This is a genomic window from Gottfriedia sp. NPDC058432 (genome assembly GCF_042721555.1).
Classification (GTDB): Bacteria; Bacillota; Bacilli; order Bacillales; family Bacillaceae_G; genus Gottfriedia.
This window is the reverse complement of sequence record NZ_JBHXLC010000013.1, coordinates 16701-72929: the sequence shown is the minus strand read 5'-3', so window position 1 is coordinate 72929 and position 56229 is coordinate 16701. Positions and strand designations below refer to the sequence as shown.

The 56229-nt window shown below is 31.9% G+C and carries 67 protein-coding genes, 2 pseudogenes and 1 other annotated feature; of the genes and pseudogenes, 49 read left to right on the top strand and 20 right to left on the bottom strand.

Translation table 11 applies throughout. The features are described 5' to 3' along the window. Window positions 1-365: 365 nt before the first annotated feature. Window positions 366-752, bottom strand: coding sequence for a hypothetical protein (locus ACFWM3_RS14800; protein WP_390311857.1), 387 nt, complete (start codon window positions 750-752; stop codon window positions 366-368). Window positions 753-1178: 426 nt separating this feature from the next. Here ACFWM3_RS14800 and ACFWM3_RS14795 point away from each other — a divergent pair, with 426 nt between their 5' ends. The 6 genes from ACFWM3_RS14795 (at window position 1179) to ACFWM3_RS14770 (ending at window position 7033) form a co-directional block, all read left to right on the top strand. Further along, complete coding sequence (locus ACFWM3_RS14795) at window positions 1179-2126, top strand: helix-turn-helix transcriptional regulator (RefSeq protein WP_390311856.1); 948 nt, start codon at window positions 1179-1181, stop codon at window positions 2124-2126. A 199-nt stretch (window positions 2127-2325) separates the two neighbouring features. Then, the gene (locus ACFWM3_RS14790; RefSeq protein ID WP_390311855.1) at window positions 2326-2730 is read left to right on the top strand and encodes a VOC family protein; all 405 of its coding nucleotides are present in this window, start codon (window positions 2326-2328) and stop codon (window positions 2728-2730) included. A 957-nt stretch (window positions 2731-3687) separates the two neighbouring features. Then, entirely contained in the window at window positions 3688-4305 is a 618-nt protein-coding gene (locus ACFWM3_RS14785; RefSeq protein WP_390311854.1) for a TetR/AcrR family transcriptional regulator, read from the top strand. Window positions 4306-4538: 233 nt separating this feature from the next. After that, window positions 4539-5768 (top strand): MFS transporter, encoded by a 1230-nt coding sequence (locus ACFWM3_RS14780; protein WP_390311852.1) that lies wholly within the window; start codon window positions 4539-4541, stop codon window positions 5766-5768. A gap of 16 nt (window positions 5769-5784) precedes the next feature. After that, window positions 5785-6672, top strand: coding sequence for a GNAT family N-acetyltransferase (locus ACFWM3_RS14775; RefSeq protein WP_390311851.1), 888 nt, complete (start codon window positions 5785-5787; stop codon window positions 6670-6672). Between the two features lie 121 nt (window positions 6673-6793). Further along, window positions 6794-7033, top strand: a complete 240-nt coding sequence (locus ACFWM3_RS14770) for a hypothetical protein (RefSeq protein ID WP_056466233.1) — start codon at window positions 6794-6796, stop codon at window positions 7031-7033. 129 nt (window positions 7034-7162) lie between these two features. On the opposite strand, the gene ACFWM3_RS14765 is transcribed toward ACFWM3_RS14770, so the two are convergent. Both ACFWM3_RS14765 and ACFWM3_RS14760 read right to left on the bottom strand, forming a co-directional pair. Further along, window positions 7163-7852 (bottom strand): LrgB family protein, encoded by a 690-nt coding sequence (locus tag ACFWM3_RS14765; protein ID WP_056466230.1) that lies wholly within the window; start codon window positions 7850-7852, stop codon window positions 7163-7165. Next, window positions 7839-8246: a CidA/LrgA family protein gene (locus ACFWM3_RS14760; protein ID WP_056466225.1), complete on the bottom strand. Its 408-nt coding sequence runs from the start codon at window positions 8244-8246 to the stop codon at window positions 7839-7841. Before ACFWM3_RS14760 ends, ACFWM3_RS14765 begins: the two co-directional genes overlap by 14 nt. A gap of 162 nt (window positions 8247-8408) precedes the next feature. Between ACFWM3_RS14760 and ACFWM3_RS14755 the strand changes: the two genes are divergently transcribed. Together ACFWM3_RS14755 and ACFWM3_RS14750 are read left to right on the top strand one after the other, a co-directional pair. Continuing rightward, window positions 8409-9035 carry a 3'-5' exonuclease gene (locus tag ACFWM3_RS14755; RefSeq protein ID WP_082459326.1) on the top strand — a complete coding sequence of 209 codons (627 nt, stop codon included), beginning with the start codon at window positions 8409-8411 and terminating at the stop codon, window positions 9033-9035. 878 nt (window positions 9036-9913) lie between these two features. After that, complete coding sequence (locus tag ACFWM3_RS14750) at window positions 9914-10396, top strand: TIR domain-containing protein (RefSeq protein WP_390311850.1); 483 nt, start codon at window positions 9914-9916, stop codon at window positions 10394-10396. Window positions 10397-10664: 268 nt separating this feature from the next. On the opposite strand, the pseudogene ACFWM3_RS14745 reads toward ACFWM3_RS14750, so the two are convergent. After that, window positions 10665-11984: pseudogene (locus ACFWM3_RS14745) on the bottom strand (IS1182 family transposase). A gap of 143 nt (window positions 11985-12127) precedes the next feature. Here ACFWM3_RS14745 and ACFWM3_RS14740 point away from each other — a divergent pair. The 3 genes from ACFWM3_RS14740 to ACFWM3_RS14730 all read left to right on the top strand — a co-directional run bounded on the left by ACFWM3_RS14740 (window position 12128) and on the right by ACFWM3_RS14730 (window position 13744). After that, complete coding sequence (locus tag ACFWM3_RS14740) at window positions 12128-12499, top strand: phage holin family protein (RefSeq protein ID WP_390311848.1); 372 nt, start codon at window positions 12128-12130, stop codon at window positions 12497-12499. Beyond that, window positions 12492-13124 carry a peptidoglycan-binding protein gene (locus tag ACFWM3_RS14735; RefSeq protein ID WP_390311847.1) on the top strand — a complete coding sequence of 211 codons (633 nt, stop codon included), beginning with the start codon at window positions 12492-12494 and terminating at the stop codon, window positions 13122-13124. The genes ACFWM3_RS14740 and ACFWM3_RS14735 overlap by 8 nt, the downstream gene beginning before the upstream one ends. Window positions 13125-13261: 137 nt before the next feature. Beyond that, a complete protein-coding gene (locus ACFWM3_RS14730; protein WP_390311846.1) occupies window positions 13262-13744 on the top strand; it encodes a hypothetical protein in 483 nt (160 codons plus the stop codon). A gap of 84 nt (window positions 13745-13828) precedes the next feature. On the opposite strand, the gene ACFWM3_RS14725 is transcribed toward ACFWM3_RS14730, so the two are convergent. Further along, window positions 13829-14797 (bottom strand): NPCBM/NEW2 domain-containing protein, encoded by a 969-nt coding sequence (locus ACFWM3_RS14725; RefSeq protein ID WP_390311845.1) that lies wholly within the window; start codon window positions 14795-14797, stop codon window positions 13829-13831. 254 nt (window positions 14798-15051) lie between these two features. Between ACFWM3_RS14725 and ACFWM3_RS14720 the strand changes: the two genes are divergently transcribed. Next, on the top strand, window positions 15052-15978 hold the full coding sequence (locus ACFWM3_RS14720; protein ID WP_390311844.1) for an NPCBM/NEW2 domain-containing protein: 927 nt from the start codon (window positions 15052-15054) through the stop codon (window positions 15976-15978). A gap of 163 nt (window positions 15979-16141) precedes the next feature. Here the strand turns inward: ACFWM3_RS14720 and ACFWM3_RS14715 are convergent, their stop codons facing one another. After that, window positions 16142-16408, bottom strand: a complete 267-nt coding sequence (locus ACFWM3_RS14715; RefSeq protein WP_390311843.1) for a hypothetical protein — start codon at window positions 16406-16408, stop codon at window positions 16142-16144. A 110-nt stretch (window positions 16409-16518) separates the two neighbouring features. Here ACFWM3_RS14715 and ACFWM3_RS14710 point away from each other — a divergent pair, with 110 nt between their 5' ends. Together ACFWM3_RS14710 and ACFWM3_RS14705 are read left to right on the top strand one after the other, a co-directional pair. Then, the gene (locus ACFWM3_RS14710) at window positions 16519-16971 is read left to right on the top strand and encodes a hypothetical protein (RefSeq protein WP_390311842.1); all 453 of its coding nucleotides are present in this window, start codon (window positions 16519-16521) and stop codon (window positions 16969-16971) included. Window positions 16972-17142: 171 nt separating this feature from the next. After that, a complete protein-coding gene (locus tag ACFWM3_RS14705) occupies window positions 17143-17481 on the top strand; it encodes a hypothetical protein (protein ID WP_390311841.1) in 339 nt (112 codons plus the stop codon). Between the two features lie 168 nt (window positions 17482-17649). Here ACFWM3_RS14705 and ACFWM3_RS14700 read toward each other — a convergent pair whose 3' ends face one another. The 3 genes from ACFWM3_RS14700 to ACFWM3_RS14690 are packed head-to-tail and all read right to left on the bottom strand — an operon-like array spanning window position 17650 to window position 18355. After that, a complete protein-coding gene (locus tag ACFWM3_RS14700; protein ID WP_390311840.1) occupies window positions 17650-17982 on the bottom strand; it encodes a restriction endonuclease in 333 nt (110 codons plus the stop codon). A 9-nt stretch (window positions 17983-17991) separates the two neighbouring features. After that, window positions 17992-18129, bottom strand: a complete 138-nt coding sequence (locus ACFWM3_RS14695) for a hypothetical protein (RefSeq protein WP_390311839.1) — start codon at window positions 18127-18129, stop codon at window positions 17992-17994. 28 nt (window positions 18130-18157) lie between these two features. After that, a complete protein-coding gene (locus ACFWM3_RS14690) occupies window positions 18158-18355 on the bottom strand; it encodes a helix-turn-helix domain-containing protein (RefSeq protein WP_390311838.1) in 198 nt (65 codons plus the stop codon). Between the two features lie 171 nt (window positions 18356-18526). On the opposite strand from ACFWM3_RS14690, the gene ACFWM3_RS14685 reads away from it, so the two are divergent. From ACFWM3_RS14685 to ACFWM3_RS14645, 9 genes are all read left to right on the top strand, one after another. Continuing rightward, window positions 18527-18652 (top strand): hypothetical protein, encoded by a 126-nt coding sequence (locus tag ACFWM3_RS14685; RefSeq protein WP_390311837.1) that lies wholly within the window; start codon window positions 18527-18529, stop codon window positions 18650-18652. 36 nt (window positions 18653-18688) lie between these two features. Then, entirely contained in the window at window positions 18689-18856 is a 168-nt protein-coding gene (locus ACFWM3_RS14680) for a hypothetical protein (RefSeq protein WP_390311836.1), read from the top strand. Beyond that, window positions 18856-19062, top strand: coding sequence for a hypothetical protein (locus ACFWM3_RS14675; protein ID WP_390311835.1), 207 nt, complete (start codon window positions 18856-18858; stop codon window positions 19060-19062). Before ACFWM3_RS14680 ends, ACFWM3_RS14675 begins: the two co-directional genes overlap by 1 nt. Continuing rightward, window positions 19059-19364: a hypothetical protein gene (locus ACFWM3_RS14670; RefSeq protein ID WP_390311834.1), complete on the top strand. Its 306-nt coding sequence runs from the start codon at window positions 19059-19061 to the stop codon at window positions 19362-19364. The genes ACFWM3_RS14675 and ACFWM3_RS14670 overlap by 4 nt, the downstream gene beginning before the upstream one ends. A 152-nt stretch (window positions 19365-19516) precedes the next feature. Further along, on the top strand, window positions 19517-20800 hold the full coding sequence (locus tag ACFWM3_RS14665; protein WP_390311833.1) for an FtsK/SpoIIIE domain-containing protein: 1284 nt from the start codon (window positions 19517-19519) through the stop codon (window positions 20798-20800). Beyond that, the gene (locus ACFWM3_RS14660; RefSeq protein WP_390311832.1) at window positions 20793-20993 is read left to right on the top strand and encodes a hypothetical protein; all 201 of its coding nucleotides are present in this window, start codon (window positions 20793-20795) and stop codon (window positions 20991-20993) included. Before ACFWM3_RS14665 ends, ACFWM3_RS14660 begins: the two co-directional genes overlap by 8 nt. Then, on the top strand, window positions 20990-21157 hold the full coding sequence (locus ACFWM3_RS14655) for a hypothetical protein (RefSeq protein ID WP_390311831.1): 168 nt from the start codon (window positions 20990-20992) through the stop codon (window positions 21155-21157). The genes ACFWM3_RS14660 and ACFWM3_RS14655 overlap by 4 nt, the downstream gene beginning before the upstream one ends. 18 nt (window positions 21158-21175) lie before the next feature. After that, the gene (locus ACFWM3_RS14650; protein WP_390311830.1) at window positions 21176-21433 is read left to right on the top strand and encodes a hypothetical protein; all 258 of its coding nucleotides are present in this window, start codon (window positions 21176-21178) and stop codon (window positions 21431-21433) included. A gap of 105 nt (window positions 21434-21538) precedes the next feature. Next, complete coding sequence (locus ACFWM3_RS14645; protein WP_390311829.1) at window positions 21539-22306, top strand: CPBP family glutamic-type intramembrane protease; 768 nt, start codon at window positions 21539-21541, stop codon at window positions 22304-22306. 36 nt (window positions 22307-22342) lie between these two features. On the opposite strand, the gene ACFWM3_RS14640 is transcribed toward ACFWM3_RS14645, so the two are convergent. Then, window positions 22343-22600, bottom strand: coding sequence for a hypothetical protein (locus ACFWM3_RS14640; RefSeq protein ID WP_390311828.1), 258 nt, complete (start codon window positions 22598-22600; stop codon window positions 22343-22345). Between the two features lie 349 nt (window positions 22601-22949). On the opposite strand from ACFWM3_RS14640, the gene ACFWM3_RS14635 reads away from it, so the two are divergent. Continuing rightward, on the top strand, window positions 22950-24836 hold the full coding sequence (locus tag ACFWM3_RS14635) for a TIR domain-containing protein (RefSeq protein WP_390311827.1): 1887 nt from the start codon (window positions 22950-22952) through the stop codon (window positions 24834-24836). A gap of 451 nt (window positions 24837-25287) precedes the next feature. On the opposite strand, the gene ACFWM3_RS14630 is transcribed toward ACFWM3_RS14635, so the two are convergent. Beyond that, the gene (locus ACFWM3_RS14630) at window positions 25288-25503 is read right to left on the bottom strand and encodes a helix-turn-helix domain-containing protein (protein ID WP_390311826.1); all 216 of its coding nucleotides are present in this window, start codon (window positions 25501-25503) and stop codon (window positions 25288-25290) included. 326 nt (window positions 25504-25829) lie between these two features. Here ACFWM3_RS14630 and ACFWM3_RS14625 point away from each other — a divergent pair, with 326 nt between their 5' ends. From ACFWM3_RS14625 to ACFWM3_RS14590, 8 genes and pseudogenes are all read left to right on the top strand, one after another. Beyond that, on the top strand, window positions 25830-26084 hold the full coding sequence (locus tag ACFWM3_RS14625; protein ID WP_390311825.1) for a hypothetical protein: 255 nt from the start codon (window positions 25830-25832) through the stop codon (window positions 26082-26084). Between the two features lie 145 nt (window positions 26085-26229). Continuing rightward, window positions 26230-26835: a recombinase family protein gene (locus tag ACFWM3_RS14620; protein ID WP_390311824.1), complete on the top strand. Its 606-nt coding sequence runs from the start codon at window positions 26230-26232 to the stop codon at window positions 26833-26835. Window positions 26836-26847: 12 nt separating this feature from the next. After that, a pseudogene (locus ACFWM3_RS14615) lies at window positions 26848-27129 on the top strand (recombinase family protein); the annotation flags it as partial. Beyond that, window positions 27130-27891, top strand: coding sequence for a recombinase zinc beta ribbon domain-containing protein (locus ACFWM3_RS14610; RefSeq protein WP_390311920.1), 762 nt, complete (start codon window positions 27130-27132; stop codon window positions 27889-27891). Window positions 27892-27966: 75 nt separating this feature from the next. Further along, on the top strand, window positions 27967-28731 hold the full coding sequence (locus tag ACFWM3_RS14605; RefSeq protein WP_056466212.1) for an exodeoxyribonuclease III: 765 nt from the start codon (window positions 27967-27969) through the stop codon (window positions 28729-28731). 299 nt (window positions 28732-29030) lie between these two features. Then, window positions 29031-29648 carry an NUDIX hydrolase gene (locus ACFWM3_RS14600; protein ID WP_390311919.1) on the top strand — a complete coding sequence of 206 codons (618 nt, stop codon included), beginning with the start codon at window positions 29031-29033 and terminating at the stop codon, window positions 29646-29648. Between the two features lie 187 nt (window positions 29649-29835). After that, window positions 29836-30771: a serine hydrolase domain-containing protein gene (locus ACFWM3_RS14595; RefSeq protein ID WP_390311823.1), complete on the top strand. Its 936-nt coding sequence runs from the start codon at window positions 29836-29838 to the stop codon at window positions 30769-30771. Window positions 30772-30926: 155 nt separating this feature from the next. Further along, a complete protein-coding gene (locus ACFWM3_RS14590) occupies window positions 30927-31544 on the top strand; it encodes a rhomboid family intramembrane serine protease (RefSeq protein WP_056466203.1) in 618 nt (205 codons plus the stop codon). A 645-nt stretch (window positions 31545-32189) separates the two neighbouring features. On the opposite strand, the gene ACFWM3_RS14585 is transcribed toward ACFWM3_RS14590, so the two are convergent. Continuing rightward, window positions 32190-32699: a hypothetical protein gene (locus tag ACFWM3_RS14585; RefSeq protein ID WP_056466201.1), complete on the bottom strand. Its 510-nt coding sequence runs from the start codon at window positions 32697-32699 to the stop codon at window positions 32190-32192. A 147-nt stretch (window positions 32700-32846) separates the two neighbouring features. Here ACFWM3_RS14585 and ACFWM3_RS14580 point away from each other — a divergent pair, with 147 nt between their 5' ends. Then, window positions 32847-32999, top strand: a complete 153-nt coding sequence (locus tag ACFWM3_RS14580; RefSeq protein WP_165347078.1) for a hypothetical protein — start codon at window positions 32847-32849, stop codon at window positions 32997-32999. 67 nt (window positions 33000-33066) lie between these two features. Here the strand turns inward: ACFWM3_RS14580 and lysS are convergent, their stop codons facing one another. After that, the gene (gene lysS, locus ACFWM3_RS14575) at window positions 33067-34635 is read right to left on the bottom strand and encodes a lysine--tRNA ligase (protein ID WP_390311822.1); all 1569 of its coding nucleotides are present in this window, start codon (window positions 34633-34635) and stop codon (window positions 33067-33069) included. Between the two features lie 77 nt (window positions 34636-34712). Further along, window positions 34713-34976 (bottom strand) — a binding site (T-box leader). A 107-nt stretch (window positions 34977-35083) separates the two neighbouring features. Between lysS and ACFWM3_RS14570 the strand changes: the two genes are divergently transcribed. The 5 genes from ACFWM3_RS14570 to ACFWM3_RS14550 all read left to right on the top strand — a co-directional run bounded on the left by ACFWM3_RS14570 (window position 35084) and on the right by ACFWM3_RS14550 (window position 40162). Next, window positions 35084-35746: a DUF6944 family repetitive protein gene (locus ACFWM3_RS14570; protein WP_390311821.1), complete on the top strand. Its 663-nt coding sequence runs from the start codon at window positions 35084-35086 to the stop codon at window positions 35744-35746. 177 nt (window positions 35747-35923) lie between these two features. Beyond that, entirely contained in the window at window positions 35924-36787 is an 864-nt protein-coding gene (locus tag ACFWM3_RS14565; RefSeq protein ID WP_390311820.1) for a DegV family protein, read from the top strand. A 153-nt stretch (window positions 36788-36940) separates the two neighbouring features. After that, window positions 36941-37189, top strand: coding sequence for a DUF3243 domain-containing protein (locus ACFWM3_RS14560; protein ID WP_056466188.1), 249 nt, complete (start codon window positions 36941-36943; stop codon window positions 37187-37189). A gap of 373 nt (window positions 37190-37562) precedes the next feature. Continuing rightward, complete coding sequence (locus ACFWM3_RS14555) at window positions 37563-39038, top strand: MDR family MFS transporter (protein ID WP_390311819.1); 1476 nt, start codon at window positions 37563-37565, stop codon at window positions 39036-39038. A 215-nt stretch (window positions 39039-39253) separates the two neighbouring features. Next, window positions 39254-40162 (top strand): SH3 domain-containing protein, encoded by a 909-nt coding sequence (locus ACFWM3_RS14550; protein ID WP_390311818.1) that lies wholly within the window; start codon window positions 39254-39256, stop codon window positions 40160-40162. A 225-nt stretch (window positions 40163-40387) separates the two neighbouring features. Here ACFWM3_RS14550 and ACFWM3_RS14545 read toward each other — a convergent pair whose 3' ends face one another. The 3 genes from ACFWM3_RS14545 to spxA all read right to left on the bottom strand — a co-directional run bounded on the left by ACFWM3_RS14545 (window position 40388) and on the right by spxA (window position 41754). Next, window positions 40388-40723, bottom strand: a complete 336-nt coding sequence (locus ACFWM3_RS14545) for an IDEAL domain-containing protein (RefSeq protein ID WP_390311817.1) — start codon at window positions 40721-40723, stop codon at window positions 40388-40390. Between the two features lie 136 nt (window positions 40724-40859). Next, the gene (locus ACFWM3_RS14540; protein ID WP_056466181.1) at window positions 40860-41264 is read right to left on the bottom strand and encodes an RrF2 family transcriptional regulator; all 405 of its coding nucleotides are present in this window, start codon (window positions 41262-41264) and stop codon (window positions 40860-40862) included. Between the two features lie 94 nt (window positions 41265-41358). Next, window positions 41359-41754: a transcriptional regulator SpxA gene (gene spxA, locus ACFWM3_RS14535; RefSeq protein WP_056466178.1), complete on the bottom strand. Its 396-nt coding sequence runs from the start codon at window positions 41752-41754 to the stop codon at window positions 41359-41361. A gap of 347 nt (window positions 41755-42101) precedes the next feature. On the opposite strand from spxA, the gene ACFWM3_RS14530 reads away from it, so the two are divergent. The 6 genes from ACFWM3_RS14530 (at window position 42102) to ACFWM3_RS14505 (ending at window position 48262) form a co-directional block, all read left to right on the top strand. Continuing rightward, window positions 42102-42656 (top strand): GNAT family N-acetyltransferase, encoded by a 555-nt coding sequence (locus ACFWM3_RS14530; RefSeq protein WP_390311816.1) that lies wholly within the window; start codon window positions 42102-42104, stop codon window positions 42654-42656. A 14-nt stretch (window positions 42657-42670) separates the two neighbouring features. Next, the gene (locus tag ACFWM3_RS14525) at window positions 42671-43582 is read left to right on the top strand and encodes a DMT family transporter (protein WP_390311815.1); all 912 of its coding nucleotides are present in this window, start codon (window positions 42671-42673) and stop codon (window positions 43580-43582) included. A gap of 215 nt (window positions 43583-43797) precedes the next feature. Further along, a complete protein-coding gene (locus ACFWM3_RS14520) occupies window positions 43798-44307 on the top strand; it encodes a MarR family winged helix-turn-helix transcriptional regulator (protein WP_390311814.1) in 510 nt (169 codons plus the stop codon). A gap of 20 nt (window positions 44308-44327) precedes the next feature. After that, window positions 44328-47429, top strand: a complete 3102-nt coding sequence (locus tag ACFWM3_RS14515; RefSeq protein WP_390311813.1) for an MMPL family transporter — start codon at window positions 44328-44330, stop codon at window positions 47427-47429. 147 nt (window positions 47430-47576) lie between these two features. Beyond that, entirely contained in the window at window positions 47577-47750 is a 174-nt protein-coding gene (locus tag ACFWM3_RS14510; RefSeq protein WP_390311812.1) for a hypothetical protein, read from the top strand. After that, a complete protein-coding gene (locus ACFWM3_RS14505; RefSeq protein WP_390311811.1) occupies window positions 47750-48262 on the top strand; it encodes a hypothetical protein in 513 nt (170 codons plus the stop codon). The genes ACFWM3_RS14510 and ACFWM3_RS14505 overlap by 1 nt, the downstream gene beginning before the upstream one ends. 129 nt (window positions 48263-48391) lie before the next feature. Here the strand turns inward: ACFWM3_RS14505 and ACFWM3_RS14500 are convergent, their stop codons facing one another. Next, window positions 48392-48574 (bottom strand): hypothetical protein, encoded by a 183-nt coding sequence (locus tag ACFWM3_RS14500; protein WP_390311810.1) that lies wholly within the window; start codon window positions 48572-48574, stop codon window positions 48392-48394. A gap of 238 nt (window positions 48575-48812) precedes the next feature. Between ACFWM3_RS14500 and ACFWM3_RS14495 the strand changes: the two genes are divergently transcribed. Further along, a complete protein-coding gene (locus ACFWM3_RS14495) occupies window positions 48813-50657 on the top strand; it encodes an Ig-like domain-containing protein (RefSeq protein ID WP_390311809.1) in 1845 nt (614 codons plus the stop codon). A 341-nt stretch (window positions 50658-50998) separates the two neighbouring features. Continuing rightward, the gene (locus ACFWM3_RS14490) at window positions 50999-51232 is read left to right on the top strand and encodes a DUF3953 domain-containing protein (RefSeq protein ID WP_390311808.1); all 234 of its coding nucleotides are present in this window, start codon (window positions 50999-51001) and stop codon (window positions 51230-51232) included. Window positions 51233-51410: 178 nt separating this feature from the next. Here the strand turns inward: ACFWM3_RS14490 and ACFWM3_RS14485 are convergent, their stop codons facing one another. The 3 genes from ACFWM3_RS14485 to ACFWM3_RS14475 form a co-directional block, all read right to left on the bottom strand. Beyond that, a complete protein-coding gene (locus ACFWM3_RS14485) occupies window positions 51411-51752 on the bottom strand; it encodes a hypothetical protein (protein ID WP_390311807.1) in 342 nt (113 codons plus the stop codon). 91 nt (window positions 51753-51843) lie between these two features. Further along, window positions 51844-52047, bottom strand: coding sequence for a helix-turn-helix transcriptional regulator (locus tag ACFWM3_RS14480; protein ID WP_390311806.1), 204 nt, complete (start codon window positions 52045-52047; stop codon window positions 51844-51846). 562 nt (window positions 52048-52609) lie between these two features. Next, window positions 52610-54205, bottom strand: a complete 1596-nt coding sequence (locus tag ACFWM3_RS14475) for a peptide chain release factor 3 (RefSeq protein ID WP_056466163.1) — start codon at window positions 54203-54205, stop codon at window positions 52610-52612. Window positions 54206-54570: 365 nt separating this feature from the next. Between ACFWM3_RS14475 and ACFWM3_RS14470 the strand changes: the two genes are divergently transcribed. The 3 genes from ACFWM3_RS14470 to ACFWM3_RS14460 all read left to right on the top strand — a co-directional run. Further along, window positions 54571-54945 (top strand): DUF3992 domain-containing protein, encoded by a 375-nt coding sequence (locus ACFWM3_RS14470; protein ID WP_390311805.1) that lies wholly within the window; start codon window positions 54571-54573, stop codon window positions 54943-54945. Between the two features lie 25 nt (window positions 54946-54970). Then, on the top strand, window positions 54971-55306 hold the full coding sequence (locus tag ACFWM3_RS14465; protein WP_390311804.1) for a DUF3992 domain-containing protein: 336 nt from the start codon (window positions 54971-54973) through the stop codon (window positions 55304-55306). Between the two features lie 87 nt (window positions 55307-55393). Further along, a partial coding sequence (locus ACFWM3_RS14460; protein ID WP_390311803.1) for a hypothetical protein occupies window positions 55394-56229 on the top strand: 836 nt, incomplete at its 3' end.

Sequence of the window (56229 nt, the reverse complement as noted above, 5' to 3'; positions counted from 1 at the left end):
AGTCACTTTTTTTATGAATAGGCTGTCTGTTTAGGCAGCCTTTAGAGTTTCTTATTGAACTAACGCTGCGTTAGTTCAATAAAGAATAAATGGTTAATAATTACCTGTTAATCTTATCAAAAGGTATATAAAGAATAGAATAACCACTAATATAATCATAGGAAAGCATCCTATTTTTGATATTCCATTTAAGTCACCAGACATTGAATTGTTAACTGCATCATTGAGGTTTTCAACTGGATTCTTTTTAATTTTCATAGCAACCTCCAAAAATCCAACTTGTAAATACTCTAATTACTCTTTATTCTTCTAATTCTGTTATAGAACTAACGCTAGCGTTTAGTTACATAAGGAAGTTCAAAATTCTATTTGCATAAAGTTTTTACTTGTTCATTAAATTGAGTATTACTCTTGTAGTATTCGCCCTTTAACTTTAGTAGTTTAAAGTCTCCAATTTCTTTATCTTTATGATAAGCCTTTACTGAGTATCCGTCGTCAAATAGTAAAAGGACAGCGCGGTCTTCTTGATTTTCGTCACGAATAAACTTAATCTTCCTGACATTATTCACCCACATATTAATATTCACAAGGTCAGTTAATTCTTTAAAGTTCCCATTTTTTCCGTATACGATTTTAGTTATTTCTTTATCTGTATATATAGACTCAAAAGTCATTCCGTCTTCTTTTTTTTGACAGGATGTTAAAACTACTACAATAACTAATAAACAAATGGACAAGAATAATCTTCTCACAAAATGTTCCTCCTAATTTACCTCTCAAACACTACTATATTAATTCAATTTTCCACTCATATATTCCTTTTCTTATTGAACTATACTTCCATTTTGTTGAATAAAAAAAACGACCGCCGAAGCAGCCGATCGTTATTGAACTAACGCATGCAATAGTTGAAGATTAAAAGCAGCCATTGGCTGCTTTTTTATTTATGTATTTGGAGGATAGTTGCATTAGTAAATCCTACTATTGTTGGTATTCGAGTTTTATAAATAATGATACAATCGTTGTTGTAATTAACAACAAAAAAAGGTTGAGGACCTTGGATAAGATAAATTTGAGACAGACATTTAAATACCTCTTTTATCCAAATTCGTTAAATCATCTTCTCCATTAAGATGTGATACTATTACTTTTGCAATAAACTTTCAAGGGGGCAACCAATGAACAAAACAGACCGTTTGTTAGCCATCGTGCTGGAGCTGGAACGTAAAGAAATAGTACGGGCCGAAGATTTGGCGACCCTATTTGAAACTAGCGTACGGACCATCTATCGCGACATACAGGCGCTGAGTGAAGCGGGCGTGCCGATCATAGGAGCCCCAGGGTCAGGATATTCCTTGATGGAAGGCTATTTCCTGCCGCCGATCAGTTTCAATGTACAAGAAGCCGTGAGCTTGTTGATTGGAACAGACTTTATCGAACAACAATTTGATGATGATTATCGTGTCAGGGCTCAAGCCGCTCGCGGTAAAATCGAGGCCATTCTATCGGAGAGCGTTCGCAACGAAGCATCTCGTACACGCAAGTCTATGCGTTTGCTCATTTCTGATAAACAGGTCAAGCCGTCAAAAGAAAAGAAATATCTAGAAAAGATCCGTCGAGCGATATTAAACGAGCGAAAAATCGGCTTTCATTATGCAAAAAGACTGGCAGATTTTGAGGGGAATCGCCATAGTGTTCGCACCGTTGCTCCCTATGGATTGGTGCTCATTCAAGGATCGTGGATGCTCGTGGCCCGCTGTGATCTGCGTCAAGACATTCGCCATTTTCGCTTGTCCCGAATGACGAAACTTATTGATCTGGAAGAACGATTTGAACTGCCGGCATATTTTAACTTAAGGGATTATACCCCTCCGGATGATCGACACTTACAAGTTCGCCTTCAATTTAACCCTGACATCTCAGATAGGGTGAAGGAATCGAACTATCATTACATAGAGGATATGGAAGAACATCAAGATGGATTGTACGTGGTCTTACGTGTTCGTCAACTGGAAGAATTGCTTCAATGGGTGCTTGGCTGGGGAGCGGGTGTGATTGTATTGGAGCCTGAATCATTCCGAAATCGGATTCGTGAGGAAGCCGAAAAAATGTTAAAACGCTACTGACATACTGTTGTCAGTAGCGTTTTCTTATAATCAGAGTAAGCAAACGTAAAGGAGTGAGAGATTAATGCGAAGGTTGTCTTGCATCGGTTGGAGGACACTATGGATCAATCGAGCAGCAATCAGGCGTGGAGGATGACCGTTGGACCAAATGGTTCAGTTACTGATTAAATCAGATTTATTTTAGGAAGGATGATATCTTATGAATTTTGCTTCTGTACGCATCATTACCGACGACGTGGATCGCCTCGTCGAGTTCTATGAGAAAGTCTTGGAGGTTTCGGCGGAACGCCCCGCACCTGTTTTTGCCGAACTCGTTGTGCCTTCGTGTACCCTGGCGATCGGCCACACCCAGACGGTGCCACTGTTCGGCACTGGTTCCGCAGTGGCAGCCGATAATCACACTGTCATCATCGAGTTCCGCGTCCTCGATGTCGATGCAAAATACGAGCGCTTGAAGCCGTTTGTCGACGAGTGGGTAAAAGAACCGACCACGATGCCGTGGGGGAACCGTGCTATGCTGTTCCGTGATCCCGATGGCAACCTAGTTAACCTCTTCCAGCCGGTGACCGAGGAAGCGATCAAACGGTTTAGCGGTAGGGGTTGACGGACTGTTGAAGTGAGTGTGGCCTCAATTTGGGGAGTGGCAACGATTCGTAAAGTAAATGACTATTGTAGCCGAATGTGCCGATAACATTTCTCCGGTGATAACATCGTTTTTCCTGGTATGGCAATGATTCATTAAGAAGCTTTTGAAGTATTATCGGCTGGTTTAAAATGGCCCCATAAAACAGAAATCGTTGCCGTATCGCTCGAATAATAATAAAATTATATTGAAATCGAGTCTTCAACCAAAACCGATTGTTGAACAACATTGGAAAAAAATGATCAAACTTTTTTATAAAAACGAAATTGAAATTTGTTAGAGAAGAATCCATTTTGATCAATCATTTTTCGAAATGGATTCTCTTATTTTGACTAATATGAGGATTTGAAAGGGATTTTTGTCAAACTTTATTTCAAACCTATATGAAGGTTGGGTTAAATATTTGGAGCCTTCGGAAGTAGATGAAGGATTTGCCTTTGGTGTACCTGAAAGTTCAATATAATTTGTTTTAGTAATCTAGATTATTAATCACCAATAGGGCGATTGAAATAAGTGCTATTAATATCCAAATGACTCTGGTTAACTTTTTATTTTGTCGGACACCTTTCTTATCTAATATAAAATAACCACACAGTAATAAAACAAATAAAATATTTATTACCCAACGCACTACAATTCCTCCATTTTTATAATTCCTTAGTTAATTATACACTTCATTCGACTTAGATAATTTGGGGGAATTTAACCTTTTTGTTCAAAGAATTTCGGTTCATCCTTATTCAACTAAACTGCCATTTTGTAGAATAAGAAAATCAACACTCTACTTTAATAGAGCCTATGAATTTTAAAAAAATCGTGTGATTATTATGAATATTTTATTGAAATTCCATAATTTAGTTGATAAACTAAACTAATCAGTCAGTTTAAATATATTTAATGAGTAAAGGAATGTGTTCAATGCCAAAAGTCTCAGATGATTACAAAGAACGCAAAAGGGAGAGTCTTCTTGAAAGTGCTTTAAAATGTTTTGGAGAAAAAGGATATCATACGACAACAATGGATGATATTGTTGCATATTCCAAAACGAGTAAAGGGCTAATTTATAATTATTTTAAAAGTAAGGAAGAACTTTATTTAACTTTAATGCAAGAAAGAACAGTTCAAACATTTGAAAAAATTAATCAACGTTTTCAAAACTTTAGTTCATCAAAAGATAAGTTAAAAGAGTTATTTCAAATGTATAGTGAAATTTCTTTAACAGAATTATGGCGAAATATGATTAGAGTGCATATGGAGTTTTGGATTAATTCAGCAAGGCATGAAAATCTACAAGCCATAATGATCGAAAGGTATAAAAATCAATATCGTTTATTTTTAAGTGAAATTATTAAACAAGGAATCGAATCTGGTGAATTTAAGAAAACAATCGATCCTGATATTATTTCTAGTTTGTTTTGGGCTAATATCGATGGAATTTGCTTACATTATTCAGTTGTAGAAGAAGATGAAATTTACAAAGCACAATTTAAAGTCGCCGAAGAAATGATTATGTCTTATATAGTCATTGAAAATTAAAATTTTGGGTAGAGAGGGTAAATACTTTTCTACCTAAAATTTTAATTCAGAAAATTTTTTATGTTAAAAATAAAGCAAACAACATACACTAATCATAGAATAAAATAAACTTAATAGTCAGTTTTAATTGGAAAGGAGGAATTACGATGAATTCAGTCCAAATTAGAATTATTTGTTTGTCTATGTATTAATAGGGGTGTAGTTTTTAATTTTGGTGGAATGAAGGGATTTTAATGGGAAAGAAAGTCTATTTTTTATATACAAAGGCGTTCTCGGATATAGGTAGTATGATGGAATTGGTTGTTATGAATGCGGTCATCTACTCGATGACGAAAAGTACATCATGGCTGGCAGCGGTTTTAGCCCTTCGCGTTTGTGGAGGGATTTTAACAAGTTTATTTTCTGGTGTAATTGCAGATCGATATAATCGAAGAAAGCTAATGATATTCAGCGATATTACTAGAGGATTGAGTATACTACTTTTATGTATTTTCCCTTCACCTTTAATGTTTGCGATTGTAGCATTTATCATTGGCGCATTAGGAAGCTTTTTTTCAGTTAGTTTTAGTGCTGATTTACCCCAAATATTTGGGGAAGAAAATATTTTAAAAATAAATGCTTTTATTTCGCGACTTGCTGCAATTAGTATGGTTATTGGATTTTTAGGTTCAGCATTTTTATCAACCATTGTAGATTTTCGAGTAATCATTGGAATAGATGCTCTTTCCTATTTCTTATCTGCATATGTCCTAATCTTTTATAAATGGGAAAATACGGTTAAAAAAGGTGTTAACAATCAATGGAAACAATTATTTTATGATTTAAAAGAAGTAAAAACGTATGTGCTTATCAAACCTCTATTAGTATTCGTATTCATTGTATTTCTATTTCAAACATTCTCAGCAAGCTCTCATAATGTCGGAGTACCAATATTAGCAGAAAAAATTAGCTCGGAACATGCAACATTTTATCAAGGGCTCATTTGGGGAACTTGGGGTATTGGCGGAATCCTTTCAACTTGGTTAATTCCGAAGTTCTCTTGGTTAAAACAACATTATCTATTTATGTATTACGGAACTTCAGTTTTAACATCAATCGGCTTCATTTTATTTTTATCGAATCATATTTTATGGGTAGTATTCTTCTTTGCATTTTTTACAGGCTTTTTTGATAATGCTGCAGGTACTTATTTTTCAACAATGATTCAAAAAACCGATAATTCCATAAGAGGTAGAATCTTCGGAGTCGCAAATTTGTTAAATAGGGTTGGTTTTACGATTGGTTTTGTAGCTGCATCACCATTATTATCATTTTTATCAATGCCACATCTTGTTTGGTTGTTTCATGGAAGTCTAATCATTATGATTTTATGTGTAACAAGCTACTTACTATTTAACAAAAAAATTACTTTTAACTATGATCAAAATCAACAAAATGAAAATGAACTCACCATTTCTAAATAAAAAAGGACGTGAATTTATGGAATCAAAATTGAAAAAAAGTATAGAAGTTGAAAAAATAAATTATTTCAGATGTAGCGAAGTAGACGTTGAATTAGCTTATCAAGCATTTTCAATCGGTTTTTCAGATTATATCGTTAAATTCAATTATTCTAAGGAGCAGTTTGTCAATTTGTTTTTTGGTCCAGAAGGTAACAAACCTGAGCATTCTTTCGTGGCAATTTATGAAAATGAAGCGGTAGGTGTGATTTTAGGCGGTATTAAAATGTATGAAACAATTAAAACAATGCGATGTGGAACTTTGGCTATTAGTCCAGATTATAGGGGATTAGGTGTTAGCCAAAAATTATTTGAACTGCATAAAGAAGAAGCAGAGAAAAACGGATGTAAACAACTATTCCTTGAAGTAATTGTTGGAAACGATCGAGCAATTAATTTTTATAAGAAACTAGGATATGAAAAGATTTATGACCTTTCTTATTTTTCTAAATCAGATTTAACAAGTTTACAACAAATACAATTAGAATCTAGTACAGAAGTAAATAAAGTTGAATTTAATACTTTCAAAGAAACAATTACAAATTGGGATTTTCATATAAACTGGCAAAATGACATTGATTATTTAGAAAAACTAACTAATTTTAGTTATTATCTAGCAAGAGTTAACGATGAAAATGTAGGTGGTTTAGCAGTGAATGAAAATGGTAGAATAAGCATCCTGATCACTGATAAAGTTTACCGTAATCGAAAAATAGCAACTACCTTATTAAAATCTGCGGCTAATGAACTAAATTTAAAATCTTTCTCAACATCCATACCAAATAACAATAGCCTTGAAGGTTTCTTGCAAAAACTAGATTTTAAGAAAGAAAAAATTTCTCAATATGAAATGTACAAAATGATCTAGGATAAGAAGGAAAGAGTGACAGTACTCATCACTTGAGAATTTTGTACTTTTGCCTATATACATGACCTTGCTCCTAAATGAGCTAATCTCCGTACATTAGATAGTATGGAGGTGATATAGAATGTATGATTATCGTCAGCAAATTGAGCAACCATATTATCCATATTCCGGAGTACCGCAACAAGAGGATGAAAGGTTTTTCCCATTCTTTTTTCCGTTTTTATTTGGTGCAGCAGCATTTGGCCCATGGGGATGGGGAAGACCATGGGGTTGGGGACGTCCGTGGGGCTGGGGAAGACCATGGGGGTTTCATCGTCCGTGGGGCTGGGGCCGTCCATGGGGTTGGGGAAGACCTTGGTAAATTAAAAAACTATTGAATTAGGTGTCTCATAAGTTATCGTACTTTTGAGACACTTTTTTGTTTTGAAAAATACTTTTCTGTAAAAATCAAAAAATATTCCACAAGGAAAATAGTACCTTGTGGGAAGTCTTATTTTAGTATTAATTTTATGAAAAATGGAATAAGAATAGAGGCGAATATCGCACTAAGCGTCATTGCAATTGAACTTATTGCTTGTTCAATTTTACCATATTCTGATGCTTTGGCTGTACCTACTCCGTGCGATGCGATTCCATATGAAGCTCCAATCGCAACAGGGTGATCTATTTTAAGCTTTGATAGAATAAAAGGGCCAAACATCGATCCTGAAATACCAGCAACCATTACATAGACTACAGTTAAAGAAGGAATCCCACCAATAATTGAAGTAATCCCCATTGCTAAAGGAGTAGTAACTGATTTTGCTGCCAAAGAAAGCAGGATGATCTTTTTTAATCCGAGCCATAGTGATAAGTATACACCTGAAAGTAGACCGACAACTGTTCCTGCAAATACACTAACTATTATTGAAAGACAATGTTTCTTTAATGTTGACCGATGCTCGTATAGTGGATAGGCAAAAGAAACAACAGCAGGACCTAAAAGTAAATTAATCCATTTTCCTCCAAGCATATACGATTCATAAGTAATATGAAGATTTACAAGAATGATGATAATAACTGTAGTAGAGGTAACGATTGGAATCATTAACGAGTAAGTGAATTTAGCGTACATTTTTTTTGCAAGAATATAACATAAAATGGTTAAGAGGATAAATAGCAAACTTTTAATGTCCTTCATTCGTATCCCTCCCAATTAATAAATCATTTGTTTGTTTTTTATGGGCTCTCGAAGTAAGATACGAACTAATGCTTGCAGTAATAGTAAATACAACTGCTGTACTAATTAATACAATTATAATAGAAATTAAACCGTGAAAATTTAATATGGAAGAATAATTCATTATTCCTACAGTAGCTGGAATAAACAAAAGCGTTAAGTGTTTACTTAAAAAATTACTACCACTTCCAATCCATTTTTCGTTAAAGACTGGTATAAATAGTAAGCAAAATAATAACAACATACCAATAATACTTCCCGGAATAATCAGATGAAATTGTTGCTGAATTATATTTCCAATAAAAAATAATAAGTAAAGAAAGCTTATTTGAACTATCAATTTTACAAAATTCATTTTCAACATCCTTTGATTCTTACTAACTAATAGACTATTAATCTTATTATTGTACAATAAATTATGGCGAAAATGTGAACTTTTTTCGTTATTATAAAAATGCATCTTTTTATAAAAAAGCTTATAATAGATTTATCATTTAAATAGAGGAAGTTATATAATATGAAATCATTTGTAGCGTTTGATTTTGAAACGGCAAATTATAATCGACATAGCATTTGTGCTGCCGGTTTTGTATTTGTTGAAGAGGGAGTAATTGTTGACCAAGTTTACTCTTTAATTAATCCTGAAGAAGAATTTTATTCGATGAATATTTCTGTTCACGGAATTAGACCAAGAGATGTACAAGATGCACCTCTTTTCCCAGAATTTTATGAAACGATTAAAGATAAAATTGAAGGGAAAACATTAGTAGCACATAATCTACCATTTGATGGATATGCATTAAAAGATAATTTATCAAGATATGGTATACCTTCAGCTTTAAATAATTTACTATGTTCACTGCAGCTTGCAAAGAAGGTATTACCAAAACAATCCCGATATTCATTAGATACTTTATCAACTCAATTCGGTGTTTTATTAGACCATCATCACCATGCATTAGCGGATGCTGAAGCGTGTGCGAAAATATTTCTTCATTTAACGAATGAATATGAGATCTCATCATTTGAAGAGTTATATGAGAAAACTTCAATTTATCATGGGCAAATACACCAGTTTGATTATCGTTCATCATTAGTGAAACCGAAGAAAAGCAATAAAAAAACAAAAATAAAGACAGATTAGGATTGAATTCCTTTTCTGTCTTTTTTATCTAAATATCCCAGTGTAATTCAGAAGGCATTGATAGGTCTTGGATTTTTGGACGAGAATTTTAGGTATTTTATTTAATTATAAATTTTATGCAATTGTAAATTTATATTGTCTAATATTACCAAATATCAGATAATTAGTATTAGAATATTAGGAAAAAGGAGCATTCATGTATAGTAACAGAAGAAAAGAGCGAAGTACAGATAATGGATTCATTTACCCATTTATTCAATTTATCATAAAAATATTGTTTTATCTTAATATTATAGAACTGATAAAATTGTTTTCTGATTGGTTTACGTGGTTATATTTTAAAAACAAATCAGAGAACATTATCTGGGTAAAGAAAAGAAGAAATAGAAATATAGTAATAGACTTGTTTATAGTGATTAAATATCTAATAGTTATTTATTTGCTATCACAGAATAGGGTATCCATTTTCTTAATAAGCGTTACCTGGTATTTAATAATTACTAACATTTTTACTTATTTTTATTATCACATGTGGGATCAAGGTGCTATTTATGAAGAGTATCTTACAATTCATCGGGTAAGAAGAAGGTTTCTAAATCTTTTTATTTCAATAGGTTTTATGATTCTATGTTATACCTATTTATATTATAATCTGGCACCAGTTCATTTTACTCTATTGGCTAACGAAAAAAGGACAGTAATTAATAGCTTTTTATACAGTATTTCTAAATCTTTTGCAATCGATAGTGATTTATTAAGAGCTAAAACAAAATCGGGTACTTTTGTGGAAATATCACAAACAATAAATACTTTTATTTTTATAACACTTATATTAAGTAAATCTATACCTAAAGCTTCTAAAGAAACGAGGGAATACAATGGTGTATAGGAATAAGACTTATATTTGCTTTGATGCTGATACTGATATGTATTACTATAGAACTTTACAAATGTGGAATGCTAATTCGAGATTTGATTTTGGTTTCTATAATTCACATGAAATCAATACCATTAGACCTTGGTCTAGTGAGATAACTATAAAACAAAATTTAAAAGAAAGAATGAAAAACTCCAAGCTGTTAATTGTACTGGTCGGAGAAAAGACTAAAAATTTATTTAAGTATGTAAGATGGGAAATTGAATTAGCTCAGGAAATGGGAATACCTATTGCTGCGGTTAATCTTAATAAAAAAAATGGACTTGACTACGATCGATGTCCAGCAATACTAAGAGATAAGACGGTTGTGCATGTTCCATTTTCTGAGAAGGCTATAAAGCATGTTATAGATAATTGGTGTGGTCACTATCCTGTTTCTAAAAGAGACAATAAAATAAATTTGTACTATGACTTTCTGGGATGAGACTACATATACCATTAATTAAAGGAAGACGAGTGTTAATATAACTATGGAAGACTGAAAAGTCTTTCTTTTTTGTTTTTTGGGGTAAATTTGAAATGAGCTAGCATTTATTTAGGAAAAATAAAAATAAAGAATCCAAAACAAAAACCTACTTCTTATTAGAAGTAGTCAGATTGTCGACAAAAGGGGTTCGGAATGGTCTTATTCCGAACCCCTTTTGTCATTTTTTTGTATTTTGAGTGAGAATAGACTACTATTATCCTCATTTTTATGCTGCTTTTGAGCCACTCCATGTCCAGGTGGCCATCTTCTTTAAATTCATGGATGCAAAAGTAAGCATCGCCTGCATCGACAATTTTTTAAGTCCCCTTAAAGTTGTCCATCGCATGCCATGCTTTTCTTTCGCATCTGGGAAAACACGTTCAATCGTTTCTTTTCGCTTCGCATAGATTGGTTTTACTTCTTCGTGATGTCGAAGGTGTTCTGCTTCCTCGATGTATTCTTGCCAAATATGACGAGTCACCACTTTTTGATGGTCTTTACTCTCCGTACATTGCGCTAAAAAAGGGCATGTCGCACAAATCTTTTTAGGTGATTTGTATTCACGATAGCCTTCTTTCGTAGTTGTCGAATAAGTCAAAACTTCTCCTGCAGGACAAATATAACAATCATAGTGCTCATCATAAACATACTCGTGTTTTCGAAAAAAACCTTCTTTTGTTCGTGGTCGTGTGTATGGTAAAGCTGGTGTTTTGTATCCTGCGTCTGCCGCAACCGCAGTAGGCTTTTCGACTTTCTCGATCACTTCTTTTACTAATGGTTCTAACATTTGACTATCATGTACGTTCCCCGGAGTCAAAATACTACCTAAGACAAAGCCGTTACGGTCTGAAGCTGCATGAAAAGAGTAGGCAAACTGTTTGGTCCGTTCATCCTTTACATAATAACCACTCTCTGGATCGGTTGTACTCTCTTTGATTTCTTTTTGTTCTTCTTTCTCAAACTTGTCCGGGAGAAACGACTTTTTTCCATGGTCTTCACGATCTTCATTAATTTCTTGATTGAGTTGATCTTAATAAGCCCGAGTCTCTTTACGAACGACTTTCTTTTCAAATTTATGCTTATTCGCACTCGCTTTCACATGCGTAGAATCAATAAAAACGTGCTCTGAACTAATTAACTTTTTCTCGGCAGCTAATTTTAAAATACGATAGAAAATCTGTTCAAATAAATCGGAATCTTGGAATCGGCGTTCATAGTTTTTACTAAAGGTCGAAAAGTGAGGTACTTTATCATAAAAGCCATACCCTAAAAACCAACGATAAGCCATGTTTGTTTCCACTTCTTCAATCGTTTTACGCATGGAGCGAATGCCAAATGTATATTGAATAAAGGTTAATTTAATTAAAATTACTGGATCAATGCTTGGACGCCCAACAGGAGAATACATGTCTTTCACCAAATCATAAATAAAAGAAAAATCAATTGATGCTTCTATTTTTCGTACTAAGTGATTGACTGGTACAAGTTGGTCAAGTGCGATCATTTCTAATTGATCTCTTTGAATTGAATGATGTTTTGAAAGCATGTATCTCACCTCAAGAAATTTTATTAATTCTATTTTAAAACAAAAAAGACTGTAGACAAACTCGATTTTCATCGAGTTTGTCTACAGTCTGAAACACCTAATAAATAGGTGTATTTTTTTATGTCAAAAAAGGAGTTGAAACAATGCATAATTATATAATTTCGATATTACCTAGCCTAATTCAAGGAGCTTTGTTATTTTACTTTCTTGTAAAAGTTCTAGATTTTATAACTGGATTATTAGAGACCTGGAAAGGCGTTTCAGAATATAAATCAAGAACTATGAGAGATGGAAAAATCCGATGGATCGGAGAGTTAGTAGGAATTGTATTTGTATTAGGGCTTGATATATTTTTAGGTCTTAATTTTTACTTAACAGGCTTTACACTTGCTTTATTTATCTATAAAGAGGGTGGAAGTATTGTTGAGAATTTAAGAGCAGTTGGTGTAGTACTTCCTGCTCAAGTAGAGGACAAATTGAAATCATTCGATAAAGGAGAGACTTCAAATGACTGATGTGACAAAAACTTGTAGAGATATTAACGAACTTTTACCAGCAGCACAAAAAGCACTTAAATTATTTCTTGATGAATGTAAAAAAGCAAATTTAGATGTTTTCATTACAGAAACATATCGTCCACAAGAAAGACAAGATTACCTTTACTCTTATGGCAGAACAAGAGAAGGTGAGAAAGTTACTTGGACTCGTTCAAGTAATCATACAGGTCGTTTAGCATGGGATATTGCTGTAAATAAACCTAAAGATTTATATGATTCTTCTACTCTTAAAAAAGCAGGAGAGATTGCGAAAAAGTTAGGTATTACATGGGGTGGCACTTGGAAACAACCTGACAATCCACATTTTGAAGTAAAGAAAGATTGGGTTGCACCTAAAATTACTAAGCCTGATACTGTTATTAAAGCCGAAATCATTGAAAAAGACATTGTTCCTTATCCTGATAAACCATTAAGAGTTGGTAGCAAGGGTAAGGATGTGGAACGTATTCAACGTGCTGTGAAAGTACCAGTAACGGGTGTTTATGACGAAGTAACAAGAAAAGAAGTAAAAGAGTATCAAGAACGAAAAGGTCTTGATGTAGATGGAGTTGTTGGACAGCAAACTTGGAGTAAATTATTTTAATTGATCGTTATTGTAGCTTATCATTCAGTCTAAATTGACTAAGTGGTAAGCTCCATTTTTTACGTTTTTTGTAGAAAAATATTAAAAGGACTTTTGTATAGGTTGTTTGAATAGTAATAGGTAAAAAAGAGTGCGTGATGAAAAAATTAATTGTAACAATTGCAGTAATTACAATGTTAACTGGTTTAGCTGGTTGTCAAACTGTAAACGATAATAAAGGAGTAGCAACTGCTAAAGAATCTGAAACAACTAAACCAAATGAAACACAAAAGAAAGAATCTGAAAAAGTTTTTCCATACATTGAAATGAGTAAACAAGATGCTATAAATAAATCTAGTATTGGTCTAGCTGATCAAGTTAAAAATTTTACAGATGGATACTCTGCAATATGGTATTACAATGATGGTACAATGCTATATTTTAATGATGCAAAAATAACTAAAATCACTATGAGTCCAAAAATCGGAATGACCAAAGAAAAAGTAATTCAATTATCTTGGGGAAAACCTTATGACATTAACAAAACTACAAATGCATACGGAGTGACAGAACAATGGGTATATGATGGGAATAAGTACTTATATTTTCAAGATGGAATCCTAGAAACGATACAAGAATAATTAAATACCCCTGTACCCATAACTGGGTAAAGAGGTATTTAATTATTGTTAAATATATAGATTCCTTAAACTAATAATGTTATTTTAAGGAGTTAAGATTGGATTAGCCATTACTGGATATGAGTTGTCATAATCTGTTCCAATCATTTTAATTTTTATGTATTTATATCCTTTTACATTTATAGAATAATCAATTGCATCATCTAAATAATTTATATTACTAGATGTAAAAATAGGATTATTATCTCCGTAAATAATTACTTTTGCGTTGTATGCAAATTCTGTACGGTCATCAATACCTAGTTTGAAACTTAGTTTAGAATACTTATTATCAATTTTGTATGTAAATTCTCCAAATAAACCATCATAAACTCGTGCAGTTAGACCTTCAAGGTATTCTTTGTTGTTTATTTTAAAGATATCATCATACCAATTATTCCATTGAACATCACCAGAATAACTATAAGGTGTAAGCTTAGTCAAGCTAATTGAACCATTAACAGGTTTAACGCCCAAATATAAATTTGTATTATCATAGTTATAATTGATATCTGTATAACCAGTTAATGTAGGAATTATGCTATCAATTTCTACATAGGATTTTCCACCCATTGTAACAAAATTTGATTGTCCAGTAGCAACACCATTATCGAAAATCTTTCCTGCTTTAACTGTTGGCACTAGAGCTTTTAATTTTTTATTTTCATTTGTTAATGTAGTGACTTGAGACTGTAATGTGTTTTTTTGACCAGTAATAGTGTTAACTTGAGTCTGTAATGAATTGTTTTTACTAGTTAAAGAATTAACTTGAGATTGCAAAGACTTGTTATTATTAGTCAAAGAAGTGACTTGAGATTGTAAAGATTTGTTTTTGCTAGTCAAAGAAGTGACTTGCTTCTTTAGACTGTTAACCTGGTTTGTTAATTGTGTAATCTTTGTTTTTAGAGCCTTTGTTGGATCTGTTGTTGCAAAAGCACTTGTTGTTGTAGCTAAAGAGAATGCTAGTACGATTGAACCTATGAACATTCCTTTTTTCATTCTTGTTTTCCCCATTATGAAAATTCCTCCAATATTTCAAATTCATAGAAATATTACCAAAAATTAGGAAATTATAATATAGGTAAAATATGGTAATTTTAAAATTGTTACAAATGATTTTAATATTTGTAACTAATAACAATATTTCCATTCTAAAATGTAGAATTATGTAAAATTTTATAAATGTAATATTTAGAATTATCAGTTATAAATATAGTTGAATTGTTGTATACTTGTGTCTGTATCATTAAAGGAGGGAGAATTAAAGAATGAGTAAAAGAAAAATTGGTTTACTTATTGCCGCATTAACATTAACTTTCACTGCTTTAAGTTTTACGTCTCCAACTTATGCAACAAGTAGTGTGAAAAAATTACAACAAGAAATTACTCGATTAAAAAAAATAATTACTAGCAAAGATAAGGAAATTGCATCGCTTAAATCATCAGTTTCAAAGAAAGATAAAGACATAAAATCTCTTAAAGCATCAATATCTAAAAAAGATAAAGAAATTGCAGCTCTAAAAAAAGAAAATACATCTTTGAAGAGTACGAGTTACTTTATATCTAGTAGTAAGTTGATGAATGGATCTGAACAATTAAGTACTACATATTTTGAAAGTAACTATTCAGTACCATCATTAGTTGAAATTAAAGGTGTTAAATACTCTCCAGTTAATTTAATTTCTAAAACATTTGGATTTCCTGCATTTTATGATAAATCTAAGAACCTAACTTATATTAAAGGTAAGCCAGATGGATATTATTTAAAAGATGTTGTAGGAGATCCATACTATGTTTCAGGAGAAGTTAACTATCTGAAATATAGCGAGAATAAAAATTTATATGTTTATGGTGGCACTAAAATACCTAAGGGATATGTTTTTAATGTTAGTGATAATGGTAAAACTAATACAATAGCATTTAATTTAAAGAAGCGATATTCTAATTTTAAAACTGGAATAGGTTTTGTTGACACTACGGTTTCAACCGATGCAGCTGATTACTTTAAGTTAAAGGTACTTGGTGACGGTAAAGAACTTTTCAGTAAAGATGTAGATCAATCCAACTTATTAACAGAACTTGATTTAGATGTGTCAGGGGTAAGTAATTTAACAATACAAATTATTCCCCAAGAATCACCGTGGTTAGGTGGTTCAAGTACTAATTATGCAATTGGAGAAGTAACTGTTAAATAATAAAATTACCCTGTACCCAATTAAGGATACAGGGATTTTTGTTATATTATGTATCTATTCCTTGGAATCCTCAATCTGTATATTTTACTCACATATTTTTGTTATTAAGTTGCATAAATTCAACACTACTCCGAAGTATGTATATTAATAAAAAACTTAAAAACTACTTTTTATCTCCAGGCACACTAATAGCAGATTCCTTCACAACTCCGTTTTCAATCCTCAATGCAATTGTTCCTAACCATCTATCCATATTTGGTTTCATTTCCATTGTACAAGTGAAATACCTAATGTGAACTGATTCCTTTGTATCCTTACTGATCAGAGGGCAAGCTAGTAAATTTCCTAGACGCTTTAATGCAGCATCTCTTTTCATTCCAACAATTTCTTTCTTGATGAATGATTTGTAGTAGTTTTTAAGTGGGAACATAGGTATGCTCCTTCCCTCGAATATACTCTGTTAATTCTAACAAAAAAGGATATGTTAGTGAAATGACGAATATTATATGAGTAGCAAAGCGCAAGGAAGGAACGATAAAGATGAGAAAACGAATTATTTTCGTTGCTATTTTAACGATGCTAACAGCGCTTATATTAGGTGCATGTAGCTCGGCAAAAGAGTCGACGACAAAGGAAGCCAAATATAAAGAAATCCCGCAGTCAGCGATTCAATCAACCGTTGGCGATATGAAGACTCGTGAGAATATTAAAGACGCAACTTTCGAAGTAAAAGGAAATAAAATTAATATGACACTAACAGTAGATGATGCGAAGTTGTCCGGCCAATCCGGTAAAAGTTTAGCGCAATCATATGCAGATTCGTATTTGCGAGTAATTTCGAATTATGTAGATGGCAGCAACCCGAAAAGCAGCGGAGATTACGGAAAAGTTTACGATGGCTATTTTGTAAATATTGTCGTTGTTGATTCGGAAGGATTTACGCTAATTGAAGGCGAAAAGTATCCAAGTTTTAAAAGTGTAACGTGGAAATAAGGCGTCTAGATTGGCGCTATTTTATTAACACAAAAAAATCCAAACAAATTAGTTAGAAAGATTTTTCCAATAATAATATAGTACAGGCAATTTTCCTATATTCAGGGCATACACTGATAGTGCTTCAGCCGCTATCAGGTGCTTGTCCAAGAATGGAGGGAAGTCCCAGGTATGAACACCTTCGAGACTATCACCAAAAGACTTCTGGAAGTAAATAGAGAATTAAAAAGAGTAGAAGAGGAGTATTATTACTTTACGAATGAGTTATTAGATTGGAAAATGAAATTATTTAATTTGGAATCAGAACTAATTGTTAATGGATCGATTGATGGTAAAAATGAACAAATTAGAAATGCACAACTTGCGAATCATACTAAGGAAATTAGAATAGAAGTATTAAAACATGAGAAGTTTTTAAACTCGTTACGGCCAAGAATGTATTCATTGCGAAACGAACAAGAGAACTTAAGGTATATTATTAGATTACACGAACTGACTAAGAAAAACTAAGCCCTTGTCAATGACAGGGGCTATTTTTATTCTTCTATACTCCAAATATCCTCAACTTTTAAATTGAGTGTTTTTAATATTTATTCGAATAAGGAAGTGATGGTATTTTTTGTAGGAACATATATGGGATTTTCAACGAATAAAAAATAGCCCACCGAAGTGAGCTCTTTATGAGTGCATTTGTCTAATCAATTCATTTCCATCTATTAATGTAATATTTGTTTTATTTGCGTATGCGAGGGCATCTTTTGTAAAACCTGATGAAGTGATGAAGTAACCACGCTTGATACGATCAGCACTCATTGCACCTTCTAACTTCTGTATAGCAGGTCTTCCTACCTTTCCTTGCCAGTGTTTCACTTCTATATAAATCTTTTCTTTTCCGTCATAAGCGATAATATCTTTCCCGCCATCTTTACTTGCTTGGGTAACCTGGGTTTTAAAATCTCTTGTTATTTGAAGGAAGGCAGCCACATAATACTCAAAATCTCTATGGTTCATTTGATATAATTATTGTTTCTCTTTATAAACCTTAAGTTGATTCCATTCTTTTTTCTTTATTTGATCTAAATATCTATTGTTTATGTGTATAACAACAACACCAAATATAAGGAATCCTAATACTGTTACAATTACTGATATTGGCATAATTATTCACCTCGGTAAGAGTATTCCCTTACTCCTCGCCAAAATACCATATATCTTCTACATTTAATTCTAATTCTTGTGCAATCTTCATTGCTACTTGTAATGTAGGGGTTCTTTCTTCCTTAAGAATTAACGTTAATGTTGCATGTGTAATACCTACATCCTTAGCAAATTCACCTTTTTTAATTTTCCTTTCGGCAAGGATCATTCTTAATTTATTCCTCATTTTCATCACCTAATAAATAACTTTCTATATCAAAACTGATTGTCCTGTTAAAAAAATAAAATGGTACTTGCAATATTAGACAAATGCCTACATAAGATTTAGCAAACGACAACAAAAACGAATTCACTCAAGACTTCGCAAGCGTCTTTACAAAATGAGAGGAGTGAAGGGATGAGAATGTATTACGGAGCTTTATATCAAACACCTTATTTATACAGTTCTTCAGCTTTAGAAAGATACTTTAATCATGCTAAAGATGAGGATGAAGAGAGAGCAATTCAGCACCATATGCAATGACATGAAGTATATGATGATCCATCTTATGAGGGATTTATGAAAGTAACTAAACTAATTCAGCAGGATCAATTTGAAGAATACGAAACGCATTGGGATCAATTAGAAGTAATGTTTAAACCTTTTGTCCAGTGGGATGGAACAATTCGACTTAGACCAAATCGTTATGCAGGTAAAAACGCTTTGATTGAGAGCGAGGAATTCTGATGAATGTAGATCATCTAAAAGAAACAATGGATTACATGAATAAAGTGAAAATGGTTTTTATGGATCATAATGAAGATTTAGGTTATTTAAGCAATGAAGAATCAGAGGATGTTTATAATTCCAGCTCATTTTATGCAGTTGAAAAGTGGTTAATCAAACAAGGATATGACAAAAGCGAAATAAGAAAGTATGGTGATGAACTATGAAAGCAGAAACAATTCCATTTCGTGATTTTATGAATGGATCTTGGAAACAACATAAAGTAGTAAAACAAGACATGAGATTACTTCCGGAAGCAGCTTTTATACCTAATGAACCGACTACTTTTCTGGTTACTATGCTTGGTATAGGTCTAGTTGTCTTAATAGCTGAACATTATTTACAAGATACAGATTACGCTGAAAAAATTCGCATCTTTCGATCAAGATATATCAAGTATGCTTTTCCAGTTTGTGTCGTGTCTACTGGCATCTATGTATTCGTTAAAGTTGTAAATATCCTTTTGTGATCGATAAGTTTTTCTATTCGTTTTTCCTATTCGATTTTAATGCTATTGGGTGAATAGCTATCACGATTATAAACAACAGTGTTATATCAACATTTATCTTCTATTTTATCTATTCGTTTTCATAGTAGCTATCCTTTATAGGATATTAAGGAGTGATTATTATTTTATTTTCTTCTATTGTTTCTGCATCTATCGTTGTTGGCCTGGGTGCTTCTGTTGGTGTGATAAAACCGAGAGCATATGATAAGAAAACAATTAAAAGATTATTTGAAATAGCGAATGTTTGTGTTAAAGAAAAAGACATCATAAAATATCCTACATTTAAAAAGTCTGTACCAAAAGACAATCATATATCTTTCTTTTATAGACTACCTCTAGGAATCCCATCAAAACTAATCATTCAATTTCAGGAAATATTATCAGAAGGTTTAAACAAACCGGTTGTAATTGATTTTTCGAATTATCAATTAGAAATAAAAGTTTTTCATAATGAATTGATTAAAAAATACAAATGGCATAAAAACGTACTAAAATCTAACTCTTATGAAGTGTTTATTGGTAAATCACTTACTGAAGACGTTTATCATGATTTTGAATCAATTCCTCATATTGTCATTGGTGGTGGTACTGGTTACGGCAAAACGGTATTACTTAAATTAATGTTCACTCAATTAATACTGCAGAATCCAGATGATGTTGAATTTTACATTATTGATCTAAAAGAAAAATTGGAAATTGGTCGGTATCAAAATGTTAAGCAAGTCAAAGCAATTGCAGGTAATTACGTTAAAGCTGTACTTTTATTGAAAGATATCGTAGATGATATGTTTAATTCAATTAAAGAACTTAAAAGAAATGGTTATGTGACAAACGTTAAAGATTTAAATAGAAAAAGAAAGTTTATTATTGTGGATGAAGCAGAAGAGTTAGCACCTAAAGGGGATGGAGAAACAAGGAAAATCCTTTTAGCTTGTCAAGATATGTTAAGTTCAATTGCTCGTTTAGGTCGTGCAGTAGGTTATAGATTGATCTTTGCTACTCAATATCCTACAGGTGACACATTACCGAGACAAATTAAACAAAATGCTGATTGTCGTATAGGTTTAAGATTAACAACTGCAGTTGCAAGTGATGTTGTAATTGATGAAAAAGGGTTAGAAAAATTACCTTATAAATTATCCGGCCGGGCAATTATGAAAACTGATAAAAAGACAGAACTACAAATACCGTATATTTCTGATAGTACGGTATGGGAGGTTTTAAAAGGTTATGAAGAAGAAAAACGAAGAACGTATAGAACAGATACTTCAAAGTCTGAAAACACTGAAATTCGCAACAAGAAGGCAGCTTCAAGGAATTCACAGTCTAGGAGGAATAAGAAACGCTCAAAGGCTACTGAAAAGCCTAGTCGAGATGGAATAATTATCAGTGACTAAATGGACTAATGAACATGTTTATTATTTATCTAAAAACGGTGCTTCTTATGTTGGTACTAATCCAATGAAAAAAGGTATTCAAATAGATCATCATTTATTAAGAAACAAATCATTCCAGATGCAATATTTAAAGCAGATACACTTTATTGTATTGAGATTGATCGTAAACAAAGTATGGTTCGTAATAGAATGAAAATGGAGTTATACGGTAAATCGAACGAACTATTTTATATTAAAAATAAAAAGAAAATTGTTCTTAGAATTTATACAACATTAAATTCACGCAAGATATTATTTGAAAACTTAGCAGGTGAACATGGTGTAGTATGTGAGGTTTATGTAATTGAAGATATTTAGTAGTTTAGGAGGGTCATTATGAACTATCAATCAGAAATCGTAAAGAAAGATCCTGTCACTATCAACGGCCGATTCGGTGTTTATTCATTTGTAGCTAAACTTAACAAACAAAAGAAAACAGGTGTTGCAGATACTAAGATAGTACAGTTAAAAATATCATGTGGAGGTGAAACTTTAGTTCATTATGATTATGGTTGGATTTCTGGTCAGCGGTATATCAGCTTAAATAAACCATTAGTCGAACATTTAGATGGGTTAAAGTTGAAAAAAGTATAGGGGGGATAGAGGAGTCATTAAAAAGAAACTTGATTTAAATAATCATACTTTTTCGTCTAATTATATATAAATGTACAAACTAAATATAAAGGAAGTGTAAACAATTTGAATATCGCAATCTATCGACTATTTGATCGACTTAAGTACAATCCAAATTATACTCGTTTTCCAATTGTTAAAGCAACGCTATTTTTTCTATTAATTCCAAGTATGATTATTGCAATAAATACAAATATTTATTCTCCTATTGTATTAACCTTTGTATGTTTAATAATAGGGTATAGGGACATTGGTACGTTTTTTAATGTTAAAAAGTATAAGTTTCATAAACTTATGAAGATATCAATTATATTATTCATGATAAGTGCAGTGTTCTCGGTGATTTCAGTTAAAATAATGAGTTATTTTAATATTAGCGATCCACAAGGCATTAGTGAGTTGATTCTTACAGATAAAGTTTATTTTAAAATGCTAACTACGTTACCCTTTGTAGCAGTGGGTGAAGAATTTTTAAAACTTCTAGTATTTATTTCTTTCTTTCTATTACTTGTACAATTTTCAAATAACACTAGGATATTTATTGCTATAATCTTGGCATCTTTTATTTTCGGGCATTTGCATATTTTTAATTATAAATTAACTGCAGGAATACCACTAATGATCGGAGCAATACCTAGTTTTTATTTTATGTTGTATTATAAAAGTATACTTCCATTAATAATAGAACATTTTTTATTTGATTTTTTCTCTTTAACATTGCATACCCAATACCATGAAATAGTACTTGTATTTTTAACTTCAGTAGGAATAATAGTAATGTTTTGGCAAATAATTAAAATTCCATTTGATAAACGCAAATCAAAAAATAGCTAATGATACAAATTTAAAGACTCCTAGATTATAGGAGTCTTAATCGTCTTTACGTAAGTATTCTATAGTTAAATCAATTTTTTCATTAAGTGTAAGCTCACCGTTTTTCCGTTTTTCTCTTTTTACTTTGCTTAACTCAAATTTACCTCTCGCTGCATCTACAGTATCATTTATTTTGTCTTCAAGTGTTTGTTCTTTATTTCTACGTTTTTTAGTATTATCTTTCTTCTCATCAGCTTGATTACGATATTCTTCAATGCTTTCTTCTAAACGCTCGTCAAAGGTTTGCTCTTTCATAGATCACCTACCAAACATTATTTAATTTTTAATATCATATGCATAATTACTGATTTGGAAATTTTTCAAAAAAAATGTTAAAAGACCATTTCCAATATAAAATTTATGATAAAATCCAATTAATTGGAAATTTTTATTTAGATAGAATAAAAGATTAAAAGAGTGTTGTACTATCTATACTGAAAATGTTTTATTAGTCAAAGAAATTTGCTATACCCATTTTGTCGGGCGTTATTGATTATTGTTATTTATATTTAAGAAAAAATTAAACAAAAAAGAAGAAAAAATCATTGGTTAAATTCTGTCATATTTTAGGGAAAATAGATATTAAAGTTAGGGGTACTATTAAATGGAAATAAAGAACAATGCACAATTAACCATAACTAATGAGGAAGCCACGGGTAAAATTCAAACTCAATTAAATGAACTAAAACATATAGCTGGTTCATTCGTACGGATTGAATTACATCCAGACATATATAGGTTAAGGAATATTACAAATAAACTAAATGGATGGGAAAACCGTACATATAAATTATTAAAGGAAATATTTGATGATGAAAGTGTTGCTAGGGAATTTATAAAGGCTATCCCTAAACAAAGAGAAAAAGCGAGCAATATAAATCTAATTTTTACACGAGAAGCAGTAGTTCAAACTTTTAATGAAGTAACAGAATATTTAAATAGGTTACTTGAACGGTTAGCATATTTTCCTGTATCTATACCTGGTCATAATAATGAAGCAAAAGAAATAGATAATATACATAAGTTAGGGATATCAATGGTGGGAATTGATAGAGGTAAAAGTACATCATTAAAAATTTCTACAAATGAGGCTAAGGATAAAATTCTTGCACAAAAATCAAAACTACAAAATTTTAAGCTTCATATAATTACGAGGGAAGCCTTTAAACAAGTTACAGAAGGTCTTAAAAAATGGAGAAAGCATACATACGAAGTATTACTTTATATGTTTGATGATGAAAAAATCGTTAAAGAATTTATGCGAGTTGAACCTAAAAACTCTTCAATGATTATTGCATCTACTTATTTTGAATATGAAATTTCTTGGCATAATGAAGAGTTAGACTTGCTTAATGCTTACTTAGATAAATTACATAAACAATTAGATGATTATCCTGTTTCTTCTAATGATATAGCTAAGCAATTTTTAGACGAAAATCATTTTATAGAATCTAATAGTATACGAACTGTTAGTCCTAGTCGTGAGCCAATAAAGAGCGATAATAAGAGGGACACATCTCACAAAGTTGATAATGTTAGGGGTACGGAGATAATGGGAATAGAGAGAAATAAACGTACAGCTTTAATTATACAGAAATTGGAAGCCAAAGATAGAATTCTTACTCAAATAGAAAAGCTTGAGCCATTTAAGCATAAACTAGATTCTACAGTAGTTTCAGACTTAGATCTCAAAATAATAAAAGCTGGGTTAGAGAAATGGAAAAAATTAACCTACGATGTATTACTTTATATGTTCGACAATGACATTATAGCAGAAGAATTTAATCAACTATATCCTGAATACAATTACAATTTTGGTGATCCACTTGATGCAATTTACGCTTTGAAAGGGGAACTAGAGCATGTTCGTGAATATTTAGAGTATTTACTGGAACGAGTAAACATTTATCCTGTTTCTACAAATTATAATAATGCTACTAATGATATTAATCAAAATCTCCCGAATAGTCTTGCTCATAAAGTGGTATCTACACTCGAACACCCAAATCCTGAACCTTTTAGTCGTGTTCTAAAGCCACTAAAAAAAGTTTCATCTAAAGTTTTCATTGTACATGGTCACGATAATGAAGTAAAACAAACAGTAGCTCGCTTTGTAGAAAAACAGGGTCTAGAAGCTATCATTTTAAATGAACAGGGTAGTGGAAGCAGAACGGTTATCGAAAAGATAGAAGAATATTCTGATGTCAAATTTGCTATTGTTTTATTCACGCCAGACGATGTAGGTTTTAAAAAAGGTGATATGGAAGGGGCAAAACCTCGGGCGCGCCAGAACGTCATGCTTGAATTAGGTTATTTTCTTGGCAAATTAGGAAGAAATAAGGTTGTTGTATTGAGAAAAGACGACGTTGAAATACCTTCAGATTTTAGTGGGGTTTTATATATCCCTCTAGATTCTGAGGGTGCATGGAGATATAAAGCCGGAAAGGAAATGAAATTAGCAGGATTAGATATTGATATGAATAAAATTTAATTGACTTTATAAATAAGCATGGCTTGCTCCATGCTTATTTTTCTTCTAAATTTGCCACCATTTTTTAGGTGGGGGTGTAAAGCAGCGATTTCAATTAGAGCTTCTTTAATTCTTTAAGCGCTCTGATATTTAAATGGCTAACTTTTCCGATAAATCACTCATTTTATTTCCATTCGATTTTCAAAGTTATCTTTATATTCTTATCAAGATTATTTCGTTCTTTATATTCTTTTGAACTATTGCTTTTGGCAAAATAAATCTTGTTTTGTAAAAAGGAATAATTTGCCTCTTCTGTTGGTAAATTATCAATTGAGTCTATTTTATCTATTATCTCTAATATACGCTCAGTCTCATCTTCAACTATAGATAATTTTTATCAAATCAAGAAAGAGGTCGTCCTATAGAATGAACACCATTTTATCTCTACATAAATCATAACGACTTTCAATAATTACTCAATATTTACCAATACTAATAACTCACCAACTTCTACATTTAATACTTCACATACTCTTCCGATTGTATCCCTTTGATATTGCTTCGTGTCGTCGTTATAAAGCCTTCTCAACGTTTCAAATGGAATTCCACTATCTTCAGATAACTTTCTAATTGATATACCTCTTTGATCTAAAATTGATTTTAAATTTGATTTGACTCTAAGTGTCACATTATCGCCTCATTTCTTAATTAAATTCATTATATAAATTTTTGACTACAAAGTGTAGTAATTTAAATTGACAACGGAATATAGTCGGGTTATTATAAATACAAGACAACGGAATGTAGTCAGTTGGAGGTGTAAATTGATAATCCTTGTGGGAGATTGGTTATTTTTAAATAGTGATCAAAAGAAAATGCTACTACAAGGAATTTCTAATTATCAACATCAGAAATCGGCAACTAAGTTATATAGAAATTTCTATGCTAGGAAATAAAGGAAGAAACTAATGTTACTTTATTAGAAAAAATAATTAATTAAAGGGAGAGATTTGGATGACAAAGGTTAATGTAGAAGCAAAATTAAGTGAAAGAAAATTCTATGTAGGAACTGAGTTTAAATGTGATATATCATTTGAGGTTGTTTGTGATAATAGAAAGAGTGAAATCGAAGTTGGTTTACAAAAATTAGCACAATTAACAACTGCTATCCCTGAACTAACGTTTACACTTGAAGACGGTACAGTACTAAAAGCAAAAATACATAACACTAATGATTTTGAAGAAGTAACTGTAGAGGAAGAAGAATAATTTTTAGAGTAATATATTAATAGTAGAAACCATCTGCTAATTTAAAAAGTAGATGGTTTTATTGTGTAATTTATTAATATATGCAGGATAATCGAAAATCATGATAAAATAACTTTATTATGCTTTTTAATGAGGTGATATAAGTATGGGCGAAACAGAAAAAATGAAGGTTGCTATATATACAAGGGTATCTACTAGCTCAGATGATCAACTTAATTCATTAGAAAACCAACAAAAGTATTACACAGAATACTGTAGAGATAGAGGATATAACTTAGTCAATATGTATGTTGATGAAGTAAGTGGAACTAATATGATTAAGCGTACAGGGTTTCAACAGATGCTCTATGATTCTGGTATTGACATAATCACAGATGATATTAGTACTCGATATATTCCATCTAACAGAAAACCGAAGCATTCACTGGTAATCTGTAAGGATGTAAGTCGATTTAGCAGAAGTACAAGAGTAATAGATGTAGTTGATTCATTAAGGGAAAAGGGTGTTTACGTCTACTTTCAGAATGTGGATATAAATACTCAGAGTGAGAATTATAGATTCTTACTACAGATGTTTCTCAATTTTACAGAGAACGAATCAGTTGATCGAAGCAGCAAGATACGATTCGGATTACGTCAACGAGCTGCAGAAGGTAAGCTTCACTTAACAGGTAAACGATTATATGGCTATTCGTATGATGCAGTTACTAAGCAAATATCAATAGTAAACACAGAAGCAAATGTAGTATAGCGAGTATTCGATTCTTATATAAATCATGGATTAGGCAGTAGACAGATAGCTACTCTTTTGAATAATGATGGAATACCTAATTCAAGTGGCAAAAGATGGACAGCAGATGCAATCGTCTCAATGATACGTCAAATTAAATACACTGGGAATGCCTATTTGCAAATGTCCAGTAAAGGTGATGTCACAAAAGAGCAGAGGAAACGTAAAGTTAAAGATGTTGATGAAATGATTTACCACGAAGGTATCTTACCGGCCATCATTACAACAGAGATTTTTAATTCTGCTCAGGAGATTATGGATAGTAGATCCGTAAACGGTAGAGGTAAAAACAACTCAAAGAATATTTTTAGTAAAAAATTAGTGTGTGGTCACTGTGGTAAAGGATACATCAAGAGTAGTCTTAGCAAGAATGGACGTAGATACGTGTTTTACGCTTGTGGACAACGTAGAAGACTTGGAACATGTCAGAATAAATCAATTATGTTATCACGTTTAGAATCGTTCATTAAGCCATATTGTGATGGAAAGCTGCATGAAATACTTAATAGTAAGAAAACTGATTTAATTAAATGGATTGGTTACTCTATTAGTCTATTAGAGGACAAGTTGAATCGAGTAGATTATAATAAACAGGCTTTACGAACTCGTATAACGGAGATAGAGGCTATTGTGGATACACTTATCCAACAACTTATAGAATCGTCAGAACAGGTTAAAAAGGCTATATCAAGAAAGATTGAACAACTTGAGGATGAACGCAGTAAACTTGAAACGGATTTACACTCATATGATGTTGTAAAGATTAAAGCTGAGATAAATAAATTAAATGAAACAATTCATAACATAAATAAGTCGTCTACCCAAAAAGTATTCAGTATTGAAGAAATATTATTGTTTGTTGAAAGTATTACGATTGACAATGAGGATTTAAAAATTGAATTCAATTTTGATAAAATTTTACCAGGTCAAGCTACAGTTAAAGATACATTAACTGATCTCCTAGATAAATTTAAGTCAGCATCAGATGAATATAAAAGCGTATTAGACCAGATGTAATTAAGTATTGCTTTTTTATCGATCATCATTAGTAAAACCTAAACCGAAACCTAAACGTAAATTGGAGAAAAAAGTATGAAATTAATATCTTGGAATGTAAACGGAATAAGAGCATGTGTGCAAAAGGGATTTTTAGATTATTTTAATGAACAAAAAGCGGATCTATTTTGTATACAAGAAACGAAGTGCCAAGAAGATCAAATAACGTTGGAATTAGCGGGTTATTATCAATTTTGGCATTCTGCAGTACGAAAGGGTTATTCAGGTACTGCAATTTTTACGAAACATAAACCTTTAAATGTAAGTTTTGGATTTAACGGTAAAGAAGAAGATCAAGAAGGAAGGGTATTAACCTTAGAATTCGAGAAATTTTATATGGTAAATGTTTATACGCCTAATTCTCAGCGAGATTTAGCCAGATTACCAATAAGATTAAAATGGGAAGATGATTTTAAAAACTACTTAAATAAGCTCGATGAACAAAAACCTGTCATTTTATGCGGGGACTTAAATGTCGCACATAATGAAATCGATTTGGCAAATCCAAAATCAAATCGTACGAATTCTGGCTTTACGGAAGAAGAACGTGGTAAAATGACAGCAATATTAGAAAGTGGCTTTACTGACAGCTTTCGATTTTTAAATCCAACTAAAGAAGGTTCATATAGTTGGTGGTCTTATATGGCAAAAGTCCGTGAACGAAATATTGGATGGCGTATTGATTATTTTATTATTTCAAATAGACTTCAAAATGAGCTAATAAATTCAGAAATTCACTCCCACATTATGGGTAGTGACCATTGTCCCGTTGTTTTAACGATGGAAGATTCGATCATTTAAATATAGACAAAGTACAAAAATTTGATTTTCAGACTGATTGCAAGTGCTTGCCTTTCGAGGCGCGAAGCCTGGTGAGGAGCGGAGTTACACTTTGCGGTAATGAGCACCGCTTAACAGTAGAAGCAACGAAGAAAGCGAACGTTTGGCGGGCAGTCTGAAAGCTCTAAGGTTTTAGAGCTTTCTTTTTTTATATAGGCATTTAGTAAGTCAAAGAGAAGCAATTATGCGTAAACTAAAGTTAGGACAAAGTATAGATTGTTAATAAGACTACCTATTAGTAGAAAAGGAAGTGGATTCCTATTAGTATAAAATGGCTAGAATGGGCACAGAGAATCCAAGCAATTTCTCAAGCAGGATTGACCTTTACGAAAGATGTTTTTGATAAAGAAAGGTATGAAGAACTAAGACATATAAGTGCTGATATTTTAAATCATTATTCAGAATTACAAATTGAAGAAATCGAGGGATTGTTTCGTAATGAACGGGGGTATCCAACACCAAAGCTTGATGTTAGAGGTGTCGTATTTAAAAATGACAAAATATTATTAGTAAAAGAAAAGCTAGAAAATAAATGGTCTTTACCAGGTGGTTTTTGTGACGTTGGATTATCAGCTTCGGAAAATGTAGTTAAAGAAATTTATGAAGAATCAGGCTATGAAGTTAAAGTGAAGAAACTACTAGCAGTTTTAGACATGACAAAGCATGACCATCCACCACATTCATATCACTACTACAAATTATTTATACAATGTGAAATTGTTGGGGGTAATGCCTCTATTGGAACAGAAACAAGTGATATTGGTTTCTTTGATCAAGAGTACTTACCAGACCTTTCCCTCAATCGAAATACTGCTGCTCAATTAGAATTAATGTTTGAATATTATCAAAATCCTAAAAAAGAAACATGTTTTGATTAAAGATCAATTAAAAAGAAAATATAAAAGATATTAAATAAATCATTTCAGAGTTGCGATCGCAGCTCGATTTTGTTTTAAAGGGTATTAAGTTTATAAAATTGAATTGAAGTTATGAAAAATATACATATTTAGAATTAATGATTAAAATAGAAGGAAATTAATAAATCAACTTTAAAGGAGAAATGATTTGAAAACAAATTCTATGAATTATGTAAAATTCGAAAATGAATTAACAAAAGAACGCATTTCTACTTGCCTTATTTATCAAAATGGAGAAATTAAATATCATTTTTATAAAAATTTAAAAAGCGAAACAAAATTATTCAAAATTAATTCCGTTACGAAAAGTGTTTTATCGATGTTAATAGGAATTGCAATAGATAAAGGATTTATAGAAAGTGTAGATGTACCAATTTCTAAATACTTTCCAAATATCGAAGAGAAAAAACGAGAAATTACGATCGAACATTTGCTAACAATGACACCTGGATATGATTGGCAAGAGTGGGGCGAATGGGGTGGGCGTCCATTTCCAATGATTAATAGTAAAGACTGGATACAATATGTACTTGAAAAAGAAATGGTTAATAATCCAGGTGAAAAAATGATTTATGATTCTGGAGCATCACAAGTACTAAGTGCAATTATTCAGTTGGTAACAAATGAAAAACTATCTTCTTTCGCAAAAAGTATGTTATTTGATCCGTTAGGAATAAAAGAGTTTATTTGGCATGAAGATTCAAAAGGAATAAATATTGGTGGATTTGGTTTAAGTTTAACGACAGATGATCTACTAAAGCTTGGGATTTTAATGATGCAAAAAGGAAAATGGAATAATAGACAAATTATTTCAAGTGAGTGGATTGAAAAATCAACAAAAGCGAAGTACCATACATATCCGCATGTTGGTTCATATGCATACCATTGGTGGGTGCTTGAAAATAAAGAGTTAATGGAACTTGATTCAACGATTTATTTTGCCATGGGTTATGGAGGGCAATTTATCATTATTTCGCCAAAAAATCAATTAGTAGCAGTTTTTACAAGTGCAAAATATATTAATACTTCTACCCCATTAAAAATCATTCAAAAATACCTTCCTTTAATATTAACAAATGAATAGGGCCGAAATATCAAACCTTTATCCTGTAATTTCTATTCTCTAAATTTTGTATGTTTTTTTAATTTGAGAATAGGAATTTACAGAAAAATGTCGAATTAAGTAATAGAAAATATAAATAACAACTTGATAATAGCTCCAAGAAGGGATGAAGATTGATGTTTTTGGTGACAGAAGACTTCAAAACGTTTATTAGGAAATATCCAATCACAACTATTATGGTTGGTTTATGTACTATATTAGCGATCATTACGACATTTTTAGGTGGATATACAATCGAAAATATCATCAATTTAGGTGGGTATGAGCACGAACTAGTAAAACAAGGTGAAATATGGAGACTTTTTACTTATGCATTTATGCACGGAAGCTACGCTCATTTTTTTATGAATATGACCTTTATGATTATTTTAGGAAGACCATTAGAAAGAGCGTTAGGTTCAGTTAAATTTTTACTATTTTATTTATTATCGGTTATTCTTACAGGCCTTATTATTAATTTTAACTATACACCTAATACAGTTGAGACAGGTGCATCAGGTGTTGGCTATGCTTTTTTAGGAATGTATTTGTTTATTACATTATTTAGAAAAAAGATGCTCTTTTCAGATGATCGTAAGTTTGTCATAACATTTTTAGGAATTGGATTACTATCTTCGTTAATTATCCCGTCGACAAGTTTGACTGGTCACCTGGCAGGTATGATTATCGGTTTTATGATAACTCCTCTTTTATTAAAAAAAGGTGCTAGGTTTCAAAACTCCGTTAATGTTTAGAGTACATATAAGAGAAAAAAATAATTTTGTTATAACGATATAATATTTTCAAAACAAACCTAGTTCAAATTGGACTAGGTTTGTTTTGGTTATCTTTCGGTTGAGAATGAACGTTAGTTATACTTAATTTCCATTTTTTTGACGTTGAGATTGTCTGGGTTCCAAAATAAAAAGTGCAAATTCCACCAAGTTACAAAGATTAACCTCATATGTATAATTAATAAAAATACTTCAAAATCATCAGCCAATACAAAGGGAATAGAGATGAAGAATTTATATTTTTTTATAGCAGTAGTAGTAATCTTATTAATTGTATTTAGCTTGATCTATACTTTTCGCATCATTAATGAAAGAAAGAAAAAATTAGAGTTAGTGAAACAAGAGTTTTAAATGACTAGTGGACGATATAATCTTACATATGAAAGAAGGGGCAACTGAACAATATTTAGATTATATGTATCTGGACGGAAAATTTTAAAAGGATTCTCAAGTTGTAGAGGAACAGGAAGTTAGGGACTCTATCTATCAATTTTGGAAATCAGGGGCTTTTTCTTTATAAAGTACTGAAATCCGAGTTGAATAAGTTTCCTAAAGGTTGTCTAATTAGACAACCTCATTTTTTAGTTCAAAAATCAAAATTTTAATTTAAAAATCATATAGATCGATAATTCGGTCAGCTGTTTGACGGTTTCGACATAATTTGTAGAGATCATTAAAAAATCGTTCAACTTCAACAGAAGTACTCGGAATTGGTATTTCTACTTGAAGTGAACCAAATACTTGTTTAAAATAAGCTTTTCGTTCAGCGTTTTTACCATCCCGTTTTAATGGATTGTATTTCCAAACTAAAAATAATTGTCCATCTTGCTCACGAATTTCTCTTATTTCTGCAGCGGTTGTAGATTTATTTTCAACATATATGACTAAATAAAAATTTTCATTGCGATGCCAGTCGATTAATAGTAAATAATAGCTTTCTTCTTCTACTTTACTTAAATGAAAGGCAAAAACAATAGGTTTACCGTTTGTCCATTGTTGGAAATTTTGTAACGTATTTAAAGTTGTTGGTATTTCCTCAATATTAAATAAAGAATTATTTGAAACCATCCAATTTTTAATCTGATTTGAAATACTGATTGCAATTTCTTTTTTCATCATTTACCTCAACTTATTAAGTCCTTTTTATTATCATATCATCAAAAACAGCTTAATAAAATTCTTCCTTGTAATAATCTACCATCTATAAGTTAAAGTTGAAATACTCATATTATTAATGATGATTTAACTAAGGAGGTTTTTATAATGGCAAGAGGTAAAAGCTTTAATCATAAGAAAAAAGGTCATGAACCAACTCATCCAAAAGGATCACTAGTCGCTCCTGAAGACCGTAAACATGAAGATCGAGAAGAAGATTATATTGTGACAGAAGAAGCATTTAAAAATCGCATTCAATAATAATTTATTAAAATGGGACTCAGATTGTATATACCTGAGTCCATTTTTATTTTTACTACCTTATATATTAACCTTCGTTGAAGTTTAATAAGTTGATTAGTTGAATTTTATTCACTGCTTGAAACAACAATGGAATAGGTGGTCCACTTGTTCTATTTAAAACGAGCTGATAGATCATTGTGAAAAAAGTTTTTTGGTTTGCTTTCATCACTTTTTTTTCGTCATGATAACAAATCGAATATAATTCTGTCATTAATTCAGTTTGATCTTGGTGCTTGTTATTTAATAGATAGTCACATAAATTTTTCAACCAATATTGCTGTTCTTCAGTTAAAGAATGATAAAACTCAATAGCTTGTTTGTCGTTTACAATGATATTTTTTTGTGGATAGTAATTTTTAATCCAGTATTCAGCCATCTGACTAATTTTCTCTATTTCTTTTGCTGAGTAGTTTTCTCCATTATGAACAAATATGTCTTGTAATAGATCTACATTGTAATTAACGAGTGGTAGTATGCTAGCAACATGATTAAACTTTGGATGTTTTTTATTAATTATGCCAAAATGTGCAAATTCGACCGATTGACAAATATCTAGATCTTGTAAAGATTGGTCAATATAATTTGATTGATACCGTTCAAATTCTGAATAGTTTTTAATCACATCTTCATCTAGACCAATATTAAATGCTGCAGTTGGTTTATATTTAGCAAACATAAAGAGAATAACTTCTGGTAAATAGATTTGTAATAACTCAGCTGGGGTTATTAAATTTCCAGAGGAGCTAGACATTTTTTGATTTTGACCCTTTATTCCAATAAACTCATATGGTGTATAATGAGGTGCGTCATAGTCAAATATGGCCTTAGCAATTTCTTTTGAAACATTGTAACTTCCTGTTTCAGATGAATGATCTCTTCCACCAGGTTCAAATACAACGTCTTCTTTCATCCATCTCATAGCCCAATCAATTTTCCAGTTTAATTTAATTTTGTTTGCAACTTCTACTGATAATTGATTTGAAAATCCACATTTACATTGATAATCTAAAATTTTTAGTTCCTCATTGTAACGGGTAATTGTAGTATCATCTTTTTCGCAGCTTTCACAATATAGAGTAATCGGGTAAAAATCATTACGTTCTCGTTCATTTGGAACATTTGTTTTGAACTTAATTAAAATATCATAAATTTCTTTTCTTTTTTCAAGAGCGTGTATAATGTCAACATTGTATCTACCTGATTTGTATTCTTGACTTTGATAAATAAACTCAACTTCAATTCCTAGTTCAGATAAGGAATGTTCAAATTCCTTTTCAAAGTGTTCAGCGAATGTTGAGTGACAACCAAAAGGGTCAGGGATATTTGAATAGGCTTTACCAATAAAATGATGAAAAGTTGGATCGATATTATTCGGGACCTTCCTAAAACGATCAAAATCATCCCAAGAAAAGATAAATCTTGTTTTTTTACCTAAATTATTTAAAGCTTTTACAACAAAATAAGTTGTAATGATCTCACGAAAATTTCCAATATGAACCGACCCAGATGGGCTTATGCCAGATGCACATACATAAGTTTCTTTATTTGGATATTTTTCAATTAATTGATTTGCGATTTTATATGCCCAATGCATGTTTTCACCTCGAAATTATTTGTTTTTTAACCTTTTAATTACAAATAAAAAAACTCCCACCCCCAAGATTTAATCATCTTGAGGACGAGAGTTTGTTAACTTCGTGGTACCACCCCAGTTTATTGATATGTTACCATACCAACCTTATTTAGGTACGGCACGAATGCTTATACCCTATCTCTATAACGGGAGAACCCGTCGTACCATCTCTAAAGTGAACTTTAGTTCCATACGAAGCTCCAAGTCTTTTTTCATAAAGTTGATTATTACTCCTTTTTCAGCATTCAGGAGCTCTCTGTAAATAATTTTAGCTTTACTACTTTTCTCTTCATAGCTTTTAAATTTCGAAATATTAATTGTTATTATATTAATCAAAACAATATTAATTGTCAATTAAATCAAAAGTTGAATAAACTAATTTAAATACTGTTTGAATGGAGGTGCCAAATTGAGGGATATAGTTGATGATTTACCCCTAATCGGTGCTTATTTTTTATTATTTGGTACATCAACGGCGGCTGTTGGTATTTCAAGTACAAAAATCATAAGTGAAAACTTTGGTAGAAGTTTATTCGCTAAAGGTAATGCAATCGAAGCATTTGGGAACTCCATTCAAGCTATTGGAAGAGAAAAATTATATAAGAGAGCAAAAGAAGAAAATGAAAAAGAAATAGAATTTGAATTAATGATGATGATTGGTGCTTGGATTCAAGCAATTGGAAATGGTACAAATACATTTGCAACACATTTAGAAATTGAAGGAATGGAAAGAGAAGGTTTTAGATTAAACGCTCTCGGAGGTGTCATTCAATCAATTGGTGCTCAAATTGAAACAACTGCAGCATATAGCGAGGGGACGCAACTAGATAAAATTGAGGCTTATGGCAATCAATTAATCGGTTTAGGCGCGTTAATAGACGGCATTGCAAATGCGGCATTACTACGTGATAAAATTATTTTAGGTGAAGATTTATTACTTGTTGGTAGCTGGGTGCAAGTATTCGGAGCAATTTTAATTATTTATGCACTGCGCAATAAAAGAAGCGAATATGAAAAAGAACAGTTAGAATATCGATATGGCTATTATCCAAATAAAAAGTTCGAATGGTAAATTACTAATTTTTTGTGAAGAATACGAAAAAAAGAAGGTATAAATTTGTTAATGGCAAATATTATTATTAAAATTAAATTAAAACATTTTGTTTTTTTTGTAAAGCATTTTGTGAGAAAATAGAGTTTATCAATTTAAATAGAATAAACTAATTTTTTGAAATAGAGGTATGATTAGATGAATTTAAAAATAATTACTGATAGTGCGGCAGATTTACCAAAAGATATTATTGAACAATATAATATTGATGTCATTCCATTACGAGTTTATTCAGAAGATGAAAAAGAATATTTTGATGGTTTAACATTGGATTCAAAGACGTTATTTAATGAAATGCGTAATGGAAAAGTATTTAAAACGTCTCTTCCTTCGTATGAGTATATTTATAATACTTTTGTTAAATATGCAAAGGAAAATATACCATGTATTTATATTGCTTTTTCTTCTGAACTTTCAGGTACATATCAATCAGCAGTAATGGTAAAAAATGAGTTTGACGAGGAATTTCCTGATTTTGATTTAGAGATATTTGATACAAAAAGTGCATCAATCGGACAAGGGCTAATAGCTGTTAATGCTGCAAAACTTGCGATGAATGGAGCTACAAAAGAAGAGGTTGTTAATAAGATAATACATAGCATTCAACATATTGAACATATTTTTACAGTAGATGACCTTCAATATTTGGTGCGTGGAGGTCGCTTGAGTAAAGTGGCTGGTTTTGTAGGCAATTTATTAAATATTAAACCTATATTACACGTTGAAGATGGAAAGTTAATTCCACTTGAAAAAATAAGAGGTTCTAAAAAATTGATAAAAAGAATTCTTGAAATTATGGAATCTCGTGGGACAAATTTATCAACTCAATTAATTGGTATTTCTCACGGTGACGATCTAGATAAAGCAATCGAAATTAAAAATGCTTTGGCAGAGACATTTGGATGTAAGGAATTTGTCATTAATTCAATTGGGTCTGCTATAGGTGCTCATGCAGGACCTGGTACTTTAGCCATATTTTTTATGAACGAAAATAAAAAATAAAATGAATAAAAGAGCTAATTTCACAAAATGAAATCAGCTCTTTTTTTAATTTTCTGATAATATTACCCGGATAATAATTCGTACATAATTACTTCAAAAAATGCAAATAGTATTTATGTAATCTTCAACAACTAATTTTATGAGGTGAAAACGATGTCAATTTTAGATAACTGGGATCAATGGAAAGATTTTTTAGGTGATCGTTTAGATGCAACAGGTGAAAAAGGTGTTGGTGAAGGTGCTATTTCTGAAATGGCATATCGCTTAGGAAATTACTTAGCAAATGAAGTTGAACCAAAAAATGCAGAAGAACAAATTTTAAAAGACCTTTGGGAAGTCGCAGATGAACAAGAGCAACATACAATTGCACATCTAATGATGAAGTATGTTAAAAATAAATAATTAAAATAAAGTGATTAAAAAATAGCCCTGTGAATAGAATCATAAGGGCTATTTTTTATTTGTTTAATTTAAAGTAATTTAAAAACTTTCTGGTTGTAGAAAACAAAATGGGTTTACAAAAAATTCAATAAAAATAATAAAAATTAAACTTGAAATGGACATATAATTCACATATACTGTACTTATTGTGAGTACTGTTTTTGGAATAAGGACAATTACTATTTACATTTTATTTGTTTTTTTGTATGATAGACTTTCTGTTCAAATTTCATTTTTATCATAAAATGGATTTTTGCACTAATAAATAGAATAGAATATTTGAACGAATTTCAATACAGCTTTTAAAAAATATATAGAAGAATGGGGATAATATATGAATAATCAGCAAAATTCGGCTGAAACGCCGTTTAGCGTAAAAACGATTATTGGTCCAATGATGGCAGTAATCGTAGGTATGATCATGGTTATTTTAGATAGTACGGTAGTAAACGTAGCATTACCGGGCATTACCGAATATTTTAAATCTGATTTAACAAAAATGCAGTGGACGATTACAGGATATACATTAGCATTATCAGCTGTAATACCACTTGCAGGATGGATGTCTGATCGATTTGGTGCAAAAAGAATTTTCTTATTTACGATTTTGTTTTTCACAATCGGCTCTGTGCTTTGTTCAGTTGCACAAACACCTGAACAATTAATTTTATTCCGTGTAATTCAAGGGGTTGGTGGAGGAATGGTTGCACCAATCGGTATGGCGATTATCTTTAGATTAGCTCCACCAGAAAAAATCGGGTCAATTATGGGGATGCTTGGAATTCCAATGTTACTTGCACCTGCATTAGGTCCAGTTATTTCAGGATGGTTTGTAGAGTATTCTACTTGGCATTGGATCTTCCTAATTAATTTACCAATCGGTATTATTGCAATGATAATTGGCGCTAAATTCTTACCTAATTTCGAAACAAAATCAGTTCCTGCTTTAGATGGCTTAGGAATTATAATTGCTCCAATTGCTTTTTCAATGTTAGCATACGGTGTTAGTCAAAGTTCAACAAGCTGGACTTCAAAAGGAACATTAACAGGCTTAATTGTTGGTGGAGTAGCATTATTACTTTTCATCTTTGTTGAACTTCGCCAAAAGCAACCTTTACTTGAGTTACGAGTATTTAAATCATCTGATTTTGTTAGAAGCATTTTAATTACATGGATAATGCAAATTGCTTTATTTGGTTCTTTCCTAATTGTTCCATTATTTTTACAAACAGTTAAACAATATGGGGCGTTTGAAACGGGCTTAATTATGTTACCTCAAGCATTAGCATCGGCTTTAATGATGCCAATCGGTGGTAAAATGTATGATAAAGTTGGTGCTAGACCGATGGCGTTAGTTGGTTTAACAATTATCACATCTGCACTATTCATTTTCTCTAAAATCTCAGTAGACTCATCAGATACATTTATTATGTTAACACTTGCTATGATGGGGGCTGGAATGGGATTATCAATGATGCCGATTAATACACATGTATTACAATCTGCACCAAGACATTTAGTAAGTCGTGTTACTCCTTTAACTGCAGCTGCACAGCAAGTAATGGTATCATTTGCAGTAGCAGGTATGGCTGGATTTTTAACTTCAAGTACAAAGGATTATATGGCAAAAACAACAAATCCATTAAATGCTATGATATCAGCATTTGGTGATACTTTCTTACTAGCAGCAGGAATCGCATTAGTAGGAGCGTTGTTAGCTATTATCTTACGTAAACCAAAAATGCAAAATACAGATGCCTCAAAAGCAGATCTTGACGAGTCAAAATCTTCAATGATGGTAGGACATTAATATATATAAAAGAAGCCAAATTCAAAATTGGCTTCTTTTTTTGTCATTATTGATTATAATTTAAATAGTATCGAAAAAATTTTAATAATTTCTATAATTTTAAGAAAAATGTTATAAAACTAATTGAATTGTAATAAAAATGTCCTTATTATGTAAGGTTAGTTATGTATAATTAAGGCTCGAATATAGTTTTACTTTACAATGGAGCTGATTTAATGATTAAAAGTATTTGCAAAACGACTTTAGCACTATCAATTTTAACTGGAGGTTTATTCTATGGAAATACTACTCCGAGTTCAATTAAGACTGTGGAAGCTGCAACGATAAGTGGTACAGTAACTGCATCCGTTTTAAATGTAAGAAGTGGTCCTAGTACTAGTTATAAAGTAGTTGGGACACTTAAAAAGGGTGCGAAAGTTACGATTACAAGCACAAGTGGGTCTTGGTATAAAATAAAAAGTGGAACAAAAACTGGATGGGTTTCTACTAAATATATTAAAAAAGCCCCAACTACAGTGTCTGCAACGACCGTAAATAAAATGAAAACTTTAGGTACTTCAAAGCAATTAATCATTGTGTCAGCAGAAAATGAAAGTACAAGAAATGTTTTAATTGAAACATTTGAAAAAAGCGGTACTAGTTGGAAAAAACTTCATACATATTCAGGCGTGATCGGTAAAAACGGCATGATTAGTAGTAAACATGAAGGTGATTATGAAACACCTGAAGGGAAATATACAATTACAACAGCTTTCGGTAGATATTCAAATCCAGGTACTAAAATGTCATATCGTAAAATTACTTCAAATGATGTTTTTGTAGATGATTCAAATAGTAAATTATATAATACTTGGCAATTGGCATCAGAAAATAACGGTAGATGGAAAACTGCTGAAAAAATGAATATTTCTCAATATGATTATGGATTTGTTATTAACTATAATACTGCGAGAACCCCAGGTAAAGGTAGTGCAATATTTTTTCACATAGCTGGAACTTCAGGATATACTGCAGGCTGCACAGCTACATCTAAAACAAATGTAGTATCCATTTTAAAATGGTTAGATCCTGCAAAAAAACCATTAATTATTCAAACACCATTGAATAAATTAACTCAATATTAATATGATTTGAAACTGGTCGATGATTTGATCAGTTTTTTTATGTTTCAAACTTGTAAAAGGTGCTTGTCTCTAATAAATGAAAGGCTGTCTAATCGGAAGTTTTTTAAGTTAATTAAAGGTTTTGTTAAATTAAAATGTTGATTTTTGAACTAAAAAAAGGCTGTCTAAATAGACAACCTTTAGAAATGCTTATTAATTTAAACCTTACTTTAGTATAATAAAACTTTATTTTACGCTATTAACAAGTTCCCTCATAGAGTTTAACTGTGAAGATAGCTCATTAAACCAAACCTCATCCCCCGTTGAGAGGGCTACGTCAATTAGAAAGCGAATCTGTTCTTTGTTTGTCACTTTTGAATCAGGCATTTTCATAACGTTTTTATTTAGCATGTGAATGGTTTTCCCAACAGTCGTTTTGTTATCTGAAGTTATTACATTTACAGTTACTATTTCATCATGAATTTTAAATGATTCAACATAACCTATAACTAATTCACCACCCATTGATATACCTTTAACCCAGTCACCTGTTTTTAAAATAGAATTATTATTTGTGTTCATTTTTTTTCCACCTTCTTATTTAGAGTTGCAATTTAAAAATTTGTGATCGTAACAGTACTTAGTATGAACTGTAACTTTTTTTATTACATTTCAGATAAAAGAAGGCATAGCCTTCACTTTAGTAGCTGTTTACTTATCATCTGATATGATCGACAATGTCCTTAATCGTATATTGCTTTAAATATCCTCCAAGATGTTTTTCGGCACCACAGAAAATATTAAAAAGAACATTTTGCATATTTGCCCCAACAACACACTTTTCATTTGATTCTGGGCACTTAGGCTGCAATGCCCCCTCAGAGGTGATCCTATAAATATCCCATAGATTAACTTCATTTAAATCTATAGCAAAAATAAATCCACCACCAGTTCCTTCCTTCGATTTTATAAATCCATGCTTTTTTAACAAACTAAGCACTTTACGAATACGAACTGGATGGACACAGGCACTCTCTGATATTGCATCACTTGTAGACATCCGATCCGGCTGCAGCGCAAGATAAGTTAAACTATGAATGGCAAGAGTGAAATCACTATTCATGGTCTGCCTCCTAAAAATCGTTAATTTCTTTATATATTCCGAGATTTAATTTAGTACTGTAATAAAATGTGTTGAAAATTGAAATTTTTTATTATTAATTAGCTACTTTTTGTGATTTAATGTATGAGAATGTTCGTAGCTTACGAGGAAGAAAACTACGAATTTCTTCTTCGTTATAACCAACCTGTAATCTTTTTTCGTCTAGGATTATTGGTAGGCGCAACATTTTGGGATTATTTATAATTAATTTATATAATTCATTTAAAGGGAGCGAATCAATATTTATATTTAATTCCTGAAACGTTTTTGATTTTTTCGATATAATCTCTTCAGTACCAGTTTCTGTCATGCGAAGAATAGATTTAATCTCTTCAAGTGTAAGTGATTCATTCATAATATTTTTCACATTATAGTCTATATCATGTTCCTCTAGCCAAGCTTTTGCTTTGCGACAAGATGTACAACTTGATGTTACATATAGATTCACCATTCATTTACACTCCTTATATTTAAAATGTAATAAAAAATATTACAGTTGGGATAAAAATCGAGTACTAATATAGTATCTAAGAAAATAAATTAGGTTGACTATCATACTCGATTTAAATGAGTATACTGTAATTTTATTATTTACAGTTAAAAGTGTCAACTATATTTTTAGAGTTTAAATTATGTGGTGCGTTTAATTCTTGTACGAAATTCTAAAAAGAATTCTACTATGGATTTAAGAAAGTTCGGATTAAAACAGCAAAGTGCAAAAAGTTATGTATATTTTGAAATTTCTAAGTATAATAGAATGTACAATTACGATATAAAGTGAAATTTTAGAGGTGGAATATGAGCGAACTAGAATTTTTTGAAATAGAGACTAGTCGATTAAAACTTCGAAGGTTTAAAGATAAAGATGTTAGCAACTTTTATAAATATCGTTCAAATCCAGATGTAGCGATTTATCAAGGTTGGGAGAATTATACATACGAACAAGCGATTAATTTTATAGAAAAACAAAAAACAGCTGAAATGAATATTCCTGATTCATGGGTTCAAGTAGCGATTGAACATAAAATGGATGGTCAACTAATAGGGGATATAGGTGTACATACCTTATTAGATCCTGCAAATCAAGTTGAAGTCGGCTTTACATTGGAACCATTGTATCAAAATAAAGGATTTGCTTTTGAAGCATTACAAGGAATTTTTGAGTATTTATTCAATGAATTAAACAAAGAAAAAATAAACGCAATTGCTGATGAGCAAAATTCATCCTCAATTAAATTATTGAGGAAGTTAGGATTTCAACAGATAAAAATAATAGAAAATTCTTATTTTAAAAACCAATATGTAACCGAAATTATGTTTGAACTTTCGAAAAATGATTGGAATAAAAAGTAGGGGATGAGTTTTAAATGAATTTCTTTAAAGGAGCATTGTGTTTATCGTTGGCCGCTAGCATTTGGGGTATGACCTATGTTGTTAGTAAAGTAGTATTAGATAGTATTTCTCCATGGTTATTACTTGAAATGAGATTTCTTTTAGCATTACTAACTTTAGGGATCATTTGTTTCTTCCAAAAAAGCTGGAAAATTAGTAAGAAAGATTTATTTCCAATCGCGCTAATAGCTTTAGTAGGCTATACTGGCTCAATTGGTTTTCAATTTATTGGTACGAAGCTTTCAGGAGCAGCAATGGGTTCTTTAATTACTTCAGCTTCTCCGGCGTTAATTTCATTATTTGCATTTTTAATTTTAAAAGAAAAGATTAATAACCGTAAAATTGTATCGTTAATTTTAGCTACTATTGGAGTAATTGTTGTAATTGGATTTCCAAAAGGTGGATCAAATTTAGGAGCGTATTTTGGAAATCTCATTTTAGTAGGTGCTGCAATAACTTGGGCATTGTATACAGTTCTAAGTAAAGTTCAGACTAATAAATACTCATCATTAACCGTAACGACTTGGGCAACGGTATTTGGTGTAATTTTTACATTACCATTTACTATAATAGAACAAAGTAATCACATAACTGACTTACCATCAAATAGTTGGATTTGGATGGGAGTCATATTTTTAGGCACGATTTCAACAGCAGGAGCGTTTTATCTTTGGAACAAAGGATTTGAATATATCGATACTTCCACAGGGTCATTATTTTTCTTTTTACAGCCATTAATTGGTACGATATTTGGGTATTTTTTATTAAATGAAGAAATTAATCCTTCTTTTTTCATAGGAAGTATTCTAATTGTTGTAGCTGTGTATTTATCGATAAAAGAACCGAAGCAAAAAACAATGTACCAATATAACTCAAAAAAAGCATAATTTACAAAAAAGTGGTTGAAGTATCAACTGCTTTTTTTTATTGGATATTTTTCCTAAATAGTTGAATTTTAACAACAGGAGTAACTAATTTTTAAGGAATTAACTTTTATGTTTATTTAAATTGACAAATGCAGTTCAGACAAATACTATAAATCTTGTACGATACATCGTATAAGATGTATCGTACAGGAAGTATTGTGTGTCGGAGGGATTAAATGGTAGATCGAGCCGAATTTATAAGTGAATCAATCGATTTTTTACAACGATTTTTAATGAAAAGTCTTCAAAAGCATTCAGAAGAACATGGCGTAACAATTCCACAGGCAAGAGTGATTGGAGAAGTGTATGCGCATAAAACAGTGAGCATAAAACAACTTGTTAAAAATCTAAAAATGACGCAAAGTACCGTATCAGATATCGTTGAGCGTCTTACTACAAAGGGGCTTTTGTTGAAAACACCTAGCCCTAAAGATAAACGATTCGTGGAAATTTCATTACCAGAAAATATTTCGGATGAAATAAATGGTAGCATTACTGAAATTGCAAATAAATCATTAAATAGTGCGTTAACTTTTTTGGATTCACATGAACAGGAGATAGTAGAACAAGGAATGAGATTATTAGTTACAGCTGTAAAGAAGAAGATGGAAACAGATGGAATGGATAATTATGAATTCTTTGATGTATTGTATTTTCTTGAAGAAAAAGGAAAAAAAGAGAAATAAATTAACGAGGAGGGGATTAAGTGAACAAAATCATTAAGGGCCGTTGGATTATATTTTCAATTTGGCTAGTTGCAACAGTATTGTTAACAGTTCTTCAGCCTGACATAAATGCAATACTGCGGAATAAGGGGCAGGAAGGAGCGAATAGTGATTCACCTTCTGTAATGGCAGATCATATCCTCAAAAAAATGGATATTGCAAAAGGAACGAATAATCTGATTGTTTTTTATGATAAAAACAAAATTTCGAATGATGAAATGGACAAAATTGGTGATGCTGTTAAAGGAATACGTGATAGCAGTAAAGAACTTAGAATTTCGGAAATTATTGATCCTTTTAGTATTCCAAATGCAAAAAGTTCATTAGTATCAAAAGACGGCACCACACTAATGGTGAGTTATAAGTTAGATAAGAACGGAAGAGAAATAGATGATATTAAAAAACAAATTGATAATAAGCTAAGTAAAGTACCAGTTAAATATTATTTAAGTGGTGAAGATTTTATCAATAACGATTATTTAAAGGCTTCGCAAGCGGGAGTCGAAAAAAGTGCTGCGCTGACAGTTATTTTTATTTTAGTAGTGCTTATTATTGCGTTTAGGTCGATCGTTACACCATTTGTATCATTGCTTGCGGTTGCATTTTCTTATCTTTGTTCAATGGGAATAGCTGCTCAATTAATCGATAAAGCTGGATTTCCAATTACTAGTCTTACTCAAATGCTATTAATTCTTATTCTTTTTGGGATTGGTACAGATTATAATATACTCCTTTTTAATCGTTTCAAAGAGGAACTTTCACTTGGACATTCAGTTGATGAATCAATTGTAAACACATATAAAACAGCCGGTAAAACAATTGCCTATAGTATTTTAACTGTGTTTATTGCATTCCTTGCACTTGTATTTGCTGAATCTCCAATTTATAAATCAGGTGTAGTTGTTGTTATTGGGGTATGTATATTATTACTTGAAATATTAACGTTAACACCGTTTATTATGAAAGTTTTAGGGAAAAAACTTTTCTGGCCATCTAAAAATGTTGGTGGACACAAAGAAAACAAGTTTTTTGGTCGTTCGTCGGCTTTTGCGATCAAAAAACCAATCATCACAATTGTTGTCATCTTATTGATTTTATCTCCAATGGTGTATTTCCATCAAGAGAAGCTGAACTTTGATACAATTGGTGAACTTGGAAATAAATATCCTTCATCAAAAGGTTTTAATATCGTTTCAGATCATTTTGGTAAAGGTCAGGCAATGCCTGCAACAGTCGTTATTGAAAATGACAAAGCGCTTGATAATAATCAATCACTTGATAATAATCAATCACTTGCAGTAATTGATAATGTTACTGAAATACTTAAGAAGATAAAGGGTGTTAAGCAAGTATCTTCGGTAACACAACCTGAAAGTAAACAAATTGAAAGTTTTTATGTTGATAGCCAAATGGGTACAGTAACTGATGGTATTTCAAAAACACAGGATGGTGTTAACGAAATACATGACGGATTAAGTTTAGCCCAAGATAAACTAGGATCAGCGGATTTTTCAAAAGTTAGCCAAATGGTAGATGGAACAACAAATCTACAAAATGGTGTAACAGCGTTAAGTGGTGGTTTAAAACAAATTCAAGCAGGAATTGGTAGTGGTTCTAGTAATTCTCAAACGATCTCAAGTGGTATAGCAACCATCGAAACGAATCTAAGAAAAATGAGTAGTGGTGTATCATTATTAGCAAAAAATTATGAGAAAATGCAATCAGGTTATAAAGAATTAGGAACTCATTACCAAGAATCAGCACAAGCGCTGCTTGGTCTAAAAGGCGCAATTTCTCAAATGCAATCAATGGTGACAGCACTAGGTAGTAGTTATTCGAATTCAAAAGATGATGTGAATTACCAATCATTAAAGCAAACAATTGATCAAACAGTTGCTTCTTTAAATCAAATTACTCCAGAGGGAATCAAGACTTTAAATGCTAATTATAATGCTGTAACTGCAGGTTTTGCTACCGCAAACAGTAATCTATCTAGTATGAGTAATGGTTTAAATCAAATGGCAGATGGATTGAAAAAACTTGAAAGTGGTTTAAACCAAGCATCGTCAGGAATTGGAAAAATTGTAACAAATATGAATAAAGTATCAGATGGACTTGGTCAAATGAAAACAGGTCAGCAACAGTTAGTAGCTGGCATTAATGGATTTAGTACTTTCGGGGAAAAGCTTTCTGATGTAAACGGTGGTTTAGAGAAAATTTCTGACGGTTTAGGAAAAACAAATGATTTCTTAACTCAGTTTAATTCTAATAAAACTTTCTTTATTCCAAAAGTAGCGTTGGCTGATGAGAACTTTAAAAAATCAATAGACATGTTTATGTCAAAAGATAAAAAGATTACAAAACTAACAATTGTTTTGGCGAATGATCCATATTCAAAAGAATCTTTAAATACAATCAATAAAATAAATTCAGCTGTTAAAAATGGACTTAAAGGCACAGAACTTTCAAATGCAAAGTCAGGTGTTTCGGGTCCAAGTGCTACAACAAATGATATGAACAATATTTTGAGTAGTGACTTAAATAAAACAACAACAATCGTTATTATTGGGGTATTACTTGTATTATTCCTAGTGATAAGATCATTCTGGACACCAGTATTTATCACTGCATCACTTTTAGGAGCATACTACTGTGCAATGTTTATGATTAACTATATTTTCATAGATTTGCTTGGATATGAAGGAATTTCATCCTTTGTACCATTCTTCACTTTCATAATTATAGTAGCTTTAGGAGTAGATTATAGTATTTTCCTAATGATGAGATTTAAGGAATATACTCATTTGTCACCGAAAGAGGCGATCGTATTAGCTTCTAAGCATACTGGTGGAGTAATTATTTCAGCGGTAATCATACTTGGAGGTACATTTGCTACACTCATGCCATCTGGAATCCTTTTATTGTTTGAATTAGCAATTGCGGTAATTACTGGTCTAGTAGTACTTTGCTTTATATTACTGCCAATCTTTTTACCAGCAATGATTGCGTTGCCAGAAGCATTAGCTAATTTATTTTCAAGAAACAAGGGAGCTAATGTTAATACAGAAAAACATGTAATTTAATAGAATAATAGAATTAATTGAAAAATGCCGACCTGCTATCCATATAATAGTAGGTTCGGCTTTTTTTTGCTTTTTTCGTATCCATTGTTTCCCTTTTGGAAAAAAATGTATAATAGATAAATAGAATCTGTTCGAAGGAGCTATTATATGAATGACAATTTAATAGACATTACGAAATTATCTCTAAAAGAACAAGAAAAACTACTTTACTCTTTAAAAGATAAACTTTATCCTGATTCGTCAAGCCCACTTGAATCTACTTATGAAGCCATTCGTGAATCATGTTTTAAAGATGGTTTAGGTTGTAAGGTTGTGTATTAATGAGAAATCAAATTAGTAGAAAATTTTACTTCCCTTTTTTAATCATATTTTCGATCATAATTGGCTTTGCAGGCTGGTATGAAATCTTTCAACATTTTTTTAGCGATCGGGGGATTGTTCGATTTAATTGGCATGTTGATATTGAACAACCTACGCATTCAAAAATAATTTTAGATGAAACAGCTCCTATGAGTGTTGATGGACCAGTATATACCCAATTTACATACAATAAAAAAACAATAAAAAAACTAAAAAAGAAAGAGTATTGGATTAAAATATCAAACAATAATATTAAAAATCTCACTCAAAAAGTAACTGAATATAATAATTCAATTTTGAAATATCCAGTACATTCAATGAAAAGTAGACAAAACCTATTGGAAAATCCTGTTGTTTTTAACGATAATTGCTATTACTACGTAAAACGCGATAAAGAAAAACAAGATCAATATGCAATTTTTATTCTAAATCCAAGGGAGAAAAAACTTTACTTACTTGAATATTATTTTTAATAGAATTTTTAAGGTGAAACGATAAAACTAATCATAGGAGCTTTGCATGAAAACAGTGAAACTTGCTCCAAAAATAAATTACCATTAATTGCGCAAAAAAAGTGGATGCTAAAAACATCCACTTTTTTATTAATCAACCTGTATTTCATTATTCACATCAAGGGCTTCTACTAATTCTAATTCCTCATGACGTTCTTTAAAACGGTTGAAAGTAAATTCGTTTGCAAATAAGAATAACGGACGTTCGAAACGGTCAATTACTAGCATGTTACGTTTTAGATAAGTGCGAGTTAGATTACTTTGAATTACCAAAGGAATTAGTATGCGAAAAAAAACATTGCTTAATTTATAAATTCGTTAAAAAAGAGACTGAGTAAGGTAGAAAAAGGTGTGAATTGCACCTTTTTTTAACCTATAAATTTTAAATCAACTAAAAATCAATGAGTATAAGTAATCTTACTAAATTAACAAGATTCCTAGCTCAGTAGTCCATGCTATAATTAACAGATGAAGTACATAACTATTTTTAACAAAGGAGTGCAAGTAGCGAGTGAAAAAAGTTTTTAGTATTTTTAGTTTGTGTTTGATGTTTATGATGATGACCATCCCATCAAGCGGACATAGTTTCGCGGAAGATTCGAACATCCAAAATGGTATCCCAATTTCCGCTCAGATAACAGAAGGAGAAAAAAATATATACACATTTACGACAACCGATGATGGCGAAGTATATGTTACCCTCGATAACGCAATTGGTAATTATAAAATCACCCTTTTTGACGCTAACGGAAAAGAAATTACTACAGGATATAGACCTTCAACAAATTCAATTGGAAGTTTATATGGAAAAATCCAGAAAGGTAGCTATTCTATTCAAGTTGAATTAATGGATTCAGGTGACCATATTCAAACTGGTTCATATAGATTAAAAGCAACATACGCTTCAAGTTTCACAAGAAATTTAACCACCTATGAACCGAATGACACGATGCAAACAAGCATGCCACTGAAAAACGGTGAATTTATTACATCAACTGCAGACCATTACCAAGATAGAGATGTCTATCAATTTACTACAGATAAAGTAGGCGATTCTTATATCGTGATTGATAAAATCGTTGGTAATTTTAACTTTTATCTGTATGATAGTTCCGGCAACTATGTAGACCACCCTCACCGAGCTGCTCCTGAAGGTCTAGCTTTTATAGAAACTGAAAAACTTCCGAAAGGGACCTACTATCTTATAGTTCAGCCATACTATTCACCTGAAGTAAAAACTGCTTCGTATCGAATAAAGGCAACTTTTTCATCTGCATTTACAAGAGATAAAACAACTCTTGAACCAAACGATACAGATGACACAAGTGTACCAATGATATCAAATCAATATTATTCATCAGATTGTTATACACTGATAGATAGGGATTTTTATCAGCTTACTACAAGTAAAGATGGAAATGTAAATGTTGTACTGGATAACACAGTTGGTCAATTTGCAATGTGGCTCTATGATAGCCGTGGGTTTCCATTTTCCTCTGCGCATGGGTACACTGAAAAATCTGGTGATAAGATAATCCTTAACATAAACCTACCTAAAGGTATTTACTACCTTCATATTGTTACAGGTAAATATGAAGGATTAACAAATTCCTCTTATCGAGTAAAGGCAACTTTTTCCGATTTTACACCTAGTGTGGAATCAGTTTTAGATATTGATACGGTAGTAAAAGGAGAAGCTCCATCTGATACAAAAGTATTTGCATGGGTAGGAACTAAAAAAATTGGAGAAACTGTTGCAAAAAATGGAAAGTATAACATCACCATACCACCTCAAAAAGTAGGAACGGTTATCAATGTATATACTGTTAATTCCACTGGTAATACAAGTGCAACGAAATCTACAAAGGTCATTGATTCCACTATTAATGCAGTATCTAGTTCATACAATAAAATAAAAGTAAGTTGGAACAATGTACCAGGAGCGAGTGGTTATGAAATATTCCAAAGCACTTCAAGTACAGGTATATACAGTTGGGTTGGAAACATTCAAAATGGAAATATTTTAAATTTTACAAACAGCGGTTTAACTACTGGTAAGATGTATTATTATAAGGTAAAAGCTTATCGTATAGTAAACGGAACGTATATCTATACTTCATTTACAAAAAATACGAGTGCTAAACCTATCCCAGCAACTCCTACTGGTCTTGTTACCAAAAAGATAAACTCATCATCAATGACTTTATCTTGGGTAAAAGTTGAAGGAGGAACCGGATACCAAGTATACCGCTCGACTTCAAAAACAGGAACCTATAGTTTAACAGGTACTGTAACAAATGGAAATTCATCTAGCATTACAAACAAATCATTATTAAAAGGAAAAACTTATTATTAAAAGGAAAAACTTATTATTACAAGGTTCGAACTTACCGTACAGTTAACGGACAAAAAATATATAGTTACTTTTCTTCCATCGTATCTTATAAAAATTAAATAACAAATACGAAAAGACTGTTATCAAATTCGATAACAGTCTTTTTTATGTTTTTATGTACAGAAGTAAAGCTCATTTAAATATAGGCTCTGTTAAAGTAGATTGTTGATTTTGCACAAAGAACAAAAGCTTCGGCAGTCTTTTTTTTATTGCACAATATTAAAGGATAAATGCAATTACATGGAATAATATGGTAGAATTTTAGAGATTACATATTAGTTATTAGTAAGGGAGGTAGTTCATTGTTAAAAATATTAAAGAGTGTTTTTGGTCTACTTTCAATAGGTATAGCAGTATATGCTCTAATTACTGGTAGATTTGTGTTAATGCCATATATGATATTTTTATTAGGCGCAATGTTTGTAGTTATAGGAATCACAGAATTTCAATTAAAACGAAAAGGAACTGCTTATTCTAACTTTATTGTTTCCTTATTTTTGATTAGTGCATCAATAAAGGGGTTCCTGTTGAATTAACGTTTGCGTTAGCCATCCATGAATCCTCAGATTCACAACAGTGAATGGAAGTTTATATCGTACTCCCATGGTAGTTGATAAGAGTTACTAGAGGTTGTCTACTAATTAGACAACCTCTTTATTAGTATAAAAATCAACATTTATATTAACAGAGCCATAAAATAAAAAAGAACCGATCTCATTGTCGGCTCGTAGTTTCTATTAATCTTACGATAAATTGTAAATCGTCAGCTTCCCGTTTTTTAGCGTTATAAATTGCTCGTTGCTCAGCGTACAAATTTTCGTAAATAGCGATATCTCCGTGCATTTCTTGCGTATGGTTTATTACTTGAGCTTTTCTCATTTGCTCGTTACTGCCGTCAATCTTTCCGGTCATAAATAATTCACTTATACGCATTTCATTAGCGACTTTCAATAAAGTTAATTCCTTTTGAAGTTCTACCATTTTACGCTCTTCATCGTAAACCTCCCGATGAATTCTTTCTAATCGTTTGATATAGTAATTTACCCGATCTTGCATCCAGCACACCTCCGCAGTAATAGGACAAGTACTGTTACCGTGTTCACACTAACAGAATATGCGCCGTTTCGCGAAAAAATGCAGGTCCAACTTAATTTTCGTCGTCCAATTCCCATATATCTTCGACTTTTAAATTCAAAGTTCTTGCTATTCTCATCGCTACTTTTAACGTTGGCGAATGATCGTCTTTAGATATAATTAAACCCAAAGTACTATTATTAATGCCAACTTTTTCGGCGAATTCAGTTTGTTTTATCTTTCTTTCTGCGAAAATTATCTTTAGTTTATTCTTCAAAATTCTCACCTCAATATATAAATTTTTCAAATCTTTTTGAATCCCTTTATAAATTTTTGGAAGTACAGGCAAGCAATTTGTCGGACGTTAGTATAGTAGTTTCTGCAATTGCTAATCTCGCTAATCAAACGATAATCAATTGTTAAACTTATCGGAGGTGGTATAAATGAATCTAAATCTTACCGAAGTAAGGTTGATAAAATACTTATCGAGTTAATCGAGAAGGGCTATACGAAAGGGCTCGACTTATAGGACGCAAAGTTACGAAGACTGAAACGACTGAAGTTCGTCGAATTTCTACGTATTTGAGCGATGATGAGGTTCAAGCGGAATTAGAAAAACTTCCGAAATCAATCGAGGGATAATTTGCGTCACCTTAACAGGTAGCGTCTCTTTTTTTGTTTTAATGGTGCGGTTTCTTCGTAAATATGGCGGTAAATATACTAGCATTCACCGGGTATCCTTGTATAATTTCCGCGAAGCATATTCTGATAAAATAATCGAGAAGAACCTCGTCAAAAAACAACAAAAAAAGACCGAAAAAATCGGTCTCCTACGAAAATTAATCAACTTGTATTTCATTATTCACATCAAGAGCTTCAACTAATTCTAATTCCTCATGACGTTCTTTAAAACGGTTGAAAGTAAATTCGTTTGCAAATAAGAATAACGGACGTTCGAAACGGTCATATACTAGCATATTACGCATATCTTGATATTTCTTAAGTCCTTTTACATCATCTGTTTTAACCCATCTAGCAATATTGTAATCAACATGATCTTTACGGATATCAGATCCATATTCATTTTTTAAGCGGTATTCAAATACTTCAAATTGAAGTTGACCTACAGCACCTAAAATGACCTCATTAAATTCATTTTTATAAACTTGAATTGCACCTTCTTGAGCTAATTGCTCAACACCTTTATGGAAATGCTTAGATTTCAATGAGTTAACTGGGCTTACTCGCAAGAATAACTCAGGTGGGAAAGTTGGTAATGGTTCAAAGAATAATTTTTGTTTGCTAGATGTAATCGTATCTCCGATTTGATAAGTACCTGAATCGTAAATACCAATTACGTCACCAGCATATGCTCGGTCAATCGTTTCACGGTCATTAGCCATCAATTGAGTCGATTGACTTAATTTAATTTGTTTACCTGTACGAGAAAGCATTACGTTCATTCCTCGTTCAAATACGCCAGAACAAATTCGCAAGAATGCAATACGGTCACGGTGAGCAGGATTCATATTAGCTTGAATCTTAAATATAAAACCACTAAATACTTCATCAGTAGGATTAACTTCACCATTAATTGTTTTACGAGGCCCTGGTGCAGGCGACATATCTAAGAAATGATTTAAAAATGGTGTTACACCAAAATCAACTAATGCTGTTCCGAAGAAAACAGGAGTAAGTTCACCGGCTTGAACTAAGTCTAAATTGAATTCATTTCCTGCTCCTTCTAAAAGATCAACTTCATCACGTAAATTTTCTAAATTTGAAGCTTCTAAATGTCCTTCTAATTCAGGACCGTGTACACCATCTTGACCAAGTTTAATCACTTCATCTTTACGGAAAAGATGAACTTCATTTTCTAATCGATCATAAACCCCTTCAAATTGCATTCCACTACCGATTGGCCAAGTAACTGCAACAGAAGGCATACCAAGAACTTCTTCTAATTCTTCCATTAGTTCTAATGGATCTTTAGCTTGGCGGTCTAATTTATTCATAAAGGTAAAAATAGGGATACCACGTAAACGACAAACTTGGAAAAGTTTCTTAGTTTGTGCTTCAATACCTTTTGCAGCATCAATTACCATGACTGCAGAGTCAACAGAAGTTAGTACACGATATGTATCTTCACCAAAATCATTATGACCAGGAGTATCCATAATTGATACCATTTTTTCATCATATTCAAACTGCATAACAGAAGAAGTAACAGAAATTCCACGTTGCTTCTCGATTTCCATCCAGTCAGATTTTGCATATTTAGAATTTTTTTGAGCTTTTACAGTACCAGCTTCACGAATAGCTCCACCATGAAGTAGTAATTTTTCAGTTAAAGTTGTTTTACCAGCATCCGGGTGAGAGATAATCCCAAAGATACGGCGTTTAGCAACTTGATTCATTAATTCTTTATTTGCCATCTATTATAAAGTCCTTTCTAAATCAAAGATCATAATCAAATTTTCACATCTTATCTATTATACTAGAATTCAGCGTTTGATGAAACATTTAGTAATTAAGTTATATACAAAGTATTTCCAAGTTATGAAATAAGAATTTCCTTTTTTATCGTTTATTTTGTAATTTTACATAAATCATTCACTAATTTTTCAACATGTAATATTTATGAAGTATTAAAAATTAATATTTTAAAAGCGAATCTATCACTCAGTTATGCGTGATAGATTCTTTTATTTATGACAAATGTACAAGCATATACATGACACTTTGATTACTATATGTAGATAATGATTCATTTTCTTTTATAGAAAGGAAGTAACCATAAATGGCATCATGTAATTGTTCAACATCAGCATTAACTTGTTGTCCCGAAAAAATTTTTGTTCAGGACCAAGTTTGTACACCATGGCAAGCAGTTGGAGATACAACTACTATAACAATTCCACTTTTTCAAAATAATTTTAGCCAAAGTATTATAGGAACTGGTTTTGTTAAGTATGAAGTAGGTTCTTCTACAGCACCGATACAAATTGAATTTTTAAACTCTGCAGGAGGCACAATCAATTCTGAGGTCGTAACATTAGGTTCGAGTTTAGCATTTACAATTAGAAGATTTGATGTAATACAAGCTGTTATACCTATTGGAGCAGGTATATTATTTCAAGGTGAGTTCTGTATTACGACACGATATTCTGTTTAATTGAAGAAAATGAGGGGAAAAGCAAATGAATAATGGTTTAAGTTGTTGTTCAACCAAAAATATATTTCAAGATAAAGTTTGTACAAGTTGGCAAGTGAATACACCTGGTATTATCACAATCTTTACAAATAATATCGCTCCGATTATTTATTCAACAGGCTATGTTAAAAATGATACTGGAACTGATAATATCGTAGTTAATTTTTTAAGGGGAGGAAATGTAATTGATACTCTAACTGTCCCACCTCAAAGTAGTGTTGCTTTCTCAGAAAAGTTATTCGATGGAATTCAAATTGATACTACTGGTTTAACTGGGGTAGTTGAAGGTGAATTTTGTATAACTGTCCGATATTCAATGTAATAGATCATTTTATCTAAATAGTGTAGTTCTTAATCTTTTTTTGAACAACCCTATGTAATGAAATGAGGAAGGATTATGTGTTCCTTTTTGAATAATAAAGATGAGAATGGGAAAACAATTCCTTACGTAAAAGGGATAGATTCCAATTCGAATAAATGTAGTTGTTGTAATAGTTTTTCTTGTAATGGAGTTAAAAAAATTGGACCAACAGGTGTAACTGGGATAACTGGAGCAACAGGTCCTACTGGAGCGACGGGAATTACTGGGGAAACAGGAATAACGGGAACGACCGGTGTAACTGGCCAAACGGGATTAACAGGAGTAACTGGCCCAACCGGATCAACCGGTCAAACTGGAACAACGGGAACGACCGGGGTAACTGGCCTAACCGGAATAACAGGAACGACCGGAGCAACGGGATCAACAGGTCCAACGGGAACGACCGGAGTAACCGGAGTAACCGGAGCATCGGGATCAACCGGTCAAACTGGAACGACCGGAGTAACCGGAGTAACCGGAGCATCGGGATCAACCGGTCAAACTGGAACGACCGGAGTAACCGGAGTAACCGGAATAACCGGAATAACCGGAATAACGGGATCAACAGGAATAACAGGTCCAACAGGAATAACGGGAACGACTGGAGTAACAGGGTCAACCGGAATAACGGGAACGACCGGAGTAACAGGGTCAACCGGATCAACCGGTCTAACTGGAACAACAGGGTCAACAGGTCCAACAGGCACAACGGGAACGACAGGAATAACCGGCCCAACCGGAATAACAGGAGCGACCGGAGCAAATGGAATAACCGGAATAACGGGATCAACAGGAATAACGGGAACGACTGGAGTAACAGGGTCAACCGGAATAACGGGAACGACCGGAGTAACAGGGTCAACCGGATCAACCGGTCTAACTGG

Excerpts from the sequence above, each read along its gene's own strand:
- ACFWM3_RS14795 (WP_390311856.1), top strand. The coding sequence starts at position 1,179 with ATGAACAAAACAGACCGTTTGTTAGCCATCGTGCTGGAGCTGGAACGT.
- ACFWM3_RS14790 (WP_390311855.1), top strand. The coding sequence starts at position 2,326 with ATGAATTTTGCTTCTGTACGCATCATTACCGACGACGTGGATCGCCTC.
- ACFWM3_RS14785 (WP_390311854.1), top strand. The coding sequence starts at position 3,688 with ATGCCAAAAGTCTCAGATGATTACAAAGAACGCAAAAGGGAGAGTCTT.
- ACFWM3_RS14780 (WP_390311852.1), top strand. The coding sequence starts at position 4,539 with ATGGGAAAGAAAGTCTATTTTTTATATACAAAGGCGTTCTCGGATATA.
- ACFWM3_RS14775 (WP_390311851.1), top strand. The coding sequence starts at position 5,785 with ATGGAATCAAAATTGAAAAAAAGTATAGAAGTTGAAAAAATAAATTAT.
- ACFWM3_RS14770 (WP_056466233.1), top strand. The coding sequence starts at position 6,794 with ATGTATGATTATCGTCAGCAAATTGAGCAACCATATTATCCATATTCC.
- ACFWM3_RS14765 (WP_056466230.1), bottom strand. The coding sequence starts at position 7,852 with ATGAAGGACATTAAAAGTTTGCTATTTATCCTCTTAACCATTTTATGT.
- ACFWM3_RS14760 (WP_056466225.1), bottom strand. The coding sequence starts at position 8,246 with ATGAATTTTGTAAAATTGATAGTTCAAATAAGCTTTCTTTACTTATTA.
- ACFWM3_RS14755 (WP_082459326.1), top strand. The coding sequence starts at position 8,409 with ATGAAATCATTTGTAGCGTTTGATTTTGAAACGGCAAATTATAATCGA.
- ACFWM3_RS14750 (WP_390311850.1), top strand. The coding sequence starts at position 9,914 with ATGGTGTATAGGAATAAGACTTATATTTGCTTTGATGCTGATACTGAT.
- ACFWM3_RS14740 (WP_390311848.1), top strand. The coding sequence starts at position 12,128 with ATGCATAATTATATAATTTCGATATTACCTAGCCTAATTCAAGGAGCT.
- ACFWM3_RS14735 (WP_390311847.1), top strand. The coding sequence starts at position 12,492 with ATGACTGATGTGACAAAAACTTGTAGAGATATTAACGAACTTTTACCA.
- ACFWM3_RS14730 (WP_390311846.1), top strand. The coding sequence starts at position 13,262 with ATGAAAAAATTAATTGTAACAATTGCAGTAATTACAATGTTAACTGGT.
- ACFWM3_RS14725 (WP_390311845.1), bottom strand. The coding sequence starts at position 14,797 with ATGGGGAAAACAAGAATGAAAAAAGGAATGTTCATAGGTTCAATCGTA.
- ACFWM3_RS14720 (WP_390311844.1), top strand. The coding sequence starts at position 15,052 with ATGAGTAAAAGAAAAATTGGTTTACTTATTGCCGCATTAACATTAACT.
- ACFWM3_RS14715 (WP_390311843.1), bottom strand. The coding sequence starts at position 16,408 with ATGTTCCCACTTAAAAACTACTACAAATCATTCATCAAGAAAGAAATT.
- ACFWM3_RS14710 (WP_390311842.1), top strand. The coding sequence starts at position 16,519 with ATGAGAAAACGAATTATTTTCGTTGCTATTTTAACGATGCTAACAGCG.
- ACFWM3_RS14705 (WP_390311841.1), top strand. The coding sequence starts at position 17,143 with ATGAACACCTTCGAGACTATCACCAAAAGACTTCTGGAAGTAAATAGA.
- ACFWM3_RS14700 (WP_390311840.1), bottom strand. The coding sequence starts at position 17,982 with ATGAACCATAGAGATTTTGAGTATTATGTGGCTGCCTTCCTTCAAATA.
- ACFWM3_RS14695 (WP_390311839.1), bottom strand. The coding sequence starts at position 18,129 with ATGCCAATATCAGTAATTGTAACAGTATTAGGATTCCTTATATTTGGT.
- ACFWM3_RS14690 (WP_390311838.1), bottom strand. The coding sequence starts at position 18,355 with ATGAGGAATAAATTAAGAATGATCCTTGCCGAAAGGAAAATTAAAAAA.
- ACFWM3_RS14685 (WP_390311837.1), top strand. The coding sequence starts at position 18,527 with ATGAGAATGTATTACGGAGCTTTATATCAAACACCTTATTTATACAGT.
- ACFWM3_RS14680 (WP_390311836.1), top strand. The coding sequence starts at position 18,689 with ATGAAAGTAACTAAACTAATTCAGCAGGATCAATTTGAAGAATACGAA.
- ACFWM3_RS14675 (WP_390311835.1), top strand. The coding sequence starts at position 18,856 with ATGAATGTAGATCATCTAAAAGAAACAATGGATTACATGAATAAAGTG.
- ACFWM3_RS14670 (WP_390311834.1), top strand. The coding sequence starts at position 19,059 with ATGAAAGCAGAAACAATTCCATTTCGTGATTTTATGAATGGATCTTGG.
- ACFWM3_RS14655 (WP_390311831.1), top strand. The coding sequence starts at position 20,990 with ATGAAAATGGAGTTATACGGTAAATCGAACGAACTATTTTATATTAAA.
- ACFWM3_RS14650 (WP_390311830.1), top strand. The coding sequence starts at position 21,176 with ATGAACTATCAATCAGAAATCGTAAAGAAAGATCCTGTCACTATCAAC.
- ACFWM3_RS14640 (WP_390311828.1), bottom strand. The coding sequence starts at position 22,600 with ATGAAAGAGCAAACCTTTGACGAGCGTTTAGAAGAAAGCATTGAAGAA.
- ACFWM3_RS14635 (WP_390311827.1), top strand. The coding sequence starts at position 22,950 with ATGGAAATAAAGAACAATGCACAATTAACCATAACTAATGAGGAAGCC.
- ACFWM3_RS14625 (WP_390311825.1), top strand. The coding sequence starts at position 25,830 with ATGACAAAGGTTAATGTAGAAGCAAAATTAAGTGAAAGAAAATTCTAT.
- ACFWM3_RS14620 (WP_390311824.1), top strand. The coding sequence starts at position 26,230 with ATGGGCGAAACAGAAAAAATGAAGGTTGCTATATATACAAGGGTATCT.
- ACFWM3_RS14610 (WP_390311920.1), top strand. The coding sequence starts at position 27,130 with ATGGATAGTAGATCCGTAAACGGTAGAGGTAAAAACAACTCAAAGAAT.
- ACFWM3_RS14605 (WP_056466212.1), top strand. The coding sequence starts at position 27,967 with ATGAAATTAATATCTTGGAATGTAAACGGAATAAGAGCATGTGTGCAA.
- ACFWM3_RS14590 (WP_056466203.1), top strand. The coding sequence starts at position 30,927 with ATGTTTTTGGTGACAGAAGACTTCAAAACGTTTATTAGGAAATATCCA.
- ACFWM3_RS14585 (WP_056466201.1), bottom strand. The coding sequence starts at position 32,699 with ATGAAAAAAGAAATTGCAATCAGTATTTCAAATCAGATTAAAAATTGG.
- ACFWM3_RS14580 (WP_165347078.1), top strand. The coding sequence starts at position 32,847 with ATGGCAAGAGGTAAAAGCTTTAATCATAAGAAAAAAGGTCATGAACCA.
- lysS (WP_390311822.1), bottom strand. The coding sequence starts at position 34,635 with ATGCATTGGGCATATAAAATCGCAAATCAATTAATTGAAAAATATCCA.
- ACFWM3_RS14565 (WP_390311820.1), top strand. The coding sequence starts at position 35,924 with ATGAATTTAAAAATAATTACTGATAGTGCGGCAGATTTACCAAAAGAT.
- ACFWM3_RS14560 (WP_056466188.1), top strand. The coding sequence starts at position 36,941 with ATGTCAATTTTAGATAACTGGGATCAATGGAAAGATTTTTTAGGTGAT.
- ACFWM3_RS14555 (WP_390311819.1), top strand. The coding sequence starts at position 37,563 with ATGAATAATCAGCAAAATTCGGCTGAAACGCCGTTTAGCGTAAAAACG.
- ACFWM3_RS14550 (WP_390311818.1), top strand. The coding sequence starts at position 39,254 with ATGATTAAAAGTATTTGCAAAACGACTTTAGCACTATCAATTTTAACT.
- ACFWM3_RS14545 (WP_390311817.1), bottom strand. The coding sequence starts at position 40,723 with ATGAACACAAATAATAATTCTATTTTAAAAACAGGTGACTGGGTTAAA.
- ACFWM3_RS14540 (WP_056466181.1), bottom strand. The coding sequence starts at position 41,264 with ATGAATAGTGATTTCACTCTTGCCATTCATAGTTTAACTTATCTTGCG.
- spxA (WP_056466178.1), bottom strand. The coding sequence starts at position 41,754 with ATGGTGAATCTATATGTAACATCAAGTTGTACATCTTGTCGCAAAGCA.
- ACFWM3_RS14530 (WP_390311816.1), top strand. The coding sequence starts at position 42,102 with ATGAGCGAACTAGAATTTTTTGAAATAGAGACTAGTCGATTAAAACTT.
- ACFWM3_RS14525 (WP_390311815.1), top strand. The coding sequence starts at position 42,671 with ATGAATTTCTTTAAAGGAGCATTGTGTTTATCGTTGGCCGCTAGCATT.
- ACFWM3_RS14520 (WP_390311814.1), top strand. The coding sequence starts at position 43,798 with ATGGTAGATCGAGCCGAATTTATAAGTGAATCAATCGATTTTTTACAA.
- ACFWM3_RS14510 (WP_390311812.1), top strand. The coding sequence starts at position 47,577 with ATGAATGACAATTTAATAGACATTACGAAATTATCTCTAAAAGAACAA.
- ACFWM3_RS14505 (WP_390311811.1), top strand. The coding sequence starts at position 47,750 with ATGAGAAATCAAATTAGTAGAAAATTTTACTTCCCTTTTTTAATCATA.
- ACFWM3_RS14485 (WP_390311807.1), bottom strand. The coding sequence starts at position 51,752 with ATGCAAGATCGGGTAAATTACTATATCAAACGATTAGAAAGAATTCAT.
- ACFWM3_RS14475 (WP_056466163.1), bottom strand. The coding sequence starts at position 54,205 with ATGGCAAATAAAGAATTAATGAATCAAGTTGCTAAACGCCGTATCTTT.
- ACFWM3_RS14470 (WP_390311805.1), top strand. The coding sequence starts at position 54,571 with ATGGCATCATGTAATTGTTCAACATCAGCATTAACTTGTTGTCCCGAA.
- ACFWM3_RS14465 (WP_390311804.1), top strand. The coding sequence starts at position 54,971 with ATGAATAATGGTTTAAGTTGTTGTTCAACCAAAAATATATTTCAAGAT.